General features: G+C 60.5%; 50 protein-coding genes and 1 tRNA gene (2 of these 51 only partly in view). 18 read left to right on the top strand and 33 right to left on the bottom strand.

Going from position 1 to position 57069, the window contains the following annotated elements; genetic code table 11:
• From ACGHP5_RS08795 to rbsK, 4 genes are all read right to left on the bottom strand, one after another.
• Positions 1-2723 carry the 5' portion of a SusC/RagA family TonB-linked outer membrane protein gene (locus ACGHP5_RS08795; protein WP_390566268.1) on the bottom strand. Its footprint begins 487 nt before the window's first position, so 2723 of the gene's 3210 nt are visible here — the first part of the coding sequence; it begins with the start codon at positions 2721-2723; the stop codon falls past the left edge of the window.
• Between the two features lie 97 nt (positions 2724-2820).
• Positions 2821-3849 (bottom strand): nucleoside hydrolase, encoded by a 1029-nt coding sequence (locus ACGHP5_RS08800; protein WP_390566270.1) that lies wholly within the window; start codon positions 3847-3849, stop codon positions 2821-2823.
• Positions 3850-3864: 15 nt separating this feature from the next.
• Positions 3865-4875 carry a GRP family sugar transporter gene (locus ACGHP5_RS08805; RefSeq protein ID WP_390566272.1) on the bottom strand — a complete coding sequence of 337 codons (1011 nt, stop codon included), beginning with the start codon at positions 4873-4875 and terminating at the stop codon, positions 3865-3867.
• 30 nt (positions 4876-4905) lie between these two features.
• On the bottom strand, positions 4906-5814 hold the full coding sequence (rbsK, locus tag ACGHP5_RS08810; protein WP_390566274.1) for a ribokinase: 909 nt from the start codon (positions 5812-5814) through the stop codon (positions 4906-4908).
• Between the two features lie 346 nt (positions 5815-6160).
• Here rbsK and ACGHP5_RS08815 point away from each other — a divergent pair, with 346 nt between their 5' ends.
• Positions 6161-7180, top strand: a complete 1020-nt coding sequence (locus tag ACGHP5_RS08815) for a LacI family DNA-binding transcriptional regulator (RefSeq protein WP_290532712.1) — start codon at positions 6161-6163, stop codon at positions 7178-7180.
• A gap of 53 nt (positions 7181-7233) precedes the next feature.
• Here ACGHP5_RS08815 and ACGHP5_RS08820 read toward each other — a convergent pair whose 3' ends face one another.
• From ACGHP5_RS08820 to ACGHP5_RS08840, 5 genes are all read right to left on the bottom strand, one after another.
• Positions 7234-7683 (bottom strand): hypothetical protein, encoded by a 450-nt coding sequence (locus ACGHP5_RS08820; RefSeq protein WP_390566276.1) that lies wholly within the window; start codon positions 7681-7683, stop codon positions 7234-7236.
• A complete protein-coding gene (locus tag ACGHP5_RS08825; protein WP_390566278.1) occupies positions 7670-8137 on the bottom strand; it encodes a hypothetical protein in 468 nt (155 codons plus the stop codon). The genes ACGHP5_RS08820 and ACGHP5_RS08825 overlap by 14 nt, the downstream gene beginning before the upstream one ends.
• A gap of 133 nt (positions 8138-8270) precedes the next feature.
• Entirely contained in the window at positions 8271-8981 is a 711-nt protein-coding gene (locus tag ACGHP5_RS08830) for a hypothetical protein (protein ID WP_390566280.1), read from the bottom strand.
• Positions 8982-9008: 27 nt separating this feature from the next.
• The gene (locus ACGHP5_RS08835) at positions 9009-10316 is read right to left on the bottom strand and encodes a hypothetical protein (RefSeq protein ID WP_390566282.1); all 1308 of its coding nucleotides are present in this window, start codon (positions 10314-10316) and stop codon (positions 9009-9011) included.
• A gap of 582 nt (positions 10317-10898) precedes the next feature.
• A tRNA-Thr gene (locus tag ACGHP5_RS08840) sits at positions 10899-10970 on the bottom strand.
• A 114-nt stretch (positions 10971-11084) separates the two neighbouring features.
• Here ACGHP5_RS08840 and ACGHP5_RS08845 point away from each other — a divergent pair.
• From ACGHP5_RS08845 to ACGHP5_RS08860, 4 genes are all read left to right on the top strand, one after another.
• Positions 11085-12035, top strand: coding sequence for an NAD-dependent epimerase/dehydratase family protein (locus tag ACGHP5_RS08845; RefSeq protein WP_295903842.1), 951 nt, complete (start codon positions 11085-11087; stop codon positions 12033-12035).
• Entirely contained in the window at positions 12032-12334 is a 303-nt protein-coding gene (locus ACGHP5_RS08850) for a cupin domain-containing protein (protein WP_390566285.1), read from the top strand. Before ACGHP5_RS08845 ends, ACGHP5_RS08850 begins: the two co-directional genes overlap by 4 nt.
• Positions 12335-12399: 65 nt before the next feature.
• The gene (locus ACGHP5_RS08855; RefSeq protein WP_290532718.1) at positions 12400-13359 is read left to right on the top strand and encodes an alpha/beta hydrolase; all 960 of its coding nucleotides are present in this window, start codon (positions 12400-12402) and stop codon (positions 13357-13359) included.
• 17 nt (positions 13360-13376) lie between these two features.
• Entirely contained in the window at positions 13377-13823 is a 447-nt protein-coding gene (locus tag ACGHP5_RS08860) for a hypothetical protein (RefSeq protein WP_337756968.1), read from the top strand.
• A 90-nt stretch (positions 13824-13913) separates the two neighbouring features.
• On the opposite strand, the gene ACGHP5_RS08865 is transcribed toward ACGHP5_RS08860, so the two are convergent.
• The gene (locus ACGHP5_RS08865) at positions 13914-14915 is read right to left on the bottom strand and encodes a class II fructose-bisphosphate aldolase (protein ID WP_290532720.1); all 1002 of its coding nucleotides are present in this window, start codon (positions 14913-14915) and stop codon (positions 13914-13916) included.
• A gap of 184 nt (positions 14916-15099) precedes the next feature.
• Here ACGHP5_RS08865 and ACGHP5_RS08870 point away from each other — a divergent pair, with 184 nt between their 5' ends.
• From ACGHP5_RS08870 to ACGHP5_RS08890, 5 genes are all read left to right on the top strand, one after another.
• Entirely contained in the window at positions 15100-16713 is a 1614-nt protein-coding gene (locus ACGHP5_RS08870; RefSeq protein ID WP_390566288.1) for a fumarate hydratase, read from the top strand.
• 246 nt (positions 16714-16959) lie between these two features.
• Entirely contained in the window at positions 16960-18819 is a 1860-nt protein-coding gene (locus ACGHP5_RS08875; protein WP_295903831.1) for a BatD family protein, read from the top strand.
• 4 nt (positions 18820-18823) lie between these two features.
• Positions 18824-19642 carry a tetratricopeptide repeat protein gene (locus ACGHP5_RS08880; protein ID WP_295903828.1) on the top strand — a complete coding sequence of 273 codons (819 nt, stop codon included), beginning with the start codon at positions 18824-18826 and terminating at the stop codon, positions 19640-19642.
• Positions 19643-20239: a recombination mediator RecR gene (recR, locus tag ACGHP5_RS08885; protein WP_290532724.1), complete on the top strand. Its 597-nt coding sequence runs from the start codon at positions 19643-19645 to the stop codon at positions 20237-20239.
• 79 nt (positions 20240-20318) lie between these two features.
• On the top strand, positions 20319-21317 hold the full coding sequence (locus tag ACGHP5_RS08890; protein ID WP_290532725.1) for a malate dehydrogenase: 999 nt from the start codon (positions 20319-20321) through the stop codon (positions 21315-21317).
• Positions 21318-21475: 158 nt separating this feature from the next.
• Here the strand turns inward: ACGHP5_RS08890 and ACGHP5_RS08895 are convergent, their stop codons facing one another.
• Positions 21476-21904, bottom strand: a complete 429-nt coding sequence (locus tag ACGHP5_RS08895; protein ID WP_290532726.1) for an META domain-containing protein — start codon at positions 21902-21904, stop codon at positions 21476-21478.
• 229 nt (positions 21905-22133) lie between these two features.
• Between ACGHP5_RS08895 and ACGHP5_RS08900 the strand changes: the two genes are divergently transcribed.
• The 3 genes from ACGHP5_RS08900 (at position 22134) to ACGHP5_RS08910 (ending at position 26626) form a co-directional block, all read left to right on the top strand.
• The gene (locus tag ACGHP5_RS08900) at positions 22134-22508 is read left to right on the top strand and encodes a RidA family protein (RefSeq protein WP_290532727.1); all 375 of its coding nucleotides are present in this window, start codon (positions 22134-22136) and stop codon (positions 22506-22508) included.
• 194 nt (positions 22509-22702) lie between these two features.
• Complete coding sequence (locus ACGHP5_RS08905; RefSeq protein WP_290532728.1) at positions 22703-25255, top strand: adenosylcobalamin-dependent ribonucleoside-diphosphate reductase; 2553 nt, start codon at positions 22703-22705, stop codon at positions 25253-25255.
• Positions 25256-25426: 171 nt separating this feature from the next.
• Positions 25427-26626: an OmpA family protein gene (locus ACGHP5_RS08910; RefSeq protein WP_290532729.1), complete on the top strand. Its 1200-nt coding sequence runs from the start codon at positions 25427-25429 to the stop codon at positions 26624-26626.
• Positions 26627-26752: 126 nt separating this feature from the next.
• Here the strand turns inward: ACGHP5_RS08910 and ACGHP5_RS08915 are convergent, their stop codons facing one another.
• A complete protein-coding gene (locus ACGHP5_RS08915) occupies positions 26753-27025 on the bottom strand; it encodes a DUF721 domain-containing protein (RefSeq protein WP_337656704.1) in 273 nt (90 codons plus the stop codon).
• 14 nt (positions 27026-27039) lie between these two features.
• Complete coding sequence (recF, locus tag ACGHP5_RS08920) at positions 27040-28242, bottom strand: DNA replication/repair protein RecF (RefSeq protein WP_390566292.1); 1203 nt, start codon at positions 28240-28242, stop codon at positions 27040-27042.
• Between the two features lie 105 nt (positions 28243-28347).
• Here recF and ACGHP5_RS08925 point away from each other — a divergent pair, with 105 nt between their 5' ends.
• Both ACGHP5_RS08925 and ribH read left to right on the top strand, forming a co-directional pair.
• Positions 28348-29031, top strand: a complete 684-nt coding sequence (locus ACGHP5_RS08925; protein WP_295903809.1) for a tol-pal system YbgF family protein — start codon at positions 28348-28350, stop codon at positions 29029-29031.
• A gap of 9 nt (positions 29032-29040) precedes the next feature.
• Positions 29041-29571 (top strand): 6,7-dimethyl-8-ribityllumazine synthase, encoded by a 531-nt coding sequence (gene ribH / locus ACGHP5_RS08930; RefSeq protein ID WP_290532733.1) that lies wholly within the window; start codon positions 29041-29043, stop codon positions 29569-29571.
• A gap of 136 nt (positions 29572-29707) precedes the next feature.
• On the opposite strand, the gene ACGHP5_RS08935 is transcribed toward ribH, so the two are convergent.
• The 5 genes from ACGHP5_RS08935 to dnaX all read right to left on the bottom strand — a co-directional run bounded on the left by ACGHP5_RS08935 (position 29708) and on the right by dnaX (position 36313).
• Positions 29708-31156 carry a calcineurin-like phosphoesterase C-terminal domain-containing protein gene (locus ACGHP5_RS08935; RefSeq protein WP_390566294.1) on the bottom strand — a complete coding sequence of 483 codons (1449 nt, stop codon included), beginning with the start codon at positions 31154-31156 and terminating at the stop codon, positions 29708-29710.
• A gap of 42 nt (positions 31157-31198) precedes the next feature.
• Positions 31199-32548: a sodium-dependent transporter gene (locus ACGHP5_RS08940; RefSeq protein WP_337656695.1), complete on the bottom strand. Its 1350-nt coding sequence runs from the start codon at positions 32546-32548 to the stop codon at positions 31199-31201.
• Between the two features lie 54 nt (positions 32549-32602).
• On the bottom strand, positions 32603-32956 hold the full coding sequence (folB, locus tag ACGHP5_RS08945; protein ID WP_290532736.1) for a dihydroneopterin aldolase: 354 nt from the start codon (positions 32954-32956) through the stop codon (positions 32603-32605).
• A 1-nt stretch (position 32957) separates the two neighbouring features.
• Positions 32958-34256 carry a tyrosine--tRNA ligase gene (gene tyrS, locus ACGHP5_RS08950; protein ID WP_290532737.1) on the bottom strand — a complete coding sequence of 433 codons (1299 nt, stop codon included), beginning with the start codon at positions 34254-34256 and terminating at the stop codon, positions 32958-32960.
• 173 nt (positions 34257-34429) lie between these two features.
• On the bottom strand, positions 34430-36313 hold the full coding sequence (gene dnaX / locus ACGHP5_RS08955) for a DNA polymerase III subunit gamma/tau (RefSeq protein WP_337773414.1): 1884 nt from the start codon (positions 36311-36313) through the stop codon (positions 34430-34432).
• 189 nt (positions 36314-36502) lie between these two features.
• Here dnaX and clpB point away from each other — a divergent pair, with 189 nt between their 5' ends.
• The gene (gene clpB, locus ACGHP5_RS08960) at positions 36503-39100 is read left to right on the top strand and encodes an ATP-dependent chaperone ClpB (protein WP_390566297.1); all 2598 of its coding nucleotides are present in this window, start codon (positions 36503-36505) and stop codon (positions 39098-39100) included.
• Positions 39101-39152: 52 nt separating this feature from the next.
• On the opposite strand, the gene ACGHP5_RS08965 is transcribed toward clpB, so the two are convergent.
• Both ACGHP5_RS08965 and ACGHP5_RS08970 read right to left on the bottom strand, forming a co-directional pair.
• The gene (locus ACGHP5_RS08965) at positions 39153-40010 is read right to left on the bottom strand and encodes a PHB depolymerase family esterase (RefSeq protein ID WP_290532740.1); all 858 of its coding nucleotides are present in this window, start codon (positions 40008-40010) and stop codon (positions 39153-39155) included.
• A 12-nt stretch (positions 40011-40022) separates the two neighbouring features.
• Entirely contained in the window at positions 40023-40952 is a 930-nt protein-coding gene (locus ACGHP5_RS08970; protein WP_337756605.1) for a glycosyltransferase family A protein, read from the bottom strand.
• A 66-nt stretch (positions 40953-41018) separates the two neighbouring features.
• On the opposite strand from ACGHP5_RS08970, the gene ACGHP5_RS08975 reads away from it, so the two are divergent.
• Complete coding sequence (locus ACGHP5_RS08975; RefSeq protein ID WP_290532742.1) at positions 41019-41906, top strand: hypothetical protein; 888 nt, start codon at positions 41019-41021, stop codon at positions 41904-41906.
• A 114-nt stretch (positions 41907-42020) separates the two neighbouring features.
• Here the strand turns inward: ACGHP5_RS08975 and ACGHP5_RS08980 are convergent, their stop codons facing one another.
• From ACGHP5_RS08980 to pdxA, 5 genes are all read right to left on the bottom strand, one after another.
• Positions 42021-42674 carry a cytidylyltransferase domain-containing protein gene (locus ACGHP5_RS08980; protein ID WP_295903783.1) on the bottom strand — a complete coding sequence of 218 codons (654 nt, stop codon included), beginning with the start codon at positions 42672-42674 and terminating at the stop codon, positions 42021-42023.
• 14 nt (positions 42675-42688) lie between these two features.
• On the bottom strand, positions 42689-43654 hold the full coding sequence (locus ACGHP5_RS08985) for an acyltransferase (RefSeq protein ID WP_390566300.1): 966 nt from the start codon (positions 43652-43654) through the stop codon (positions 42689-42691).
• A gap of 518 nt (positions 43655-44172) precedes the next feature.
• Entirely contained in the window at positions 44173-44793 is a 621-nt protein-coding gene (gene infC / locus ACGHP5_RS08990; protein WP_118406821.1) for a translation initiation factor IF-3, read from the bottom strand.
• A gap of 158 nt (positions 44794-44951) precedes the next feature.
• Positions 44952-46904, bottom strand: a complete 1953-nt coding sequence (thrS, locus tag ACGHP5_RS08995) for a threonine--tRNA ligase (protein WP_022061636.1) — start codon at positions 46902-46904, stop codon at positions 44952-44954.
• Positions 46905-47002: 98 nt separating this feature from the next.
• A complete protein-coding gene (gene pdxA, locus ACGHP5_RS09000; protein ID WP_390566303.1) occupies positions 47003-48097 on the bottom strand; it encodes a 4-hydroxythreonine-4-phosphate dehydrogenase PdxA in 1095 nt (364 codons plus the stop codon).
• Between the two features lie 397 nt (positions 48098-48494).
• Here pdxA and ACGHP5_RS09005 point away from each other — a divergent pair, with 397 nt between their 5' ends.
• Positions 48495-48839: a hypothetical protein gene (locus tag ACGHP5_RS09005; RefSeq protein ID WP_290532747.1), complete on the top strand. Its 345-nt coding sequence runs from the start codon at positions 48495-48497 to the stop codon at positions 48837-48839.
• A 290-nt stretch (positions 48840-49129) separates the two neighbouring features.
• Here ACGHP5_RS09005 and ACGHP5_RS09010 read toward each other — a convergent pair whose 3' ends face one another.
• The 8 genes from ACGHP5_RS09010 to ACGHP5_RS09045 all read right to left on the bottom strand — a co-directional run.
• A complete protein-coding gene (locus ACGHP5_RS09010; protein ID WP_295903769.1) occupies positions 49130-49885 on the bottom strand; it encodes an RNA methyltransferase in 756 nt (251 codons plus the stop codon).
• Positions 49882-50805, bottom strand: coding sequence for a ribonuclease Z (locus ACGHP5_RS09015; RefSeq protein ID WP_337756600.1), 924 nt, complete (start codon positions 50803-50805; stop codon positions 49882-49884). The genes ACGHP5_RS09010 and ACGHP5_RS09015 overlap by 4 nt, the downstream gene beginning before the upstream one ends.
• Positions 50802-51221 carry a hypothetical protein gene (locus tag ACGHP5_RS09020; RefSeq protein ID WP_321590095.1) on the bottom strand — a complete coding sequence of 140 codons (420 nt, stop codon included), beginning with the start codon at positions 51219-51221 and terminating at the stop codon, positions 50802-50804. Before ACGHP5_RS09020 ends, ACGHP5_RS09015 begins: the two co-directional genes overlap by 4 nt.
• An 18-nt stretch (positions 51222-51239) precedes the next feature.
• On the bottom strand, positions 51240-52163 hold the full coding sequence (gene trxB, locus ACGHP5_RS09025) for a thioredoxin-disulfide reductase (protein ID WP_290532751.1): 924 nt from the start codon (positions 52161-52163) through the stop codon (positions 51240-51242).
• Between the two features lie 24 nt (positions 52164-52187).
• Positions 52188-53153, bottom strand: coding sequence for a WG repeat-containing protein (locus ACGHP5_RS09030; RefSeq protein WP_390566306.1), 966 nt, complete (start codon positions 53151-53153; stop codon positions 52188-52190).
• Positions 53154-53155: 2 nt separating this feature from the next.
• Positions 53156-54013, bottom strand: a complete 858-nt coding sequence (locus ACGHP5_RS09035; RefSeq protein WP_390566308.1) for a VWA domain-containing protein — start codon at positions 54011-54013, stop codon at positions 53156-53158.
• 18 nt (positions 54014-54031) lie between these two features.
• Positions 54032-55762, bottom strand: coding sequence for a DUF4954 family protein (locus ACGHP5_RS09040; RefSeq protein WP_290532754.1), 1731 nt, complete (start codon positions 55760-55762; stop codon positions 54032-54034).
• A 190-nt stretch (positions 55763-55952) separates the two neighbouring features.
• Positions 55953-57069, bottom strand: the 3' portion of a protein-coding gene (locus ACGHP5_RS09045; RefSeq protein ID WP_290532755.1) for a WG repeat-containing protein. The gene runs 44 nt beyond the window's last position; only the last 1117 of its 1161 coding nucleotides appear in the window; the start codon falls outside the window, past its right edge — the gene reads right to left on this strand; it ends in the stop codon at positions 55953-55955.

Raw genomic sequence — 57069 nt, forward strand, 5'->3', positions numbered from 1 at the left:
AAGACCGCGAAGTCGATGCCGTTCCAGTTTGCGCTGAAGTTGATGCCGTAGTGGTAGCGCGGCGAGGAGTTGCCGATCTTGCGCAGGTCGCCGTGGTCGTCGAGGCGGTTGCTGCCGTTGTCGACCACGCCGCTCTCGTCCAGGTCGGCGAACCGCAGGTCGCCGGCGTTCCACGACTTGTTGTCGCCGCTCCAGAAGGTTTTCTCCTGCGCCTTGAGACCCCACTCCTGCGCCTCCTCGTCGGTAGCGAAAAGCCCTACGACGTGGTAACCCCAGATCTCACCCAGTTCCATGCCTTCGTAGTAGGCGTTGGCGTAGAGCGTGGGCAGGGTGTTCGACTTGCTGGTGTATTTGGTGATGATCGACTTGCTGTCCCAGAGCGAGAGACGCACGCTGTAGTTGAAGGGTTTGTTCGCTACGCGGAAACTGTCGGTCCAGCCCAGCGAAACCTCGAAACCGCGGGTGCGCATGTCGGCGTTGTTGCCGTAGGGCGCCGAATAGCCCGTCACGGCCGGCAGCTCGGCTCCGGTGACGAACATGTCGGTCGTCTCCTTCTGGTAGATGTCCCCCACGAAGCTCAGGCGGTTGTTCAGCAGGTTGACGTCCAGTCCGAGGTTGGTCGTCGAGGAGGTCTCCCACGTGAGGTTGGCCGGCAGCACGGACGAGGGCGCCGAGGTGTAGGTGCGCTGGCTGCCGTCGACGATCACACCGGCCTTGTTGAAGCTCAAAAGTTCCATGTACTTGTAGGGCGATACGTTGCCGTTGCCGGCCTTGCCGATCGAGAAGCGCCATTTGATGTTGTTGATCCAGGAGATGTCCTTCATGAACTTCTCCTCCGACATCCGCCAGCCCACGGAGGCCGACGGGAAGAAGCCCCAGCGTTCGTTGCTCGGGAACTTCGAGCTGCCGTCGTAGCGGCCGCTCAATTCCGCGAGGTATTTGCCCTTGTAGGCGTAGCTGGCGCGGTAGAAGATGCCGACGAAGCCCCAGTCGTAGCTGTTGGCGTCCTGCAGGACGTAGTCGATGCCGTTCATCAGCGAATAGTTGGGCTTGCCGTCCACGATGAATCCGTCGCGGCCCATGCGGGTGTTGCGCCCCCGTTTGTGTTCGATGTTCCATCCGGCCATGACGTTGAGCGAGTGGTCCTCGGGCAGCCGCGGGGTGAACGAGAGGTTGGCGTTGCCGCTGTGGTACTCGGTCTGGGTCTCGGTGGTGCGCATCGAACTGCTCGCCGGATAGGAGACCTGGATTTCCGGACCGTTGGAGTAGGTGACCTGCGAGATCACGTCGTTCTGGCGCGAGTGGTTGAACAGGTAGGAGTAGTCGGCTTTGGCCACCAGCACGTCCTTGATCAGGTCGATGGTCACGACGGTCGTGTTCTTCATGTCGAACTTGAGGTTGTCGCGATAGGTGTTTCCTTCGGCCATGTGGGCGTAGCTCGTGTAGACGGCCGCCGCGGTCCATGTGCCGTCGGGGTTGGTGACCTGGGTGATCGGGAAGCCCTGGTGTTCGAGGTTGCGGCGCACGGTAAGCGTGCGGATGGAGGTCTGGGGCTGGTGGTAGTTGCGGCGCACGAAGTCGGTGTTGTTCTCCACGGTCAGCCATTTGGTGACGTTGACCGTGCCTTTGGCGCGTGCGTTCAGCTGGCGGAACTTCTCGTCGCCGACGCGGTAGATGCCGTCCTGTTCGTAATAGCGCGCCGAGGCGATGAAGCTGGAGGTCTTGCCGCCGCCGGAGATCCGGATGTTGTGCTGGTGGGCCGTGGTCGATTTCTTGTAGAAGAGGTCGTACCAGTCGGTGTTGCGTCCGTAATACTGGTATTTGCCGCTGGCGTCGAGTCCCCATTCCAGATAGCTCTGGTCGGGGTCGTTCATGCGTTTTTTGTACTCGTCCTCCCAGCTCTGCGTCCAGGGGAAGAAGTTGTTGATGCCCGTCGGCAGGTGGTGTGAGTAACCCACGTAGGCGGTCATGTAGTTGTCGTACCAGGTCTGGCTGTCGGTCTCGTATTTCGGACGGACGGTTTCGCTGATGATCGAGACGCTGCCGCTGTAATCGACCGAAATCTTGTCCTTGCGGGCGCTTTTCGTCGTCACCAGCACCACGCCGAATGCGCCCCGGGCGCCGTATACGGCCGTCGAGGAGGCGTCCTTGAGCACCGAGATGCTCTCCACGTCCTCGGGGTTCATCGCCGTCAGGTCGCCCTCGACGCCGTCGATCAGACAGAGTGCCGATCCGCCCGCACCGATCGACTGCGTGTTCGCGCGGATGTTGATTGACGCCGAACGGCTCGGCTTGCCGTCGGCCATCGTGATGTTCACGCCCGGAATCTGGCCCTGGATCGACCGGAGCAGGTAGGCGTTGGGGCGGTTTTCGAGCACCTCGCCCGAAATGTTCTCCACGGCTCCGACGATGTTGCGCCGCCGCTGGGTTCCGTAGCCCACGACGACGACCTCGTCCATCAGGTTCTGGTCTTCGGCCAGGACGACCTCCAGGCGGGTGCGGGTTCCGACTTTGACGCGCTGGCTCTTGTAGCCCAGGTAGGAGACGGCCAGCATGTCGTCGGGCTTGGCCTGAAGCGTAAAGGCTCCCTGCGCATCGGTCGAAGTGCCCTGCGTAGTGCCCTCGATGAGAATGGTGACGCCTGTCAGCGGCTCACCCTGTTGGGATTTCACGGTTCCGGACACGGCCTTGCTTTGGGCGAAGACCTGTCCCGTCGCCAGCATCAGGAGGATGAGAATTCCCCCCCCCCCGCGATTTTCCGGCGGATTACGGATCGGTAGTTAAAAAGATTCATATACGAGGTTCTTTGAAGTGTTTGGGTCAGTGTTCGTTGTGTTTCGGGGCGCGGGTCGTCGTCCGGACGATGCAGTCGCGCAGCTGGGCCTGCTGTTCGGGCGTGGCGGTCAGCCATCTGTGCCGTCCGTCGGGGTGGGGGCTGAAGTTCGTGAAACCCTTGTCGTCGACGGTGACGGTTCCCGGTTCGCTTTCGGTGAAGTATTCGGGATGGAACAGCCAGATCACCGACAGCAGGTCCCACGAAGCCCGGTCGTAGGGCATTTTGTGGTAATTCTTGTAGCCCTCGACGACGGGGTGGAGTTTCGTCCAGCCGAAATCGCTCTCGATGGCCGCGCCGGGATACATGACCTGTTTTCCCAGCTCGAAGGGGTTCTGCACGATCGGCGTGTCCCATTCGGCGAAGAGTTTCCGCATGGCGGGGATGTCGTTGACGACGTTGAACTCCGCGCGCTGTTTCCCGCCGTAGCTGCCCGCCATGATCGAGAGCACCTTCACCTTGCGGGCCACCAGTTCGCGCCCCGTGAGGGGCGAGATGCCGTCGGCCGGGCTGTCGAGCAGTTTTGCCAGTTCGGTCGCGAAACCTAAAGAAAGTACGGTCACCGAGTGGTCGGGCTGCGCGGCCAGCGTGCGCCGGTAGAGCGTGACGGGGTTCTCGATCTGTTCCGGAGTCTTGCTGCGGGCGAAGGCCGGGGAGCCGTCTTCTCGGGTCATCGCGCACACCGCCGCCGTGTAGTCGGGAGCGTGGTCGTTGAGCACCGGGGTCGGCGACTTCGCCAGCGGAATGCCGGGGTAGCCGTACCATGTGTTGAGGATGTCGATGTAGTCGGTGGCCGTCGGGCTGAGCTTGTGGTTGCCGATGGCCAGCAGGTCCGCACGGCCGTCGTCCATCGCCTTGTATATCAGGTCGAAGGCCAGTGCGTCGTCGATGTCGTTGCCCATGTCGGTTTCGACGATCAGCCGGACCGGTTCCGGCTCCGGTGCTGCGGACCGGGAGCCGCAGCCCGTGCCCGCAAGCAGCAGGGCGGCCGCTGCGGGAAGCAGTGAGGTTTTCATTTCGGATTCGGGTTTTTAGTTGCCGCCGGAGGCGATGATCGAGGCCAGTCCGGCGATGAAGAAGAGGAACATCACGGCCAGCAGCGTATTGGTCCTGCGGTCGGCGCCCTTGAACTCCTTCCAGATGAAGACGCCCCACACGGCGGCGATCATCGGCGCACCCTGTCCGAGCGCGTAGGAGATGGCGGCCCCGGCCTTGCCGGCGGCGATGTAGCTGAAGGCCGTTCCGAGACACCAGACGGCGCCGCCCAGCACGCCCACGAGGTGCGTGGGCAGCGAGCCGCGGAAGTATTCGCGGTAGCTGACGGGCGCTCCGACGAAGGGCCGGCGCATGGCGTAGGTGTTGAAGACGAAGTTGCTCAGCAGCACGCCGACCGAGAAGACGAAGATCGCCGAATAGGGTGTCAGCATGCCGGGCGTCGGGGCTGCGAAGTTGTCGAGGTCCATCGCCGCGGCGACGAACCGGTAGAAGAACGACATCAGCACGCCCGCCACGACGGCCAGCACGATGCCTTTGCGGTTCTGGGCCGCCGAGTCGCCGCTCTTGCGCATGCGCCCCGCGGCAATGCCGTTGCAGATAATTGCGACAACGATGAGCGCAACGCCCAGGAAGAGCACGAAAGGATCGCCTTTCGGCGCCCCGACGTAGTTGACGACGACGCCCAGCACCAGCGCGAGTCCCACGCCCAGCGGGAAGGCCACCGAAAGTCCGGCCAGCGATACCGAGGCCGAGAGCAGGATGTTCGAGGCGTTGAAGATCACGCCGCCCAGCGCGACGCTGCCGATGCCTCCCCATTCGGCCTGCGCGAGGTCTTCGAGGAAGGGACGGCCCTCGGTTCCGATGCTTCCCATCGTGAAGCCCAGGAGGATGGCGAAGAGCACCATGCCGATCACGTAGTCCCAGTAGAAAAGCTCGTAACGCCAGGTCTTGCCGGCGAGTTTCTGGGTGTTACCCCACGAGCCCCAGCAGAGCATCGTGATGAAGCAGAAGATGACTGCCAAAGAGTAGCTGTTTACAACGAACATAGTATTTGAGTTTTAAGGTTTTCGTTCGGTTCAGGCGAGGGTCTCCAGCTCCCCGCGCCACGGTATCGAGGCCTGTGCGCCCATGCGGGTCACCGAGACCGAGGCGCTGTGTGCGGCGAACCGCACGGCGTCGGCCAGACTGCGGCCTTCGGAGAGCGCCACCAGCAGGGCGCCGTTGAAGACGTCGCCGGCGGCGGTCGTGTCCACGGGCGTGACCGTGCGCGCCGGGATCAGCAACTCCTCCGCCGGGGTGCGGATCAGCGCGCCTTCGCTGCCCAGCGTGACGATGACGTTGCCGACGCCTTTCGCCAGCAGCGCCCCGGCCGCTTTCGAGGCGTCCTGTGCGGTGTGCACGGGGATTCCTGTCAGCGTTTCGCTTTCCGTGCGGTTGGGGGTGATCAGGTAGACCTTGCGCAGCAGCTCGTCGGCGAGCGGCATGGCCGGGGCCGGATTGAGCACCACGCGGGTTCCCGCCGCGTATGCCTTTTCGATGGCGCAAGCCACCGTTTCCATCGGGATTTCGAGCTGTACGAGCAGGTATTCGGCTCCGGCGATGCGGTCCGCCACGGCGTCGATCGCCTCACACGTGAGGCTGTGGTTGGCGCCGGGGGCCACGGCGATGCAGTTCTCGCCGTCCTGCGAGACGAAGATCAGCGCCGTGCCGGTCGGTGTGTCCTTGGCCGTGAAGAGGGCTTCGGTGTTGATGCCGTCGGCGGCGAACTGCTGCCGGAGAGCCGCGGCTCCGGCGTCGTCGCCCAGGCACGAGACGAAGGCCACGTCGCCGCCCAGGCGTGCGGCCGCGACGGCCTGGTTGGCGCCTTTGCCGCCGTTGGACTGCATGAAGCGCGCCTCGCCGACGGTCTCGCCCGGGCGGGGCAGGTGTTTGACGCAGGCAATCATGTCGATGTTGGTGCTGCCTATTACCAGAATCTTGTTCATGTTCGGTTATCGTTGGTTAATTTCCGTCGTTTTCCGCCCTGCGGGGTCCGGATGGAATGTCCGCCCGGCGGAAATGCTGTTTTTCAGGTTGTCTGCCGATTGTTTCCGATACCGTTTTAGCCGTTTTGCGCCCGTTGTTTTCGTAGGATGCCCTTGCAGGATGCCTTTCTTATGGGAGCTGTGGCGGATGTTTCGGTTTTCGGATGCTATCTTTTCGGCTCTGTTTGCGCTTATCGTTTGCGCAAATATAATTACTTTTTGGAAACCTCCAAAATTATTTTGCTGTTTTTCTTTCCTTTCTCGATATTTTTCATACATTTGTCATAGGTGAACTGAAAATAAAGCAATGAAAAAAGAAACTCTCGTTAGCATCGCCGAACGTTCCGGGTGTTCGATTTCCACTGTTTCGCGCGTCTTGAGCGGCAATGCGGCCAAATACCGCATCAGTCAGCGCACCGTTGCGCGCGTGACGGAGGAGGTCAAACGCTGTAATTATACGCCCAGCCTGCTGGCAAAGGGTTTGCGCACAAATCGTACCGATACGATCGGGCTGCTGATTCCGAACATCGAAAACTCGTTTTTCGCCAACGTCGCGGGCGTGGTGATCCGCGAATCGCGCAATTATAATTATAAGGTGGTGGTGGTCGACACGCAGGAGGACGAACGCAACGAACAGGACGGACTGTCGGCGCTGCTGGCGCGGCGGGTGGACGGCATCGTCGCCGCGCCGTGCGGCAGCAATGCGGAGTTGTTCGCCAGCGTGCAGGAGGGCGGCATGCCGCTGGTGCTGATCGACCGCTACCTGCCCGACGCCGGGATGCTCTCCTATGTCACGACGGACAACTACCGCGGTGCGGTGATGGCGGCCGAGTACCTGCTCGAAAACGGACACCGCCGCATCGCCTGCATCCAGGGCACGCCCCATTCGATGCCCGTGCGGGACCGCGTGCGGGGGTTCGGCGACACGCTGCGGGCGCACGGCCTCGGGGACCGGATCGTGGTGACGGGGGAGGATTTTTCGGTGCAGAACGGGTATCTGGAGACCAAACTGGCGCTGGCCCGGGAGGAGCGTCCCACGGCGATTTTCGCCTTGAGCAACCTGATCCTGCTCGGGGTGGTGAAGGCGGTGCACGAGTCGGGTCTGCGGATTCCCGACGACATTTCGGTCGTGTCGTTCGACGACAACATGCTTTTCAACTACCTCGACCCGGCGATCACCTGCATCGGCCAGCCTACGGACGAGATCGGCACGCTGGCCGTGAAGCTGCTCATCCGCGCCATCCGCGAACCCGGTGCGGCGCCTTCGCACCTGCACCTGCCGCCCTCGCTGGTCATCCGCCGCTCGGTGCGCAACCTGCTGCTGTGAGCAAACGAAAAGCGCATCGTATTTGTTCTATTTTGTTGTCGGAACAAACATATCTATATTGTAATGTTATGGGATACTTCGACAACGATACCTTTTCTTTGCAGATCCTCAATCAGCATTTTATAGTCGTCGGGGCTAACCAGGTCTATTACATAGCACCCTAATTTTTTTTGTCCATTTATAATTTGCAATCGAGTCTGCGTTAATCCTCCTGAATTTTTCAATTTTATCCGGGTTATTGTTTGATAAGGGTATGCCTTATGCCAGAACCGGCATACCGCATTTTTCAGGATCAATTCATTTTCGGTCAATTCAATATAAAAGAAAGCGCTGGCCGATGCCGCTAACAGTATGATCAGCGGGATAAACGGGATGAGCGATAAGGAGCTTTTTCCCGGAACATAAAGGATTACTAATGGAATTATGCATACAGAAATCAAAACAGGTATAAAACAAGCCCAGATCGTTACAGAACTCCAAATTGAACGCTTATAAGTTTTCATGTCTATTGAGGATATGATGCAATCCGGGAGTTTTCACCGTGAAGCCCTTCTCGCGTAATGTTTGAATTAAATCCGGATAATCTCGTTCATCGACCAAATCGATTACATAACGCCAGGATTTTTTCGACGGCCTCATCACCTGAATAAGGCCGCGATAATCCGCCCTTATAACCGATTTCAATTTTTCAATAGTATTGAACTTAAATTCAGCATGCCAGAAGCGATATACCGGATTCCGGACAATCAATGAATTCTCCGTTAAAACAACATAAAATAATTGAATCGCAGTATTCGCTACAATAAAAGACAGGACACAAAGCTCAATAACAAGAAAAACAAGAAAGCCTTTCAGATTTCCAATCGTCATCAATAAAAACAGGACCAATATAACAACGATCGGTTTCAAAGTGTACATTGAAATAGACTTTTTGAAAGGACGGCGGTAAATTTTCATAACTGTCATTATTTTGGCTGCTTTCGAGCCGGGTATATACAATATGCCCGGCTCGAAAACAGACTATTGACAAAGATACGAGGGATTTAAGTATAAATAAATTTTCCTGCCATTATCTAACTCTATATCTTTTTTATTGAGATTTACGGATCGATAGAATTTGTTCGGAGCTTAATTTCCCGTCAAGAAACAGACGCTGTTCTTTGGTCAGTTCCGCTCCGGGAAACTTCTTGGGTTTCAAAGCTCTCAAAGACTCGTATTTTTCCTGCAATTCCATTTGTGTATAAATGATCATATTGGGATTGCTGCCACTACCGTTGCCGCCAACAACCGAACCTGTTCCGTATCTGTTTGAATAGAACCCATTATCAAGTTTGCCACCGACAAATTCGCCTTCCCGGAAATAATATTGACGCGCTCCATTCCTGCATGAATATGAAATACCTTTTCCATACGGAACCCCGTCTTTGCATTCCCCGACATAAATTGACCGGGGTCTATAATAAATCGTATCTACTCCATTCGCTGTTCCGCCCTTGAAATCTCCCATACGGATTGTACCTGAATTCGAGAAATGCCGTCCGTACCCGGAATACTTGCCATCCTCGAATTCGCCGTAATAGCGGTGTCCGTTCTTTTTGTAATGCGTGCATACTCCGTTGGGGATGCCCCGCTCGAAGCGCCCGATGTAGATGCCCAGCGAATCGGAATAGAGAACTCCTTCGCCGCTGGGGTATTGACCCATATATCGTATGCCTTTTTCAACGATTATAGTATCGGCATCCATGCAAAAAGCAACTTCTGCACAGAATAGAACAATTACTAATGTGACGATCTTGTACATTTTGAATCAGATTAGGTTTAGCTCAAATTATCTCCCTTTCTCAAGAAATCGGTGTTGTTCTGCAGTCAATTTCGCTCCGGGAAACTTCTTGGGTTTCAAGGCTCTCAAAGGTTCATATCTGCTTTGAAGTTCTGTTTGAGAATAGATTTCGACATTCGAAGGAATATTACGTATATTCATACGACGATCGCCGGTAATCTCTCCTCCGATTACAGAATAGGAACCATTTGAATTTGAATAAACCCCATGACTTAATTTTCCGTTAACAAATTGCCCTTCCCGAAAATAATATTTACTAATCGTACCTATGCGTGTATATAAAATACCATTTCCGTGCGGGACTCCGTCTTTGCACTCTCCTACATAGATCGATCGTGGTTCATAATAAATCGTATCCACTCCATTCGCGGCTCCGCCCTTGAAATCTCCCATGCGGATTGTACCTGAATTCGAGAAATGCCGTCCGTACCCGGAATACTCGCCATCCTTGAATTCGCCGTAATAGCGGTGTCCGTTCTTTTTGTAATGCGTGCAAACTCCGTTGGGGATGCCCCGCTCGAAGTGGCCGATATAGATGCCCAGCGAATCGGAATAGAGTACCCCTTCGCCGCTGGGGTATTGACCCTCGTAGCGGGTTTCATTGCCGACAATCACTGTATCAGCAGCACCTTTGCTTTCAAGAAAAAGACGCTGTTCGGCGGTCAGCGTTGCTCCGGGGAATCGTTTGGGCCGTAAGGCTCGTAAAGGTTCATACTTGCTTTGTAACTCTTTTTGTGAGTAGTATATGAAATCTGAACAAGGCATACTCTTGCCATTGACGATATAATTTGTTCTGTTGAAGTGCGACCGATATCCATTGTTTAATTTACCATCAGCAAACTGCCCTTCTTGATAAAAATAGCGACGAGATGCGGGAGTATATTTGTAGTAAACTCCCTGACCATGCAACTGTCCGTTTTTACAGGCTCCGATATAAATTGATTGGCGTCTGAAAAATAGGGTGTCGATACCATTCGGCAATCCATTTTCAAAATCCCCTATACATACGGTTCCCGATCCCGAGAAATACTTTCCATATCCGGAATACTTGCCATCCTCGAATTCGCCGTAATAGCGGTGTCCGTTTTTTTTGTAGTGGGTGCAGACTCCATTCGGGACTCCGTTTTCGAAATGGCCGATAAAAATGCCCAATGAATCGGAATAGAGCACCCCTTCGCCGCAAGGGTATTGACCCTCGTAGCGGGTTCCGTTTCCAACGATGACCGTGTCACACACGGCGCCGAAGGAAAAATTCGCATACAGCGAAACGAGACTAAAAATAAATAATTTATACATACTCGTATATTTTTAGGATTCGTATTATTGAGATGCTATTATTATTCCTACTTCTGCCCCCCCCCCTTCCCCGTGTTCTCCGATGCAAGTCCTACCACAAAATGGACAGGCAGAATTATAACATTGGCAAGGGGCGCTATGACACGCAGACTGTAAGATAATGATAAATGTTGCTATCTGCAATATATGGTCAAAAAATGTAAATTGAAAAATGATCTAATTTGTTTAGAATCAGTGTTAAACCGGTATTCGTCAGTCTCGTTTGGTAAATTTGGCAATACGATATTGCAATGCTCGTTTGCTGATGAAAGAGCGGAGGCGGACCCTGAAAAGTAGTATCCCGGAGATATGGGATAACTCTCTGCTGCCTTTGCGATTGATTGTTTCGCTCCTATTTTATAGCATGACGGATATCAGATGGCGGTGCAAACAACGTAAATGCTGATAGACTTGGATTTGCATTGTTTGCGGCGCGCGTCCCGATCTGTTAAGATTCGGGTGAAAAATCGTCCCGAATCGGGCCTTTTGCCATATGTGCATGAAAAAAGCGGTGCCCTGTTTCGGTAACCGCTTGATTCTTCGAGCTGACACCGGGACTTGAACCCGGGACCTCTTCCTTACCAAGGAAGTGCTCTACCACTGAGCTATGTCAGCAACATTTCTCTTTCGAGTGGTGCAAAAGTACACAAGAAAAATGAAAAGACCAAAAATTTGTACACTTTTCATAATTATTTTCTACCTTTACTACCAAATCATAATAAAAATCAGATGAAACGCATCTTAATAGTAGGCGCAGGCGGTCAGATCGGTTCCGAACTGACCGTTTACCTGCGCGGTATCTACGGCGGCGCGAACGTCGTCGCGACCGACATGCGCGAGTGCCGGACGCTGGCCGAGGACGGTCCGTTCGAGGTGCTCAACGCCCTCGACGCGACGGCCATGGCCTCGGTCGTGGCCCGTCACCGCATCGACACGATCTTCAACCTCGTGGCCCTGCTGTCGGCCGTCGGCGAACGCAATCCCCAGATGGCCTGGAACGTCAACATGGGGGCGCTCAACAACTCGCTCGAAGTGGCCCGGCAGCACCATTGCGCGCTGTTCACCCCCTCGTCGATCGGCGCCTTCGGGCCGTCGTCGCCCAAGGACGGAACCCCGCAGGACACGATCATGCAGCCCACGACGATCTACGGCATCTGCAAGGTCACGGGCGAACTGCTGGGCAACTACTACCACCACAAATACGGGGTCGACACCCGTTCGGTGCGTTTCCCGGGCATCATATCGAGCGTCACGCTGCCCGGCGGCGGCACGACCGACTACGCCGTGGAGATTTACTACGAGGCCATCCGGAGCGGCAAGTTCACCTGCCCCGTTCCGTCGGACGTCTATATGGACATGATCTACATGCCCGACGCCCTGCGCGCCTGTGTCGAACTGATGGAGGCCGACCCCGCGAAATTGATCCACCGCAACAGTTTCAACCTCGCGTCGATGAGTTTCACGCCCGAGATCATCTGCGCCGAGATCAAAAAGCGCCTGCCCGCCTTCACGATGGACTACAACGTCGATCCCGTGAAGAAGGAGATCGCCGAGAGCTGGCCCAATTCGCTGGACGACACCTGTGCCCGCGAGGAGTGGGGCTGGCGGCCCGAGTGGGACCTCTCGCGCATGACCGACGACATGCTGGCGCACATCCGCACGAAACTCGGAACCGAGTGACGGATCCCGAGGTAACCCGGCTTGCCGACACCTCCGAAAGCTGGGACGGGGCGCAGTTCCCGGCCTATCCTGCGGGAACGCTGCGGGTGACGGTCCTGCGGGGCGTGATTCCGCCCGGCGCGAAGATGGCGATGCACCGCCGTGCGGTGCTCAACGCCGGGGTGATGCTGCGCGGCGAACCGACCGTGATTTCCGAGACGGGCGCCGAACGGACGTTCCGGGCCGGGGAGGCGCTCGTCGAGTTGGTCGGAATTCCCCATTGCGGGGAAAACCGCGGCGTCGGGGCAGCCGAATGGTGATGTTTTACGCCGGGGCAGGGAATTTGCCGTTGTCCCAATCGGTCGAATAACCGAAAATTACGCTTATGAAACGAATTGTCCGGAGTCTCGTCGTCCTGTTGCTGCTGCTGGCGGCGGCCCTTGTCGGCGGCAGTCTCTACATGCTCTCCTATTCGCTCCGGCCCGACGCGACGATGCGGGCCAAGAACGCTTCATCGTATGAATATATGTACGGCGAATATCCTTTCCTGCGGCCGTGGGTCGACAGCCTGGAGCGCGCCGGAGCCTTGCGCGACACGGTGATCACGGGGGACGAGGGCGAACGGCTGCATGCGCTCTATGCGGCGGCTCCCCGCCCGACGGACCGGACGGCGGTGATCGTCCACGGCTATACGGACAACGCCGTGCGGATGCTGATGATCGGCTATCTGTACAACCACGACCTGGGTTACAACATCCTCCTGCCCGATCTCTATTACCACGGCCGGAGCGAGGGCCGGGCCATCCGGATGGGCTGGAAGGACCGTCTCGACGTGCTGCGGTGGATGGATGTTGCCAACGACATTTTCGGCGGCGATACCCGGATGGTGGTCCACGGAATTTCGATGGGCGCGGCGACGACCATGATGGTCTCGGGCGAGGAGCAGCGGCCCTATGTGAAATGCTTCGTCGAGGACTGCGGCTATACGAGCGTCCGCGACCAGTTCGCCAAAGAACTGAAGGAGCAGTTCGGCCTTCCGGCCTTCCCGCTGCTCGACGTGGCGAGCTGGCTGTGCGGCCTGAAATACGGCTGGACTTTCGGCGAGGCTTCGTCGCTGGAGCAGGTGAAGAAGAGCCGGCTTCCGATGCTGTTCATTCACGGCGACGCCGACGATTACGTGCCGACGCGGATGGTCTATCCGCTTTACGAGGCCAAACCCGGCGACAAGGAACTGTGGGTGGTTCCGGGAGCGTCGCATGCCAATTCGTATCGCGACAACCGGGAGGAGTACACGCGCCGCGTCGGGGAGTTCGTCGGAAGGTATGTGGGGAACGACCCGGAATGAATTGAACCGACATCAATATGGAAGACTATAATTTGCAGCAGGCGCAGGCCTTCTACCGGATTCTGGAAGAGACTATCGGAAAACTCCCTGCCGACGTGCGCGAGAAACTTTACCGGCCGGGCGCCGTCAATTGTGTGAAAGGGGCCGTCCTGACGGAACTGCGCCGGCAGTTCGAGGAGTGCGGCTGCGACCTCGACCGGCAGTATGCGAAATACGACCGTTCGGAGTACTTCTTTGCGGACATCGTCGAGCCGGGCCGGGTTTACGAGATCGGCTATCCCCGGTGTCTCTGCCCGCAGGTCGATGCCGGATTCGTCAACGCCCCGACCCACTGCGAGTGCTCCCGCCAAAGTATCCTCTTCGTCTACCGGGAGCTGATTCCCGGCAAGACCGTCCGGGTCGAGACGCTCGGAACCGTCCTGTCGGGAGCCGCCGAATGCCGCTTCCGGATCACCGTCGAATAGGGAACGGTCGGGCGGCAATAAAAAAACCGGAGGTCTGAACCTCCGGTTTTTTCGTTTGTCGGAAGGAGCGCTCCTCCCGGCGGGAATGTCTTATTCGGCCTTGCCGTCCGAACCGAGAACCTCCTTGATCTTGTGGATGTAGAGCTTCTTCATGTTGTCGCGGGCGGGACCCAGGTACTTGCGGGGGTCGAACTCGGCGGGCTTCGTGGCGAAGACCTCACGGATGGCGGCGGTCATGGCCAGGCGCGAGTCGGAGTCGATGTTGATCTTGCAGACAGCGCTCTTGGCGGCCTGGCGAAGCTCCTCCTCGGGGATACCTACGGCAGCCTTCAGCGCACCGCCGTACTTGTTGATCGTCTCGACTTCCTCCTGGGGAACCGACGACGAACCGTGCAGCACGATGGGGAAGCCCGGAAGCTCCTTCTCGATGGCGGCCAGTACGTCGAAAGCCAGGGGAGGCGGAACCAAACGGCCCGTCTTGGGATCTACGGTGCACTGCTCGGGGGTGAACTTGTAGGCTCCGTGCGAGGTTCCGATCGAAATGGCCAGCGAATCCACGCCCGTCTTGGTCACGAAATCCACGACCTCTTCGGGTTTGGTGTAGTGGCTGACCTCGGAAGCTACCTCGTCCTCGACGCCGGCCAGCACGCCCAGTTCGCCTTCGACCGTCACGTCGTATTTGTGTGCATACTCCACGACCTGCTTCGTCAGGGCGACGTTTTCGTCGTAGGGAAGTGCCGAACCGTCGATCATCACCGACGAGAAGCCCATGTCCACGCAGCTCTTGCACAGTTCGAACGAATCTCCGTGGTCGAGGTGCAGCACGATCTGGGGTTTGGCCCAGCCCAGTTCCTTGGCGTACTCTACGGCTCCTTCGGCCATGTAGCGCAGCAGGGTCTGGTTGGCGTAGTTGCGCGCACCCTTCGATACCTGGAGGATGACGGGCGACTTGGTCTCGGCGGCAGCCATGACGATAGCCTGGAGCTGCTCCATGTTGTTGAAGTTGAATGCCGGAACGGCGTAACCTCCTTTGATGGCCTTGGCGAACATCTCGCGCGTGTTCACAAGACCCAGATCTTTGTACGATACCATAGTATTTGAAATATTAGTGAATTTGTTGCACTCGAAAAACCGCACAAATTTACTAAAAATTCTAAATAACAGCCCTTTTTTGTGAAAAAAATAACAGCCGGCGGGAAATAGTTGCGCAATCCGGATTGTTTTTTGTACTTTTGCATGATTATCCACCGCAAGCAAACAACAAACAAATACGATCATGGCAGAATTTATCTATCAGGAGCCGTTTCCGATTCAGGACGACAAAACCAAGTACCGTCTTTTGACGAAGGAGTATGTGAAGGTCGTGGAGTGCGACGGACGCAAGATCCTCAAGGTCGACCCCAAGGGCCTCGAACTGCTTTCGAAGGAGGCTTACGCCGACGTGTCGTTCTACCTGCGCGCCGCGCATCTCCAGAAACTGCGCAACATTCTCGAAGACCCCGAAGCCACCGACAACGACAAGTTCGTGGCCTACACGATGCTGCTGAACCAGACCGTCTCGGCCGAAGGCGAACTGCCCACCTGCCAGGATACCGGCACGGCCATCTGCATCGGCCACAAGGGCGAGGATGTATGGACGGGGGCCGACGACGCCGAGTGCATCGCCCGGGGCGTTTACGAAACCTATAAGGACCGCAACCTGCGCTACTCGCAGGTCGTGCCCTTCACGATGACCGACGAAAAGAATTCGGGCACGAACCTTCCGGCACAGATCGACATCTACGGCGGCAAACCCGGCATGGAGTACGAATTCCTCTTCATCACCAAGGGCGGCGGCTCGGCCAACAAGACCTTCCTCTACCAGCAGACCAAGGCGCTGCTGAACGAGGAGTCGCTCACGAAATTCATCCAGCAGCATATCTTCGACCTCGGTACGTCGGCCTGCCCGCCCTACCACCTGGCGATCTGCATCGGCGGCACGTCGGCCGAGATGTGCCTCTCGACGGTGAAGAAGGCTTCGGCCGGCTACCTCGACGAGCTGCCCACCTCGGGCAACGAGGGCGGCCGCTGCTTCCGTGACCTGGAATGGGAGGAGAAGGTGCTGAAAATCTGCCGCGAGAGCGGTGTCGGCGCCCAGTTCGGCGGCAAGTACCTCGTGCACGACGTGCGCGTGATCCGCGCCCCGCGCCATGCGGCTTCGTGCCCCGTGGCCATCGGCGTGAGCTGCTCGGCCGACCGCAACATCAAGGCCAAGATCACCCCGTCGGGCATCTTCCTCGAAGAGTTGGAGAAGAATCCCGCACGCTTCCTGCCGGCCGAGGCTCCCTCGATGTCGCCTGCCGTGGACATCGACCTCGACGAGGGCATGGACAAGGTGCGTGCGATCCTCACGAAATACCCGATCAAAACGCGCCTGAACCTCCGCGGCACGCTGATCGTGGCCCGCGACATCGCGCATGCCAGGATCAAGCAGATGCTCGACCAGGGCAAGCCGATGCCCGAGTACTTCAAGAAACATCCGGTTTACTACGCCGGTCCGGCCAAGACGCCGCAGGGCATGGCTTCGGGTTCGTTCGGCCCCACGACGGCCGGACGCATGGACCCCTATGTGGACCTGTTCCAGTCGCAGGGCGGCTCGCTGGTGATGGTGGCCAAGGGCAACCGCACGCAGCAGGTGACCGACGCCTGCAAGAAATACGGCGGTTTCTACCTCGGTTCGATCGGCGGTCCGGCAGCGATCCTGGCGAAGAACTCCATCAAGTCGGTCGAGGTCGTGGACTTCCCCGAACTGGGCATGGAGGCCGTGCGCAAGATCTATGTCGAGAACTTCCCGGCGTTCATCATCGTCGATGACAAGGGGAACGACTTTTTCGCCGATTTCAAGCACTAAAATCTGCGGGCGGATATACTAAAGGGTACGACTTTACGTTGTAAAGACGTACATGGGATTTTGCCCGGTTGCCGTGAGTCCCGAAACCCGGCGAACAGCCGGGATGAAATCCGGCTGCGTCGCGACAAGTCCCTCCCTGGGGGGGAGGTTTGGGGTGGAGTCGGGTTTGTAAACGACGCCATCGGCGGCGATAGCGGCCGGCTGGTACGGGGCTGCGGTGCAAATTGATAGACATATCGCTTTGTGATGAGAGATTTTGTTGCAAAAATATCCCTGACGGCACTCTTCGTGCTGGCGATCTTCTCGGCCTCCGCTGCCGAGAAGGTCACTTTTGAAGCCAACTCGCCGTTGATGGTCGCCGTCGGCGAGGCCTTCCGCGTGGAATTCACGCTGAATGCCGAACCCGACGCCGATTCCTTCAAGGCGCCATCGTTCGAAGGTTTCGACGTAATCGCCGGGCCGAGCGTGTCGACCGGTTCGTCGATACAATATATAAACGGTTCGATTTCCAAAAGTTTCAGTTACGGCATCACCTATGTCCTGCTGCCGCAGGCGGCGGGCAACGTGACGATCGGCGCCGCGGAGGCCAAGGTGGACGGTACGGCCTACCGGACCAAGCCGCTGCCGATCGAAATCGTGAACGAGGGCGACGCCTCCCGGGCGCGGCAGCAGCCCCAGGGGCGTACGGGCGGTTCGGGCGATGCGCAGGCCAGCGCGCAGGGGCAGGTCGCCAAGGACGACATCCTGCTTCGGGCCGTGGTTTCACGGTCGTCCGTGTATAAGAACGAGCCGCTGCATGTGGCTTTCAAACTCTATACGCGGGTTCCCTACGTCAATATCGTTCCCGAGTCGGCTCCGTCGTTCAACGGCTTCTGGTCGCAGGACCTCACCGATCCCAATTCGGCCCGCGTGGGGCGCGAGACCTACAACGGAAAGGTGTACGAGACGCGTGTGCTGTACGACTACCTGCTCTATCCGCAGCAGGTCGGCTCGCTCACGATCGACCCCGTGGACATGACCGTCGTGGCGCAGGTCGTGGTGCAGAGCCGCAATGCCGATCCCTTCTTCGGGGGCGGCCGCGAGGTGTTCAACGTGCCGCGCAAGGTGCAGAGCCAGCGGGCCACGGTGACGGTCAAGCCGCTGCCGTCGGGTGCTCCTTCGAGTTTCAGCGGGGCCGTGGGCCGTTTCACGATGGACACCCAGCTGCCTTCGGAGCGCATCGCGGCCAACTCGGGCGCGACCTTTACGGTGAAAATTTCCGGCACGGGCAACCTGACTTTCGTGCAGGCCCCGAAACTGCCGCTTCCGACCTCGTTCGAGCAGTATAACGTCAAGACCACCGAGTCGATCAACACGTCGGCCACGGGCATCTCCGGCTACCGCCAGTTCGAATACCCTTTCATCGCACGTGCCGAGGGCACTTATGACATCGAACCCATCGAGTTCACCTACTTCGACCCCCAGCGGGTGCAGTACGTGACGCTCCGTTCGAAGCCGCTGACGCTCGAAATCACGCCCGATGCCCGCGGCGGAGGCGATGCGGTGGTGATGCAGGGGCGCGGCATGTCGAAGGAAGAGGTGAAGATGCTGGGCCAGGACATCCGCTTCATCAAGCTGGGCGGGGCGCAGCTGCGCTCCGAGCGCGTGCCGTTCATCTTCAGCGCCGCCTACTGGATTCTGCTCCTGGGCGTACTGGTGCTTTTCACGATGATCTACGTGGCGCTGCGCAAGCAGATCCGCGAATCGCAGAACGTCGCCCTGGTGCGCGGCAAGCGGGCCAACAAGGTCGCCGTGCAGCGTTTCCGCGCCGCGAAGAGGTATATGGAGGAGCAGAACCGGCATGCCTTCTACGAGGAGATGCTCCGCGCGCTGTGGGGCTACATGAGCGACAAGTTCAACATTCCGGTGGCCAACCTCACGAAGGAGAACGTCCGCGAGGAGCTGCACAAACGGGGCGTTTCGTCGGAGGATTCTCAGCGGTTCACGGACATCATCACCCAGTGCGACGAGGCGCAGTACTCGCCCGTGGAGACGGCCCGCATGAACGACGTCTATTCCGAAGGCGTGAACCTGATCTCGCGCATCGAATCGGTGATAAAACGATAGTGTTATGAAACGATTGACCCTATTCCTGATCCTGCTGTCCGGCGTTCTCTGCGCACATGCGCAGGAGGGAGCCGACACGCTGGCGCAGCCTGCCGTGACGGCGGCTCCGGAACCTGCGGCCGAGGCGTCGCCCGAGCAGTTGTGGGACCGAGCCAACACGGCCTATATCAACGGCGACTTTCACGCCGCCGCGGAGTTCTACGAGCAGATTCTCGCCCGCGGATTGAGTTCCATGAAACTCTACTACAACCTGGCCAATGCCTATTTCAAGGAGGAGCGGCTGGGCAAGTCGATACTTTTCTACCACCGGGCCTTGCGGCTGGCTCCCGGCAACGACGACATCCGCTATAATTTGAGTGTCGCCGAGGCCCGCACGAAGGACAACATCGAGCAGATACCCGAATTTTTCTTCACCGAATGGATGCGCGGCGTGCGCCGTCTGATGAGCTGTACGGCATGGAGCGTCTTCTCGCTCGCGGCGCTGGTCTGCGCCCTGGCGCTGTTCCTCGCCTACCTGTTGGCACAGCGTTTGTCGTTGCGCAAGACGGGGTTCTACGGAACCCTCGTCGCGGTGGCGGTGTTCATGCTCACGAGCTGGTTCGCCATGGGCGAGCGGCACGAGATGCTTGACGATACGCAAGCCGTCGTGATGTCGCTCTCGACGGCCGTGAAGAGTTCGCCCGACAAGTCGGCGACCGACCTCTTCGTGCTGCACGAGGGGACGCTCGTCGAGATCACCGACCGCCTCGACAACTGGTGCGAGATCACCATTGCCGACGGAAAGAAGGGGTGGCTCGAATGCAAAACCATCGAAACGATCTAAATGTCGAAACTTTTACAGGACGTCGTCGGCGAGCTTTCGAAACTCCCGGGCGTGGGACGCCGCACGGCGTTGCGCCTGGCCATCCACATCCTGCGCATGGAGCGGGATTCGGTGGCCGGGATGACGGAGAGCATCGACCGGTTCCGCAACGAGATCCGCTACTGTTCGCAGTGCAACAACCTCTCCGACGAGGAGGTCTGCCCGATCTGCGCCGACCGGGAACGGGACCATGCGACGATCTGTGTCGTGGAGCAGGTGGCCGACGTGCTGTCGGTCGAGAACACGCGCCAGTACCGGGGCATGTACCACGTGCTGGGCGGCGTCATCTCGCCCATGCAGGGCATCTCGCCCTCGGACCTGAAGATCGACCTGCTGTGCGAGCGGATCGCCCGCGGCGGGGTGAAGGAGGTGATCCTCGCCATCTCGACTTCGGTCGAAGGGGAGACGACGCTTTTCTACCTGATGAACCGCCTGCGGCAGTTTCCGGGGCTGAAAGTTACGTCGATCGCGCGCGGCATCGGTTTCGGCGACGAACTGGAATATGTCGACGAACTGACGATCACCCACGCGCTGATGAACCGCCGGGAGATCGAGTAGCCCGCCCGGCTTAAGAAGCGGGTTTCGGAGGGCGATGAAGCCGGCAAACAGAGACAAGAGGACTTAAACATTATAAGTTATGGATTTTGTAACGAACGAGAAACTCACCATCGTGGGTGCGGCCGGCATGATCGGCTCGAACATGGCCCAGACGGCGCTGATGATGCGCCTGACGCCGAACATTTGCCTTTACGATCCGTATGGACCGGCGCTGGAGGGCGTGGCCGAGGAACTTTACCACTGCGCTTTCGAGGGGGTGAACATCACGTGGACGACCGACATCCGCGAGGCGCTGACCGATGCGGCTTACGTCGTGTCGTCGGGCGGTGCGGCCCGCAAGGCCGGCATGACGCGCGAGGACCTGCTGAAAGGCAACGCCCAGATCGCCGAACAGTTCGGCAAGGACATCAAGTCCTACTGCCCGGACGTGAAGCACGTCGTGGTGGTCTTCAACCCGGCCGATATCACGGGGCTGATCACGCTGATCTATGCGGGGCTGAAACCCTCGCAGGTCTCGACCCTCGCGGCGCTGGACTCCACGCGCCTGCGTTCGGAGCTGGCCAAATACTTCAAAATCTCGCCCGACGAAATCCGCAACTGCCGCACCTACGGCGGCCACGGCGAGCAGATGGCGGTCTTCGCCTCGACGACGCTCGTCGCCGGACGGCCCCTTTCGGAGCTGATCGGCAAGGAGATGCCCGAAGGCGACTGGGCCGATCTGCAGCAGCGGGTGATTCAGGGCGGCAAGCACATCATCGACCTGCGCGGCCGTTCGTCGTTCCAAAGTCCGGCTTATATCTCGATCTCGATGATCGCGGCTGCGATGGGCGGCAAGCCGTTCACCTATCCCGCCGGCGTATTCGTCCACAACGACGAATTCAAACACATCCTGATGGCGATGGAGACCGTCATCACGAAGGAGGGCGTGTCGTATAAGAACGTGCAGGGCACGGCCGCGGAGCACAAGAAGCTCACGGAGAGCTACGAGCATCTCTGCAAACTGCGCGACGAGGTGATTTCGATGGGCATTCTGCCTCCCGTCGACGAGTGGGGCCGTCTGAATCCGCACCTGCGTTAAGCGGCGGGGAACCGCCGAAGCAAAAAGGACCGGCTCGACAGCCGGTCCTTTTCAATTTTGTCTGCGGAAGTCCACGGGGAGCCTGATTTCCACGGGAACCTTTCGTCCGTCCGACTCTCCCGGTTCCCAGCGCGGGGAACTTTTCAGCACCCGGACCGTCACGGTTTTGCCTGGAACACGGCGCGCAGTTCGCCGTCGCTCAACAGCAGCAGCATCGGGCCGTCCATGTCGTAATGGGTCACCGACTCGAGCATTTTGGTGAAGGCGTCCTCCTGCTCCATGCCCGGGCAGGCCATCATCGTCGAGGCGAGGGGGCCTATTTTCAGCGTGCGTTTCCCGTCGGTCTTGTACGTGCCCATCAGGCGGTTGCAGGCCCCGACGCCCGTCAGGCGGTTGCCCTCGGTCAGCAGCGTGACGGTGAATTTGCCCTCTTCGGGTTTGACCGCCTTGCCGCCGAGCTGGATCAGCTGCCACTCGGTCCCCGCCAGCGGGCGGCGGGTCTTTTTCTGGTAGGAGCGGCAGTTGCAGCATCCGGCCATAAAGGCCGCAGCGACAGCGACTATCGCAATTTTGAGTAAAATCTTCATTGTTTTTCCATTTATATCATACGGCAAATATAGGGAATAAATCGTACCTTTGGTGTCGTAACGACGCTTTTAGCTGTCGGGAGCCCAGATTGGATCCGATCCCCGGCAATCGGGTTTCGCTCTTGGAGCCTGGCTTATAGCCGGGTGACGCCGCAGGCGGCAATGACAACGTTCTAAAGCGACTGTTACATCGAAGTGTGAATTTGCAAATGATTAAAAAACGTTCCTTATGAAAACCATTATCGCTTCACCCCATGCGCCCAAGGCCGTGGGTCCCTATTCGCAGGCCGTCGGGGCCGGCGGTGCGCTCTATGTTTCGGGACAGCTTCCGATCGACGCCGCATCCGGAAAAATGGCCGAAGGCATCGAGGCCCAGACGCGCCGGTCGCTCACGAACCTCGGTCATATCCTCCGTGAAGCCGGGTACGATTATTCCGACGTGGTGAAAACCACGGTCCTGTTGCAGTCGATCGGCGATTTTGCCGCCATGAATGCTGTCTATGCGGAGTTCTTCACCTCGGAGATGCCGGCGCGCATGTGCTATGAGGTCGCGGCGCTGCCGATGGGCGCGCTGGTCGAAATCGACGCCGTGGCGGTGAAATAACTACCGCCTTCGGTCCGAAGACGCGCCCCGGGTCTCTGGGGCGTGCCTTTTGTCCTTTTGTAGATATTTTGTGGATAAGTTTGGTTCTTCATGCTGGCTTTTTATCCGGAAAAGCCGCAATTTTGTAGAACCGGGTTTTGCCCGCCGTGACGCCTGAAATCTGAAAATATAGAAATAATAGCCTGAAAATAGTTATGTCAAAAGCCACCAAAGCCGACACGCCGCAGAAAGTCAATTACAACGATGCGGTTGCCGAGTCGAAGAAGTATTTCGACGGGGACGACCTCGCCGCCACGGTGTGGGTCAGCAAGTACGCCCTCAAGGATTCTTTCGGAAACATCTACGAACGATCGCCGCGCGAGATGCACGAGCGCATCGCTTCCGAAATCGAACGCATCGAGCAAAAATACCCGAACCCGCTTCCGAAGGAGGAGGTTTTCGCGTTGCTCGACCATTTCCGTTACGTCATTCCGCAGGGCGGCCCGATGACCGGCATCGGCAATAATTTCCAGGTGGCGTCGCTGTCGAACTGCTTCGTCATCGGCCATAAGAATCCCGCCGATTCCTACGGCGGCATCTTCCGCATGGACGAGGAGCAGGTTCAGCTGATGAAACGCCGCGGCGGCGTGGGTCACGACCTTTCGCACATCCGGCCCACGGGCAGCCCGGTGCTGAACTCGGCTCTCACGTCGACGGGTATCGTGCCCTTCATGGAGCGTTACTCGAACTCGACGCGCGAGGTGGCGCAGGACGGGCGGCGCGGCGCGCTGATGCTGTCGCTGTCGATCAGGCACCCCGACGCCGAGCGGTTCATCGACGCCAAGGTCGACACGGGCAAGGTGACGGGTGCCAACGTCTCGATCAAGATCGACGACGATTTCATGCGTGCGGCCCTCGCCGGGAAGAAATACCACCAGCAGTTCCCGATCAAGTCGGACAATCCCAAATACGAGCAGGACATCGACGCCCGGAAACTTTGGGAGAAAATCATCCACAACGCCTGGAAGTCTGCCGAACCGGGCGTGCTGTTCTGGGATACGATCATCCGCGAGAGCATTCCCGACTGCTATGCCGACGAGGGTTTCGTGACGGTTTCGACCAATCCCTGCGGCGAGATTCCGCTCTGCCCCTACGATTCGTGCCGCCTGCTGGCGATGAATCTGTTGAGCTATGTGGACAACCCGTTCAAGGCCGATGCGAAGTTCAATTTCGACAAGTTCAGGGACCATGTCTACAAGGCGATGCACATGATGGACGACATCATCGACCTCGAACTGGAGAAGGTCGAGCTGATCATCGAGAAGATCGCCGCCGACCCCGAAGACATGGACGTGCGCCGCGTGGAGCTGGAACTGTGGAAGAAGATCCGCGAAATGGCGCGTAAGGGCCGCCGTACGGGCCTGGGCATCACGGCCGAGGGCGACATGCTCGCCGCACTGGGCCTGCGTTACGGTACGCAGGAGGCGATCGACTTCGCCGTCGAGGTGCAGAAGTGCCTCGCCCTGGCGGCTTACGGCGCTTCGGTGAAGATGGCCGCTGAGCGCGGTGCCTTCCCGGTTTACGACGCTGCGAAGGAGGCGAACAACCCGATGATCGCCCGCATCCGTGAGGCCGATCCGGCGCTCTACGAGGAGATGACGAAGGTGGGCCGCCGCAACATCGCCATGCTGACCATCGCGCCCACGGGCACCACGTCGCTCATGTCGCAGACCACCTCGGGCATCGAGCCGGTGTTCCGCACCGTCTACAAGCGCCGCCGCAAGATCAATCCTTCGGACGTGGACACCCACGTCGATTACGAGGACGAAACGGGCGAAAAGTTCCAGGAGTATAACGTCTACCACCACAATTTCGTCAAGTGGTTGGAGGCCAACGGATACGACACTTCGAAGCTGGCGACGATCTCCGATGCCGAATTGGACGAGTGGGTCGCCGCGTCGCCCTATCACGGCGCCACGGCCAATGACATCGATTGGGTGGCCAAGGTCAAGATGCAGGGAGCCATCCAGAAGTGGGTCGATCACTCGATCTCGGTGACGGTGAACCTGCCGAACAACGTCTCGGAGGCGCTGGTGGCCGATGTTTACCGCACGGCCTGGGAGTGCGGCTGCAAGGGTGTCACGGTCTACCGCGACGGCTGTCGCGACGGCGTGCTGCTGGAGAAGAACGCCAGGAGCAGGAAGAAGTGCGAGGAGCATCCCGGCGAGGCGCCGAAGCGTCCCAAGTCGATTCCGGCGGACATCGTGCGGTTCAAGAACGGCACGGAGGACTGGATCGCTTTCGTGGGTCTGCAGGACGGGCGTCCCTACGAGGTCTTCACGGGTAAGATCGAGGAGGATGCCATGTTCATTCCCCCGAAGATCAAGAAGGGCTTCATCATCAAGGTCCGCGAGGCGGACGGCACGAAACGCTACGATTTCCAGTACACCGACCGTTACGGCTACACGAACACCATCGGCGGCATTTCGCGCCTGTTCAACGAGGAGTTCTGGAACTACGCCAAACTCATTTCGGGCGTGCTGCGCCACGGCATGCCGATCGAGAAGACCGTGTCGCTGATCGAGTCCCTGCACCTGGACAGCGAGTCGATCAACACGTGGAAGACCGGCGTGTGCCGTGCGCTGAAACAGTATATCGTCGACGGCACGAAATCCAAGGGCAAATGTCCGAGCTGCGGACAGGAGAATATGGCCTATCAGAACGGCTGCCTGACCTGCATGTCGTGCGGCTATTCCAAATGCGGATGATGTCCGTTTTTACCTGATTTGTGTTCTAAAAAGCCCCGATGTTCAGACATTTGGGGCTTTTTTGGCTCCAAAGGTTTCTTTTTTCTGTTTTTTCGACCGGATTTGAATGGTTTTTGTGAAAAAATGCTTACTTTTACGACAAGTATGTGAGACGTATTAAAGATGAACATTATGAGAAAAATTTTCTTGACTTTTGTGCTCGTGGCTTTCGCCTCCGCCGCATTTGCCGATGGAACGCCGAAGAAACCGAGCGTTGCCGGATTCGTGTCGAACGGATTCTGGGATAATTGGGAGATTTCGGCCGGTTTCGGAACCGGCACAGCCTTCTCTAACGGCGGTAATATCGGCTCTTGGGGTGACCGCTTCGGCTTCGAGGGCAACCTGTCGGTAACGAAATGGATGCATCCGATCGTTGGTATCCGTGCCCAGTTGCAGGGCGGATGGTTCAATAACTTCGACTCCGAACTGGGTAAGATGACGTGGCCGTACATGTTCGGGCATGTGGATTTCATGCTTAACGCATCGAACTGGATCGGCGGTTACCGCGCCGACCGTGCGTGGTATGCCGTGCCGTTCGCCGGTTTCGGTTACATGGCTTCGAACTTCACGGACCGCAGCCAGCGTGAGAACGCATCCGGTTCGCGCCAGGAGTTCGCCTTCACGGCGGGTCTGCTCAGCAAGTTCCGCCTGTCGCCGGCCTTCGATTTCAATATCGAACTCAAGGGGTTGCTCACCAAGTCGAGCATTTGTCCCGCGAAGATGAACGGCTCTTACCTGGCCGGGCTCACCGCTACGGCGGGTATCACCTACCGCTTCAACCAGCGTGGCTGGGAGCGCGGCGTTCCGGGCTATACGGCCGACGACATCCGCGCTTTCCAGAATGCAGTGGCTGCGGGCAATTCCGCCCTCGAAGCCGCCCGGTCGGAGAATGCGGACCTGGCCAACAAGCTGAAGGCTGCGCAGGCCGAGGCCGAAGCCGCTAAAGCTGCCGCCGCCGCTGCCGCTGCCAAGGCTGCCGCAGAAGCCGCTGCCGCACAGAAGGTGAACACCCTCAGCCCGACTTCGATCATCTTCTACGATTACAGCATGTCGAAGCTGACGCCGAAGGAGAAGACCCGCCTCGAACTGATGGCCGACCTGATCAAGAGCGGTCCGAAAGACCGGGTCTACAAGATCGAGGGCCATGCCGACCAGCAGACGGGTACGGCCGCAGGCAACAAGCGCGTTGCCGAGAACCGTGCCAAGAGCGTTTACGACTTCCTCGTAAAATGCGGTGTGAACCCCAAACAGCTGACCTACGAAGGCAAGGGCAACGCAGCCAACGTTTACGAGAACAACCAGAAGGCCAACCGCGCCGTGATCATCAAATAAGGCCGGGCCGTATTGGGGAGGGGCCGTGAATGAGGCCTTTCCGTCACAACGAAAAAAGATGCTCCGTTACGGGCATCTTTTTTCATGTATATATTTATAAGGTATGCTTTTTGGCCGAACCCGGACTTACCGGATGATGACGGCGTTGACGAGGCGTACGCCCGAACGGCGGTTTATCTCCTCCTTGAGCGCCTCGCGCTGGTAGAAAAGTTCCGAGCGCAGGACGCTCGACTGAATGCGTACGTAAAGGATGTGCTTTTCGAGCCGCAATTCGGTGGTGACCTCCGCGGCGCGGTCGCCGACGATCTCGCGCCATGTATCCGGCAGCTTGCCTTCGGCGACTTTCGCGGCGATATAGGGGCGTTTGAAAAACTCCTCCAGCAAGTCGCCCATCAGCATGGTTTTGGTCCGTCTCATGGCTGTTCGTCGGTTGATTCCGGGCGTAGGGATTGTTCTTTTTCTGCATTTGCCGCTGCGTCTTTCGCTGCGTTTTCCGTTGCCTTCTCCGAGCCTTCCGCCGCGTTCCGCTCCTGCGTTACGGCACCTTCGGCGACTGAAAAGAGCGTGTAGTCGCCGCCCGCCTTGTCGAGAATCCGTTTCAGACGTGTCGGGTTGCAGTCGGTGATCAGAATTTGCCCGAAGGTGTCGTCCGAAACCAGACGGATCAGCTGTTCGACCCGCCCGGCGTCGAGTTTGTCGAACAGGTCGTCCAGCAGCAGGATCGGGCGTTCGCCCTTCGCTTGGGCGACGACGGCGTACTGCGCCAGTTTGAGGGCGATCAGGAAGGATTTCTGCTGCCCCTGCGACCCGTATTTGCGCAGAGGATATCCCCCGATTTTCAGCACCAGGTCGTCGCGGTGAATGCCTGCCGTCGTGAATTCGTTGACGATGTCCTTCTGCCGCGCGTCGAGCAGAATTTCCTCGAACGGACGGTCGTTCAGCTCCGATTTGTAGTGCAGCTCGACCTGCTCCCTATCGCCCGAAAGGATGCGGTAATAGGCCGCGGTCACCGGTTGCAGCCGCTCGGCGAACTCCTGCCGCCGGGCGTGGATGGCCTTGCCGTGTTCGCACAGCTGCATGTCGTAGATTTGGAGCATGGTTTCGTCGGGCCGTGTTTTCAGCAGGCGGTTGCGCTCGGCCAGCACGGCGTTGTAGCGCATCACCGAGCCGAGGTAGGCGCGGTCCAGCTGCGAAATGAAGGCGTTGAGATAGCGTCGGCGCTCGTCGGCGGCGTCCGAGATCAGCGCGCTGTCGGCCGGCGACACGATCACCGCGGGAATCAGCCCCACGTGGTCCGAAAGCCGTTCGTACTCCTTGCCGTTGCGCTTGAGCACCTTGCCGCCCTTGCGCGAGAAACTGCACACGATGGTTTCCCGCCTGCCCGCATCGCTCGCGTAAGTCCCTTCGACGAGGAAGAAGTCGGCGCCGTGGCGGATGCTCTGCCCGTCGGTCATCTGCAGCGACGACTTGCACATCGACAGGTAGTAAACGGCGTCCACGACGTTGGTTTTGCCCGCGCCGTTGTCGCCCACCAGGCAGTTGATGCCGGGGCACAGCACGAGTTCCTCCTGGGGGATGTTTTTGAAATTCAGCAGTGCTATTTTCTTCAGATGCATAGGACAAAAATACAAAAAATCCGGACACGACATTGCACATTGTGAATAGTTTTGTATCTTTGCAGACTATCGTACGAATTATAAACTAATAACACAACAAGCAATATGGCAAAGCAGAACGTCGCCGAGCAGGAAACCCTCGGCGAAGCAATGAACAAAACGGAGTTGTTTTTCGAGAGGAACGGCCGGATGATGTCCTACGTTTTCCTCGGCCTGCTCGTCCTCGCAGCCCTCGTTTTCGGTTACCGCTCGCTGATCCTCCAGCCCCGCGCCACGAAGGCCGCCGAGATGATCGCCGAGGCGCAGAACCGTTTCGAAGGCGAGAATCCCGATTTCGAGACGGCGCTGCTGGGCGACGACAACGGGGCCGGTTTCCTCGACGTGATCGAGAAGTACGGCTCGACGCCTTCGGGCAACCTCGCCAAGCACTATGCTGGCATCTGCTACCTGCGTACGGGCGATCTGGAGAACGCCGCCAAATACCTGGCGAAGTTCTCGCAGCTGAAAGGCATCCCCGGAGAGCTGATCAACGCCCAGAACTACGGTCTGCAGGGTGACATCGCCGTCGAGCAGCAGGACTACGCCAAGGCGGTGAAGTTCTACGAGAAGGCCGTGAAGGCCGCCGACAACAACCTGACGGCTCCGATGTACCTGCGCAAGGCAGGTCTTGCGGAGCAGGCCCAGGGCAATGAGCAGAAAGCCGCGGCTTTCTATGAAGAGATCATGACCTCGTATCCCGCCTCGATGGAGGCCCGCGATGCGGAGAAGCTGCTCGGCAGCGTAAAATAACGGAGGACGATGGCGACCAAGAATCACAACCTTTCCAAATTCGACTCACCCCTGCCTTCGGCCGCGGATATGCGGTTCGGTATCGTCGTGGCCGAGTGGAACCGCGAGGTCACCGAGGCCCTGCTGGAGGGAGCCGTGCGTACGTTGCGTGCCGCCGGGTGCCCCGATATGAATATCCAGGTCAAGTATGTCCCGGGCACGTTCGAACTTTCGCTCGGCGCGCAGTTCTTCGCGGAGTATACCGACGTGGACGCCGTCATCGCTCTCGGATGCGTTATCCAGGGCGACACGCGCCACTTCGATTTCATCTGCCAGGGCGTGACGCAGGGCATCACGCAGCTGCAAATCCAGTGGAACATGCCTATCGCCTTCGGCGTGCTGACGGTCAACGACATGCAGCAGGCCCTCGACCGCTGCGGCGGCCGCCACGGCAACAAGGGCGACGAGGCTGCGGCCACGGCCATCAACATGGTGAAGTTGCAGATCGACATGGAGGCGGCTTCGCCCGACCACGAACCCGACCGGCGCAATATCAACTGATTGCCTAAAGCGGCGATCTTCCGCACATCCTTATAAACGGGGCGGATGGAATGTACTTCGGTACTGTCCATCCGCCCCGTTCTTTTGCGATGCCCGGCGTCCGTTCGCCAGACCTGTTTCCGCCGTTCGGCCGGACTTATTCAGCGGCCGCCGCTCCGACGGGCCATTTGGCTTTTCCGAGCGTGATGCGCTCCGAATAACGGCGTCCGAAGCGGTCCGTGGCGACTACTTCGATCGTCTGTGCCGACGCCGAAGGACACGCTTTGAAATAGAAATCCGAGACGCGGGAATGCTGCGATTTGGCGAGTTTCCGCCCGGCTGTTTTCAGCGAATCGAGATGTGCCGCATAGTCGGGATCGGCGATCTGGATGCGCTGCATCGCGCCGCGGTAACGGCCGTCCTCGTACCAGACGACGGTCCAGTAGGGATCCCAGTTCCAGACTTTGGCCACGACGCTCCGTGGAAACGCTTCCACCCGTCCGGGCTGCCATATCCGCAGCTGCCGTACGGACGGGGAGCCGAGGCTTCGGTACTCCCACGAGAATTCTCCGCCGCATTCGCGGAAGAGCTGGTAGCCTTTGGGCGTGCCGTCCTTGTTGACCGGGTCGTACCACAGGTTCCCGCAGATCTGGGCTACGTTGTGCTCCATGACCCCTTCGCGGATGTCGTAGTTCGAGTTGACGTGCGTGTGCCCCGAGATGAAATGCAGTTCGTGGCCGGCGAAGGCGTCCATCAGCCTGGCGGCCGACTCCATGACCTGATTCCCCTTCCAGGCCTTCATGGCCGGGGCGTGCATGGCCACGCAGACGCGCGACCCGGCGGGCAGCCGCCGGGCGTATTCCGCGGCCCAGGCCAGTTGCAGCGAGTCGATCTGCTCGTCGTATTTTTTTGCACCGTGGTAGACGATGTCGTCGAGCACGATATAGTGGGTGCGGCCCATGTCGAAGGCGTAGTAGGTGGGGCCGAAGTGGTTCCGGTAGTTCTCCGTGGCCTCCCGGTCGGTGTATTTTTTCAGGTCGTGGTCGTGGTTGCCGATCACGCCGTAGACCGGGATTCCGAGCGATGCGAACTGCGTTTTCACGCGGGTGAACAGTTCCGGGGAGTCCCAGACGATGTCACCGAGCAGGATGGCGGCCTGTTGCACGCCCTGCGCTTTTCCCGCGGCGGCCGCACGTTGCAGTTCGGGGATGATCTCGGTTCGGAGCCGTTCGAAATGCGTTTCGGTTTTGGGTTGCGGGTCGGCTATCGCCAGCAGTTCGTACACTTCGCCGGTTGCGGGCCACGGCTGCAGACAGAAGTCGTAACGCTTCGTGGCGGGGACGTAGGGACGGTAGAATTGCGGTACGCCTCCTTCCGTGGGTGCGATGTATCCGGATGGGGTCACCACGCTGATGAACAGCGCGTCGTCGTTGGTGTCGAGGGTGAATTCCCCCGCTGCGTCGCTTCGGGCGAAGGAATAACCGTCCGTGACGGTGATGCCTTCCAGCGGTTTTCCGCCGCATTTTACAGTGCCCCGGATCGGGCGTGCCGCGGCTGAAGCGCAGAGGCCCCAGCAGAGGAACAGCAAAAGAACAAATCGTTTCATGGTTCGGTAGGTTTTGGGTTTCGTTCCGATCGGTGCCGGCCGCTAAAAGAGGCCCAGGTTATCCAGGAAGATCAGCAGCAGCACCGCCGGGCAGACGTAGCGCACGAGGAAGATGAACACCCCGTAGATACGGAATTTCAGCGTGCCGTTGTTGCTGATCTCGGCCTTGAGTATTTTCGGGTCGAGGCGCCAGCCGACGAAAATGCAGGTGAAAAATCCGCCGGCGGGGAGCAGGATGTTGGCCGTGAGGTAGTCGAGCGAGTCGAAGATCGTGAGTCCGAAGATGTTCCATCCCTTCAGGAGGCCCAGCGACAGCGACGCCACGGCGGCCAGCGCCATACAGGCTCCGGTCGTCGACCATGCGGCGGCCCGGCGGCTCATGTGCCACTCCTCGTGCATATAGGCCGTGATGACTTCGTGTAAGGAGATGGTCGAGGTGAGCGCCGCAACGACCAGCAACAGAAAGAATACCGACGACCAGACCATGCTCAGCGGCATCGAGTTGAAGATGCCCGGCAGGGTGATGAACACGAGCGACGGTCCCGACGAGGGTTCGATGCCCACGCTGAACACCGCCGGGAAGATCACCACGCCGGCCAGCACGGCTACCAGCGTGTCGAGGATCGTGACGTTGAGCGCCGTGTGGCGCAGGTTGGTGTCGGGGTTGAAATAGGAGGCGTAGGTGACCATCGTGCCGATGCCGATGGAGAGCGAGAAGAAGGCCTGTCCCAGCGCCACGAGGACCGTCGAGGGCGTCACCTTCGAGAAATCGGGTCTGAACAGGAACCGAAGCCCTTCTTCGCCGCCGGGCATCAGCAGCGAGTGGATCGACAGCGCGATCAGGATGACGAACAGCAGGGGCATCAGCACCTTTGCCGAGCGTTCGATGCCTTTCTGCACGCCCATCGCGATGACGAAGTGCGTGGCCAGCACGAACAGCGCGGTGTAGAGCACGGGCCGCCACGGGTTCTGGATGAAATTCTCGAAAACACTCTTGTATTCGTCGGGGGCGGAGAGTTCGGCGAGGCTTCCCGTCACGGAGTGGACCATGTATTCGGCGGTCCATCCCGACACCACGAAGTAGAAGCCCAGGATCAGGAAGGCCGCCACGACGCCGTTGTAGCCCAGGAAACTCCACCTGGGGTCGAGCGCCCGGTAGGCTCCCACGGCGTTGCGGTGCGAGGCGCGTCCGACCGAGAATTCGGCCACCATGATCGGCAGTCCCAGTAACAGGACGCAGAGGATGTAGATTACCAGGAAGGCGCCGCCGCCGTTGTCTCCGGCGACATAGGGGAACCGCCAGATATTTCCCAGTCCCACGGAACTTCCCGCCGCGACGAGCACGGCGCTCAATTTGCCGCCCAGCGTTGCGCGGCCGTGTGAATGATGCATATATCGGTCCTATTTGAAAAACCTGCGCGCACGCAGCTGCGTGCGCGCAGGTTTCTATTTCTCCAGTACGACGCTCACCTTCTCCAGTTTGCCGCCGAGCGGGGGTGCCAGTTTCGAGACGGTGCATTTTACGTGCCGGACCTGCCGGAAGGAGGCGTAGACCGCCTCGATGATGTTCATCGCCACGCGTTCTATCGTGCGCTGGGTTATGCGCATCTGAAGCGAGACGACCTCGTAGACCGTGAGGTAGTTGACCGCCTGTTCGACGCTGTCCTCGGCGGCCGCGTCGCCCAGGCAGGCCGTGATCTCCAGGTCGACCGTGAAGCGGTTGCCGACCTTCCGTTCGAGTTCGTAGCAGCCGTGCAGCGCCCGGAACTCCATGCGCTGGAGAACGATCCGGTATTCCATCCTATTCGGCGATCACGAGGTAGTAGTTCTTCTTGCCGCGCTGCACGAGCAGGTATTTGCCCGCGATCAGGTCCGCGTCGGTCACCGGGCGCATCGCGTCGGCCACCTTCTCCTTGTTGAGCGACACGCCGCCGCCCTGCACCAGCTTGCGGCACTCGCCTTTCGAGGCGAAGATGCCGCTTTTCTCGGCGCAGAGGTCCACGAACGGGACGCCGGCCGCGAGTTCCGCGCGGGCCACGCGGTACTGGGGTACACCTTCGAACACCTGCAGCAGGGTCTGCTCGTCGAGGCGGTGCAAAGCCTCCGACGTGGCGCCGCCGAAGAGGATGGCCGAGGCCTCGACGGCCTTTTCGTACTCTTCGCGCGAGTGGATCATGCAGGTGATCTCCTCGGCCAGCCGCTTCTGCAATACGCGCAGGTGGGGAGCCGCGTCGTGCTCGGCGATGAGCGCGTCGATGGTCTGGCGGTCGAGCAGCGTGAAGATCTTGATATAACGTTTGGCGTCGTCGTCGCTGACGTTGAGCCAGAACTGGTAGAACTTGTAGGGCGAGGTGTAACGCGGGTCGAGCCATACGTTGCCGCTCTCGGTCTTGCCGAATTTCGTGCCGTCGGCCTTGGTGATCAGCGGGCAGGTGATGCCGAAGGCCTCGGCCTCCGCGCCCAGCTTGCGGCGGATCAGCTCCGTGCCGGTGGTGATGTTGCCCCACTGGTCGGCGCCTCCGAGCTGGATTTTGCAGTTCATCGTCTCGTAGAGGTGCAGGAAGTCGTAGCCCTGAACCAGCTGGTAGGTGAACTCGGTGAACGACATGCCGTCGCCCTCGCCGCTGAAACGTTTCTTCACGGAATCTTTGGCCATCATGTAGTTGACGGTGATGCACTTGCCGATGTCGCGGATGAAATCGAGGAACGTGAACTCCTTCATCCAGTCGTAGTTGTTGACCAGCGTGGCGGCGTTCGGGGCGTCGGAGTCGAAGTCGAGCAGTTTGGCCAGCTGGCGTTTGATCGCCTCCTGGTTGTGGCGCAGGGTCTTTTCGTCGAGCAGGTTGCGTTCCTGCGATTTGCCCGAGGGATCGCCGATCATGCCCGTCGCACCGCCCACGAGGGCCAGCGGACGGTGGCCGCACATCTGGAAGTGCTTGAGGATCATCACGCCCACCAGGTGGCCGATATGCAGCGAGTCGGCCGTGGGGTCGATACCCAGGTAAGCCGTCGTCAGTTCTTTTTCGAGTTGTTCCTTCGCGCCGGGCATGATCGTGTGGATCATGCCGCGCCATTCGAGTTCTTCGATGAAATTTGTCATATTACTGTTTAGTATTTGTTCTAATTGTTTACCGGTTTGCAAATCCGGCGGTCGTTGTCGCGGCGTTTCGCCGCGTTTGCAAGTTTGACCCCACCCCAAACACCTCCCTTGGGAGGGGCTTGCCGCATCGCGCAACAGATGTCGCCCGATTTGCGGAGTTTTTACAATGCGCTCTATTCCACTTCCAGATCCAATGCCTGGCGAAGTTCCGCGATCAGCGGATTTTTCTCCGTCATGTGTTTCACCCGGTCTTCGAGTTTGATCGGCCGTGCGGCCCGGATCTCCTCGTTGACGACCACTTCCAGTTCGATCGCTCCCGTGATGCCCGCCAGTTCGGCGATGCGCATCAGCATCCCCGTCTTGCTGCGGAGTATCTCTTCGCGCAGTTCGCTCGTCGGCACGCTCAACGAGATCGTGTTGCCCTGCACCCTCATCAGCTCGAAGGCCGGGACGAACCGCGGACGCCGTTCCCGGATGAGGTTCAGGATCTTTTCCCGGGCGCATTCCAGTTTCCGTTCGCACTCGGGGTCGATCGCCGCGACTTCCGGTTGGGCTGTTTCCTCCTCGGAAGGCTCCTCGTCCGGATCGCTGCCCGCCGAGGCGAGCAGTTCCGAGAGGGAGGTTCCCGAGATCAGCGGTCTCCGCACGGGCTGGGGCGCGGGTTTCGGCGCTTCGGGCCGTGTGGCCGGAGCGGGAGCGGGTCCCGGGGCGGTTGCGGGCTGCACCGGCGTTTCCGGCCGGGGTGCGGCCGGCTGTGGAGCCGGGGCGGGAACCGGTTGTGCGGCCGGTCCGGGCTGAACCGCTACGGGTTGCTGCGGAGCCGCCGGAACGGGACTCGGAACGGGTCGGGTCGCCGGGTCGGACTGCGGTTGTGCCGCAGGCGGCGCCGTGACGGCCGCGGCCGCCGTACGGGGCGTCAGTTCGGGAAGCGGATACTCCCCGGAAGCTGTCAGGGTGTCATTTTTTTTTTGACCGAGTCCGGCGATTTTCATCAGACCCAACTCGACGAGCAACCGCTGGTTCGACGATTGCCGGATCTTCCCGTCAAGTTCCGTCAGGCAGGAGATGGCTCCGAACAGGAACTCGACACTGCAGGCGCCCGCCTGCGTCCGGTATCGTTCGAGCAGCGTTCCGGTCATTTCGATCAGCCGCAGCGTGTCGGGCTGCTTGGCCATCAGCAAGTCCCTCATGTGCCGGTTCATGCCGGCCATGAAGGTCTGGCCCGAGAAGCCTTTCGACAGCACCGTGTCGAAGGTCACCAGCACGTCGACGTAGTTGCCCGCGAGGAGCATCTCCGTAACGCCGAAATAGGTGTCGTAGTCCAGCACGTTGAGCGTCTGGGCCACGTTGCGGTAGTCGAGCGCCGTGCCGCAGAACGACACGGCCTTGTCGAACATCGACAGTGCGTCGCGCATGCCGCCGTCGGCCTTCTGCGCGATGAGGTTCAGCGACTCTTCGTCGGCCGTGACGCCCTCCTCGGAGGCGATGTATTTGAGGTATTCGACCGAGTCTTCGACGCGGATGCGGTTGAAATCGTAGATCTGGCAGCGCGAGAGGATCGTGGGGATGATCTTGTGCTTTTCGGTGGTCGCCAGGATGAAGACGGCGTGTGCGGGCGGCTCCTCGAGGGTCTTGAGGAAGGCGTTGAAGGCCGCGGCCGAAAGCATGTGGACCTCGTCGATGATGAACACCGAGTAGCGGCCCACCTGCGGAATGATGCGCACCTGCTCGATCAGCGTGCGGATGTCCTCCACCGAATTGTTCGACGCGGCGTCCAGCTCGTGGATGTTGAGCGAGCGCCCCTCGTTGAACGAGCGGCACGATTCGCACTCGTTGCACGCCTCGGCGCCGTCGGGTGCGAGGCAGTTGATGGCCTTGGCGAAGATGCGGGCGCAGGTGGTCTTGCCTACGCCGCGGGGACCGCAGAAGAGGTAGGCGTGGGCCAGCTGGCCGCGCTCGATGGCGTTCTGGAGCGTCGAGGTGATATGTTTCTGCCCGACGACCGAATGGAAGGTCGCGGGGCGGTATTTGCGTGCGCTGACGATGAAATCACTCATAGTGTTGCAAAGATAAGAAGAATTAAGTGAAAATTGAAAATAATTCTGCTTCCGGTCATTTTGTCCCGGCATGGCAGTCTTCGGATGACAATTTGTGACAAAAAGTGACAACGTGTCGTATATTCCGGGTTGGCAGGGGTTTTGCGGATAAGAGGATCGAAACGGATTGAAAAACAAAACTGAAACACTATGAATATCAACACTCTTACCATCAAAGCGCAGGAGGCGCTGCAAGCGGCGCTCTCGCTGGCGCGGGAGCGGGGACAGCAGGCTGTCGAACCGCTCCACCTGCTCGCGGTGCTGATCCGCGAGGATGATTCGCTCTCGACGTTCCTGCTGGGGCGCGTGGGCGTGAACGTACGTTCGCTGCGCGACGAGGCCGGGCGGGCCGTGGCGTCGCTGCCGCGCGTCGAAGGCGGCGGCGAGCAGTTCTTTGCACAGGAGACCTCGAAGGCGATCCAGCGGGCCGTGGACTTCACGAAGAATTTCGGCGACAAATACGCTTCCGTCGAGCACCTGCTGCTGGCCCTCGTGACCGAGCGCGGGCAGGCCGCCGACATCCTCAAGCGCAGCGGCGCGACGGAAAAGGAGTTGATCGAGGCGATCCGCACCTTCCGCAAGGGCGCGACGGTCGATTCGCAGACCTCCGAGCAGCAGTTCGATGCGCTGGGTAAATACGCCATCAACCTGAACGAACAGGCCCGGAGCGGCAAACTCGACCCGGTCATCGGGCGTGACGAGGAGATCCGCCGTGTGCTGCAAATCCTCTCGCGGCGCACGAAGAACAACCCGATTCTCGTGGGTGAGGCCGGCGTCGGCAAAACGGCCATCGCCGAGGGTATCGCCCGGCGTATCATCGACGGCGACGTGCCCGAGAACCTGAAATCGAAGATCATCTACTCGCTGGACATGGGTGCGCTGATCGCGGGCGCCAAGTACCAGGGCGAGTTCGAGGAGCGTCTGAAAGCCGTCGTGCAGGAGGTTACGGCCAGCGAAGGCGAAATCCTGCTTTTCATCGACGAAATCCACACGCTGGTCGGTGCCGGCAAGTCGTCGGGTGCGATGGATGCCGCCAACATCCTCAAACCGGCCCTTGCGCGGGGCGAGCTGCGGACCATCGGCGCCACGACGCTCGACGAGTTCCAGAAATACTTCGAGCAGGACAAGGCCCTCGAACGCCGTTTCCAGAAGGTGATGGTCGACGAGCCTTCGCAGGAGGACGCCATCTCGATCCTCCGCGGCCTGAAGGAGCGTTACGAGAACCACCACCAGGTGCGGATCAAGGACGAGGCCATCGTGGCCGCCGTCGAGCTTTCGACGCGTTACATCACCTCGCGGTTCCTGCCCGACAAGGCCATCGACCTGGTCGACGAGGCCGCCTCGCGGCTGCGTCTGGAGATGAACTCCGTACCCGAGGAGATCGACACGCTCGACCGCCGGGTGCGTCAGCTCGAAATCGAACGCGAGGCCATCCGCCGCGAGAAGGACAAGGAGCGCGTCGAGCACCTTACGAAGGAGATCGAGGAGCTGAAAGCCCGTGACGCCGAGATGCGTGCCAAGTGGCAGGGCCAGCGCGATCTGCTCAAAAAGATTCAGGCGAACAAGGACAGGATCGAGAATCTGAAGATCGAGGCCCAGCAGGCCGAACGGCAGGGCGACTACGGCAAGGTGGCCGAAATCCGCTACGGCAAGATCCAGGAGGCCGAGAAGGAGATCGCCGCTTTCCAGGAGGAGTACCGCCTCGCCTCGGCCAACGGTTCGATGATCAAGGAGGAGGTCGATGCGCAGGACGTCGCCGAGGTGGTGTCGCGCTGGACGGGGATTCCCGTGACGCGGATGCTGGCCTCGGAGCGTGAGAAACTGCTCCACATGGAGGACGAACTGCACAAGCGCGTCATCGGGCAGGAGCAGGCCATCGCGGCCATCTCCGACGCCGTGCGGCGTTCGCGCGCCGGGCTGAACGATCCCCGCAAGCCGATCGGTTCGTTCATCTTCCTCGGCACGACGGGCGTCGGCAAGACCGAGCTGGCCAAGGCGCTGGCGGAGTTCCTGTTCAACGACGACCAGATGATGACGCGTATCGACATGAGCGAATACCAGGAGCGGCACGCCGTGTCGCGTCTCGTCGGGGCGCCTCCGGGATACGTCGGTTACGACGAGGGCGGCCAATTGACCGAGGCCGTGCGGCGCAAGCCCTATTCCGTGGTGCTGCTCGACGAGATCGAGAAGGCGCACCCCGACGTCTTCAACATCCTGTTGCAGGTGCTCGACGACGGCCGGCTGACCGACAACAAGGGCCGTACGGTGGATTTCCGCAACACCATCATCATCATGACTTCGAACATGGGGTCGCAGGTGATCCAGGAAAATTTCGCCGAGGCCTTCGACGGCAAGAAACTGCCCGAAGAGGTTGTCGAAAAGACCCGACTGGCCGTGATCGACCTGCTGAAACAGCAGCTCAAGCCGGAGTTCCTGAACCGTATCGACGAGATCGTGATGTTCGAGCCGCTGACGCACAAGGACATCGAACGCATCGTCGACATCCAGCTGGGTATCGTGCGCAGGATGCTTTCGGAGAACGGTATCCGGCTGGAGTACAGCGACAAGGCGCGCGAATGGATCGCTTCGGCGGGTTACGATCCGCTCTACGGCGCGCGTCCCGTGAAGCGTGTCATCCAGCGCTATGTGGTCAACGACCTTTCGAAGCGGATTCTCGCCGGCGAGGTCGACCGCTCGAAGCCGATCTCGATCGACGCCGGGAAAGACTCGCTGACGTTCTCGAACTGACGCCGCCCGGCAGAGTGAAAAAGGGTTCCGATGATTCGGAACCCTTTTTCGTTTACCGGACGTATTTGCTGAAAAACTTCCACAGCTCCTCGCCCGTGTCTACGCCCGTCTCTTTCCAGGAGTGCTTTCCGCCGACGGTTTCGTAGAGCCAGACTTCGTTTCCGTCTGTGCCGTCCGTGTAGCGGTGGGCGATGACCTGCAGGCCGCCGGGGCGGGAGGGCAGGGTGTCGACCTGCTCTGCGAGGCATTTGTTCTTGGCGGCCCAGTAGCCGACCGCGGTCGGGACGGAGACATAGGCGCCCCAGCCCCCTTCGTTCCCGAGATCACCCTCCCAGCGGGTCGTCCGGTCCTCGGTCCCGTGGATTTCGAACAGCGGAATCGGACGCGGATTGCGGTCCGAGCGTAGGATTTCGACGGACATGAACCCGGCGACCGGCCCGAGGGCCGCATAGACCTCCGGACAGCGCGAGGCCAGCAGGTAGCACATGTCCCCGCCGTTCGACATGCCCGTGCAGAAGACGTTGCGACGGCTCAAACGGTGCTCCTTCGCAAGGTGCCGGATCAGTTCGGTGAGGAACCGCACGTCGTCGACGGCCATGTCGGCCTGAAAGGGGTAGCCCACGTTCCAGCACGTCTTGCCCCGGCCGTCGCGTTCGCCCTGCGGGTAGCAGACGGCGAAACCGTGGCGGTCGGCGACCTCGTTCATGCCGAAACTCTCCGGCCGGGCCTGCCCGCCGTAGCCGTGGAGGACGATGACCAGCGGCGCCCCGGCCGGCAGTCCTTCGGGCAGGTGGAGGCGGTACGTGCGGTCGATGCCGCCCGACCGGAACGTGTGGCCGGTGGTCTGCGCGCGGCAGGTTCCCGCTGCGAAAAGCAGCAGGCAGCAGAGGTTTTGAAGGATGTATTTCATGGTTGCAGGTATTTAGAGTCCTTTGCGGGCGAGGCGCCAGGCCAGCGCGTTGTAAAGCCGGATCACGGGGCCGCGCCAGCCGGCGGGCAGGGCGTTCAGGGCGCGGACCTTGTGCAGCGTGCGGCGGTAGGTCCGTGTCCAGGCGAAGAACCGGGCGGCGCGGGCGGCCTCCTTCGTGCCGCCTTTGGCGCTGATTATGAGCGCTTTTCCCAACGCTGCGCGGGCCACGAACTCCCGGTCCTCCTCGGGGGCCTGGGGGTCGTACAGCTCCTCGAACGAATGGACGGTCTGCTCGGGGGTGTAGTTCGCTGCCGAGCGGTTCGAGGCCACCCGCGAGTAACGGACCAGCCGTTCGGGCGAGAAGCAGACTTCGTAGCGGCGGGCGATCCGGATCCACATGTAGAGGTCTTCGGCGATCTTCATGCCGACGGGAAACAGCCCCACGTTGTCGAACACGCGCCGCGGGATGCAGCTTGCCGACGGGATGGCGATGTAGCGGTGGGCCGATTCGCGGAAAAAATTCGCCACGATGCCCCGTTCGGAGGGTGTCGGGGCCGGATAGGTCCCGTCGTGGCTTATTATTGAAAAGGCCGTGCAATAGAGTCCGCATCCGGGAAACTCGCGGATCATGGCGGCGATTTCGGCCAGAAACCCCGGCTCCCAGGCATCGTCGGCGTCCAGCAGGGCGATGTATTCGCCCGTCGACTCCTCGATGCCGCGGTTGCGCGCGGCGCAGACCCCGGCGTTGGGCTGCCGGACGAGCCGCACCAGCGGCGATCGGATCGCACGCACGGCCTCCGCGCCGCCGTCGGTCGATCCGTCGTCCACGACGATGATCTCCTGCGGGAGGCGGGTCTGCGCCAGTGCAGAGCGCACGGCCGCGCCGATTTCCCGCTGCTTGTTGTAGAGGGGTATGACGACCGAAATGGTGGGTTCTGACATCTGTTCTGCCGGGTTTTGTTGCGAAGATATTGATCTTTTGCTATTTTTGCAAATAAAACCAGTCCGATGACCGCATCCGAGAAAATCATCGCATTCGTCCGCAACGCGTTCGACACGGCGCTCTACTTCGCCGTGATGGCCGTGAAGGAGAATTTCCGCAACTATGTCCGCCGCGCCGGGACTGTCGGGGAGCCGAAGCCTTCGGTCCTGATCCTCGGCAACGGACCTTCGCTCTCCGGGGACCTGCCGCGGCTGATCGAGCAGGGCGAACACCTGTCGAAGGACGTCATGGCGGTCAATTATTTCGCGCTCGACGAGCGTTTCGCGACCGTGCGGCCCGCCTACTACGTGCTTTCCGACCCCATGTTCTTTCGCGACAGTGTCTACCGCGACCGGGTCGCGGAGCTTTACCGCGTGCTCAACGAGCGGGTGACGTGGCCGATGAACCTCTACGTGCAGTATTACAATCCCGAGCGGTTCGACTACCGCGCCGCGCTTCCCAACCCCAATATCCGCATCGTGCGGTTCCATACGCAGGTCTACCGGGGATTCCGGAGCGTGGAGTTCTGGCTGTTCCGCCACGGTCTGGGAAGCGCCAACTTCGGGACCGTGGTGCAGGTGTGCGAGTACGTCGCCCTGCTGCTGGGTTACAGGACGCTGGAGTTGTATGGTGTGGATCATACGCTGCTCGACGGGCTGTGTGTCGACGACGAAAACCGCCTCTGCCGGGCCGTCGGCCACTATTACGACGATGCTCCGGCCGTTCCGGAGCCGATCTTCCAGAAAGTCCCCCGCCGGCCCTATACGATGGCCGTTTATCTGGCCGAGGTCGCCGAACTGTTCCGCGGCCACGAGGTGCTGCGCGACTATGCCCGCTCGCTCGGGGCGCGGATCGTCAACCGCACGCGGGGATCGATGATCGACGCCTACGAAAAAATCCCTCTAAAACGGTGATATCTTCGTTACGCTTGCCCCTCGAATACTTATTTACTCCTTGTAAACTTCGTTTCGCGGGGCTGCGCAAGCCTTGAAATCCCTCGTTTTATAGGAATTTTGAACCATTTGCGGTTATTCCGGCAGGTTCCGGCTGGCCGCGATGATTTCGGCCATGGCGAAGTCCTCGGGGTAGTCGATGTCCAGTCCCTCGATGCGGTCCACGACAGCCATGTAGGGCCGTTCGCCGATGCGGCGTCCGCGTCCGCACCACAATTCGCGCGAAAAGATGAAGAAGGCGCTGGTCTCGATGTAGACCGGCTCGATGGTCTGCGTGCGGGGGATGTTGTCGAGGGCGTAATTGAGCGGTTTGCCCCCGAACCAGGCGAAGGTCTGCAATTTTTCGGCGCTGAATGCCGAGTCGTATTCGCCCGAGCGGACCTTTCCGAGCGCTTCGGCGACGGTCGCGGCGCGGATGAACGGCGAGGTGGCGTGGGCGAGGATGTAGAGGTCGGCCTCGACTTGAGCGGTGAAGCTGTCGTAAATTTCCCGTCCGAGCGTCGTGTCGCTGTCGAGCGACGGGTCGCGGCGCAGCAGCCGGACCCCTTCGGGCAGCAGCGCACGGATGCTTTCATCGCTGCAGAAGACGAAGACTTCATCGATGCCCTCCACGGCGGTCAGGGTTTTCAGGATATGGCACATCAGCGGCGATCCGTCCAGCGGGCGGAGGTTCTTGCCCGCGACGCGCTGGCTGTTGAGCCGGATGGGAACGAATGCGACGGTCTTCATTGGTATGGGTGATTTTATTGTATCAACAGGTTGCAGCCACGAATGTCGGAGTGGTCGATACGGCCTTCGACGACGAACGCCCCGTCCGCGCCGACGCGCCCCACGTCCTGTGTCTGGATAAAGGCGCACGACCACCAGTTCGCCAGGTCCGCGATGTTCAGCCCGCCGCGCGCGCCTGCCGGAAGCAGGTCGAACGGGTCGTTGACGTCGCGTGCCGTGACGCGCATCCATCCCGGGCAGCGGAACACATTGCCTCCCTGCGAATAGGCCTGCGAGGTGAGTTCGGCCATGCCGTACTCCGAATGAATCTTCCCGACCCCGAAGGCGTCGCAGAGGATTCGGTGGAACTCCTCTTTCGGAATCTCCTCGCGGTAACCCTTCATGCCGCCTGTCTCCATCACCACCGTGCCGCGGAGCTTCGGAGCGTACCGCTCCGCGAGGTCCCACAGCGCGTAGCTCACGCCCAGCAGGATTTTCGGCTTCGAGTCCCTCTCCATCGCTGCCAGCAGGGCGTCGTGGTCGTCGAGGTAGAAGCCGCCCGATCCGCAATCGGCCAAAAGCCGGTCGGCCATGTAGACCAGCGACGAGCCTTTGCGCCGCAGGTAATTGGGCAGCAGGGCGTAGAGGCTCAACCCGGCGGGGTCGCCGTAGAAGGTGCGGAATGCCGTGCGGAACGCCTGCTCGTAGAGCGCCAGCGAGCGCATCGGGTGGCGCGAAGGCGTCATTCCGGTCGTGGCCGAGGAGGTGAAAACCACCTCGGGCGGAGTCTTCCCGCAATAGACCGTATGCGTTTTGAACAGTTCGATGGGCAGGTAGGGAATCTCTTCCGGACGCAGCACGCTTTCGGGCCGCACGCCGATCCGGGCGAGGTATTCGCGGTAGGGGGCGCAGTCGCGGGCCTGCCGCCGGAATATCTCCAGCGCCGCGTGTGCGAAGGCCGCTTCGTCCGCAATGCCGAATATGTCGTCGGGGGTGATCATTGACTACAAAGGTACGAAAAAGTCAGACGGTTCCAAAACCGGATTGTGCCCGTTCCGTCAAAACCTTCCGACTAATAAAAGTGTCGTTACGACACCAAAGGTACGAGAAAGTCAGACGGTTCCAAAACCGAATTGTTTGCGGTTCGGCCGGACTTTCCAGCAAATGAAAGTGTCGTTACGACCCCAAAGGTAATGAAAAAATTGAAACGGGGCTCTTCCCGAAGCGCCGGTTTCGTCGCTTGTAAACGCAAAAACAACGCCCCGCGGTCCGAACGGGTTCGTTCCGCAGTCGTTGTTTTCGCATTTGTACTTTCGGCCCGCAATGTTTCGGAGCGTTATTTACGTCGCATGTCTCGCCAAAGCGAGACATGATCGCGCTCCATGAACAGCTTTCGCGGCTCGGCGACGTACCGCTTTGCGGTAAACACAAAAACAACAATACACAATCCGAATACATTCGTTTTGTGTCTGTTGTTTTTATGTCCTGCCTACGGCAGTACGCCGCCCTCGCCTTGTCGCTATTTCTTGACTTTGGGCGCGAGCATCATGTTCATCTTCTTGCCGTCGAGCTTCGGCATCATCTCCACCTTGGCGAACTCTTCGAGGTCCGTGGCAAAGCGCAGCAGCAGGATTTCGCCCTGCTCCTTGAAGACGATCGAACGTCCGCGGAAGAAGACGTAGGCCTTGACCTTGGCCCCCTCCTTGAGGAAGTTCTGCGCGTGCTTGAGCTTGAAGTTGTAGTCGTGGTCGTCGGTCTGCGGGCCGAAGCGGATCTCCTTCACGACGACTTTCGTCTGGTTCGCCTTCAGTTCCTTGGCCTTCTTTTTCTGTTGGTAGAGGAACTTCTGATAATCGGCGATGCGGCATACGGGCGGCTCGGCCTTGGGCGAGATCTCGATCAGGTCGAGTTCCATCTCGTCCGCCAGACGCAGTGCGTCGCGGATCGACATCACCTGCGGCTGGGGAATGTTGTCCCCCACCAGACGCACCTCGGGAACCGTGATCTGTTCGTTGATGCGGTGGGGATTCTCCTTTTCGGGCGGCCTGCGTCCGAAGCGGGGATTGTTGCCTGTTGCCGGTCTTGGTCTGTTATTCCCGGGGGTAAACGGCCTCGGCGGGAATGGTTTCGGTGCTGCGATAATCGTTAAGTATTAAAATGGTTAATTAAATTTTGTTCTTTGCTTTCGGGCTTCCGAGAGTGGTAATCCTCGCGGCTGCGCCGCGTTTGTAAATTTTACCCTCTCCTGAATCCCCTCCTCGGAGGGGACTTTGTCGGAAAGCCCCGGTTATTCCTTGCTTATTTCTTTTCGAGCTTGTTGGCCTCGATCTCCTCTTTGACCAGTCCGGCGATGAAGTCGCGGAACGCCTCCAGGGACATCTGTCCCTTGTCGCCTTCGCCCTGCGCACGGACGGAAACCAGCCCTTCGGCCTCTTCCTTCTCGCCGACGATCAGCAGATAAGGGATGCGTTTAAGTTCGTTGTCGCGGATCTTGCGGCCGATTTTCTCGTTGCGGTCGTCGACCTCTGTGCGCACGTCGCTGCGGTTGAGGAACTCCGACACTTTCTGGGCATAGTCGTTGAACTTCTCCGAAATGGGGAGCACCACGACCTGCTGGGGCGAGAGCCACAGCGGGAACTTGCCGCCCGTATGCTCCAACAATACTGCCACGAAACGCTCCATCGAGCCGAACGGCGCGCGGTGAATCATAATCGGGCGGTGGAGACGGTCGTCAGCGCCCTTGTACGTGAGGTCGAAACGCTCCGGGAGGTTGTAGTCCACCTGGATCGTTCCCAGCTGCCACTTGCGGCCGATGGCGTCCTTGACCATGAAGTCGAGCTTCGGGCCGTAGAAGGCCGCTTCGCCCAGCTCCACGACCGTCGTGAGGCCTTTCTCCTTGGCGGCCTGCATGATGGCCGACTCGGCCTTCTCCCAGTTCTCGTCCGAACCGATGTATTTCTCCTTGTTGTTCGGGTCGCGCAGCGAAATCTGGGCGGTGTAGTTGTCGAACTTCAGCGTCTTGAAGATATAGAGCACGATGTCGATCACGCGTTCGAACTCTTCCAGAAGCTGATCCGGACGAACGAACAGGTGGGCGTCGTCCTGCGTGAATCCGCGCACGCGCGTCAGTCCGTGCAGCTCGCCCGACTGTTCGTAGCGGTAGACCGTTCCGAACTCCGCCAGACGCACGGGCAGCTCCTTGTACGAACGGGGTTTCGAGCGGTAGATCTCGCAGTGGTGCGGGCAGTTCATCGGTTTGAGCAGGTACTCCTCGCCCTCGATCGGGGTGTGGATCGGCTGGAACGAGTCCTTGCCGTATTTGGCGTAGTGGCCCGAGGTGACATAAAGCTCCTTGTTGCCGATGTGCGGCGTGATCACCTGCTGGTAGCCGTACTCCTTCTGCACGCCCCGCAGGAACTGCTCCAGCCGGTCGCGCAGCGCAGCTCCCTTGGGCAGCCACAGCGGCAGGCCCTGGCCCACGCGCTGCGAAAAAGTGAACAGTTCGAGGTCCTTGCCCAACTTGCGGTGGTCGCGTTTCTTGGCCTCCTCCATCATCGCGAGGTACTCGTCGAGCATTGATTTCTTGGGGAACGAGATGCCGTAGATACGCGTCAGCATCTTGTTCTTCTCGTTGCCGCGCCAGTAGGCTCCGGCCACGGACGTAAGTTTCAGGGCCTTGATATATCCCGTGTTGGGAATGTGCGGGCCGCGGCACAGGTCCGTGAACGCACCGTTGGTATAGAAGGAGATGGTGCCGTCTTCGAGGTCCGTGATCAGTTCGACCTTGTACTGGTCGCCTTTCTCGGTGAAGGTCTTCAGCGCTTCGGCCTTGGGGACTTCGCGGCGGAGGAGCGCTTCCTTGTTGCGGGACAGCTCCACCATCTTGTTTTCGATCGTCGGCAGGTCGGCTTCGGTGATGGGCGTCGGGGAATCGACGTCGTAGTAGAAGCCGTTTTCGATGGCCGGGCCGATGCCGAACTTGATGCCCGGGTAGAGCGCTTCGAGAGCCTCGGCCAGCAGGTGCGACGAGGTGTGCCAGAAGGCGTGCTTGCCCTCTTCGTCGTCCCATTTGTAGAATTTGACCGAAGCGTCCTCTTCGATCGGGCGCGTCATGTCCACCGTCGCGCCGTTTACCGCGGCCGCGAGCGAGTCAGCAGCTAAACGAGGGCTGATGCTCTCTGCGATCTGATACGCAGTAGTCCCTTTGGCATATTCACGTACGGAGCCGTCGGGAAAAGTGATTTTGATCATTTTGTTGTATAAATTAAGTTTTCGGGGCCTTCGGCGCTTCCACAATTACGAGACGGAATACGCCTCCGGGTTGCCCGGTGTTTTTGTTCGGGTCTTTGTCAATCCTCCTTTTCGGTCTGCGGCAGATCCTTGACCGAGACGTCGCGGCCGCCGCGGTCGCGTTCGGCGCGTTGCAGCGGATTGCGCGTCCATTCGGCCCATGCGCGGCGGTGCTCCGCGATGTCGATGGCCGCATAGATCGCATTGCGCATCGACTGCGGGTCGGCCTTGTCCTTCCCGGCGATGTCGAAGGCCGTGCCGTGGTCGGGCGAGGTGCGCACGGCCGAAAGCCCCGCCGTGAAGTTCACCCCGTCGGGCGACAGGCTCTTGAACGGCGCCAGCCCCTGGTCGTGGTACATGGCCAGGATGCCGTCGTACTTGGCGTATCCGCCCCCGGCGAAAAGCCCGTCGGCGGCAAAAGGCCCGAAGGCCAGCACGCCTTTCGAAAACGCCTCGACAATGGCCGGGCGGATGATCTCCTGCTCCTCGCGTCCCAGCAGTCCGCCGTCGCCGGCGTGGGGGTTGAGCGCCATGACGGCGATGCGCGGCTCGACGATGCCGAAGTCCTCGATGAGCGCACGGCGCAGCGTGTCGAGGTCGCGCACGATCCGCTCTTTGGTGATGTTGCGGGCGATCTCCGAGACGGGGATGTGCTTGGTGACCAGCCCCACGCGCAGAGAGTCGCTGCACAGGATCATCATGGCCTCGCCTTCGAGTTCGGCGGCCAGGTACTCGGTGTGCCCCGTGTAGCGGAAGTCGTCCGCCTGCACGGTCTCCTTGTCGAAGGGTGCGGTCACGAGCGCGTCGAGGTGTCCCGCCTTCAGGTCGCGCATGGCGGTGCACAGCGCCTCGACGGCGGCGCGTCCCGCCTCGGGAGCCGGCTTGCCCGGCATGATTTCGGCGTTTTCCCCGCATGCCACGAGGTTCGTCTTTCCGCGGCGCGCCTCGGCGGCCGATGCCACGGGGTTGAAGGAGAAGGCTTCGATCTCTGCGATGGTATTTCGGTAATAGGCCGCGGCTTTGGGCGAGCCGTAGACGACGGGCGTGAAAAGCTCCGTCATCCGCGGGTCGGCGAGCGCCTTGAGGATGACCTCCCAGCCGATGCCGTTCGTGTCGCCCTGCGTGATGCCTATTTTGAATTTGTTTTCTGGCATAATCAATTTTATTTCAACTTACAAAGTTATAAAATATTCAGAATACACAATGCCTCGGATTCGATTAAAATGAATTTTTACCCCTCTTTGAGCCGGGAGTGCAATTTTTTATTATCTTTGTTACAGCAGTCTGTGAGGATTGCGGACATTTTTTGGATAAAAAGCGCATCGGCTTTTTTCTTACCGCCGAAAATTGGACACTTTCGTGTAACGTAAGGAATAAAGGTTGATGCTCTCGCTGTTTTTCAGCGTGGGCATTTGCCGCATTCTACGTTACGGGTCGTCCAATACCTCGGCGGTGAAGCAGCAAGTCTGCCCGCGCTTTTTTTCCGGACCAAGCAAGTTTGGAGAAATGAGAAGATGTGAGCGGAAAATGTTGAAATGCAATGCTGAATTTGTGGATATCGTATTCCATCTGATGTTCGAAACGTTTTGGGTGGCTCCTTACGACCTGCGGCGGGATTTTCCGGCGCTGGTCAATTTCGAACGCCATGCGCGCCGGGCGTCGGTGCTGCTGGGTAAAATCGACTTCGCCTCGGCCTCCGGGGCGCAGATATACGAATTGGGAAAGACTGTCGCAGCGCTCGACCGGGCCGTTCGGCAGATCGCCGAAGCGCGGTTGTTTTCGCCCGTGGAGTGCGCCGAGGCGCTGGAACTGGTCGGACGTATCCGGGATGCGCTGCCTGCTGCCTGCGCCGCCGGGGTCGCGGCAGCCCCCTGGCGCGATCCGGATCCGGAGTAGACTCGGAATGCCGGCTCTGCCCGGCTCCGGCGGCCCGTGCGTCGCCGGAATCCTGTCGCACACCCTCGTTTCTGCTCGGAATAACCGCACTCCGTGATTTCCCGGGCGGTCCCTCCTGCCGCCGAAATTACGTCGCATCCCTCGCCTTTGCTCGGGATAACCGTGCTCCGTGATTTCCCGGGCGGCTCGGCAAAGACCGGAAAAAATCGGGACCGATAGAAAATGACTCATGCTCCGCTCGTGAAACGTTGTTTCCCTGCGGAGCATGAGCCATTTTCTGACCTGCGGTCTTATTTTCCGGTCTTTGCGCTCGCCTGGCGGCGAAATTCACCACAGACGATGCCCGTCGCCATGGCGACGTTGAGCGATTCCGAACCCCGGCGGTCGGCCGGCCAGGGCGGGATGAAGAGTTTCTGCGTGACGGTGCGGGCCACGGCGTCGGTGATTCCGCGCCCTTCGTTGCCCATCACGACGATGCCCGCCGGCTCCAGTTCGGTTTCGTAGATGTTTTTCCCTTCGAGGAACGTTCCGCAGACCGGAAGTCCCAGTGCGGCGGCCTTCGAAAGCAGCGCCGCGAGGTCGGTGTAGTGAACCCGTACGCGGAGGATCGCCCCCATCGTGGCCTGCACGACCTTGGGGTTGAAACAGTCGGCCGAGGCTTCGGAGCAGACGATGTCCGTGATTCCGAACCAGTCCGCCAGCCGGATGATCGTGCCCAGATTGCCGGGGTTCTGCACGTCGTCGAGCGCCAGCGTCAGCCGCCCCCGCAGCCGCTCCGGCTTCAGGTCGCAGCGGGGTATTTCGACCAGCGCCAGCGAGTTGTTCGGGGTTTTGAGCAGCGAAAGCCGCTCCATGTCGCGCGGGGCGACGGTCTCGACCCCGGGGCCTTCGAACACCCCCTCCAGCGAGAATATCCTGCGTACGGAGAGGTGCGATCCGCGCAGTTCGCCGATGAGTTTCTCCCCCTCGGCGACGAAAAGTCCGTGCTCCGTGCGGCCGCGTTTGTCGGCCAGCGCGCGGACGAGTTGTATGTCGGCTTTTGTCATCGTTGTTTCTCGACGGTGTAAGTGGTCCCTTCGGTCGCCGGATAGCTCTCCGCAAAGAGCGTCCGCGCCTCCTCGACCAGCGGCGTTTCGTCCTTGTAGCGCGACGAGTAGTGCCCGATCACGAGGCGTTTGGCGCCCGCCCGGAGGGCTGCTTTCGCGGCGTCCGTCGTGGTCGAGTGCCCGCGGTCTTTGGCGCTCCGCTGTTCGGCGGCGGCGTAGGTCGCTTCGTGGTACATCAGGTCGACTCCCCGGCACAGCCCCGCGGCCTTGGCCGAGTAGTTCGTGTCCGAGAGGTAGGCATACGAGCGCGGCGCATAGGGCCGGTAGGTCAGTTCCGCATTGGGAATCACCTCGCCCGTGGCCAGCCGTACGTCCTCGCCCCGCTTGGCGGCGGTGATCTGCGCGATGGAAAGGCCGTATTTCGCGATCTTGAACTTCTCGACGTTCAGCGGCGGCTCCTTCTCGCGGAACAGGAACCCGGCGCACGGCACGCGGTGACGCAGGGGGACGCTCCACACCTCGAGGGTGCGGTTTTCCAGCAGCAGGGCATGCTTGGTCGTGTCGACCTCGGTCCACGAGACGGTGTAGGGCAGCTCGCTGTCGAAATAGCGGAGGTGGCAGGCCAGGATCTCGCCGAAGGGCGCCGGGGCGAAGACCCGGAGCGGGGTCCTGCGGCCGTAGAGCGCCAGCGTCGAGATGAGCGGGAACAGTCCGAAAACGTGGTCTCCGTGGAGGTGCGAGATGAATACGGCGCGGATTTTCAGCGGGTTGACGCCGTAGCGGACCAGCTGTTGCTGCACGCCTTCGCCCGCATCCACGAGGTAATACTGTTCGTGGACGTTTACCGCCTGCGCCGAAGGATGGCGGGCGACGGTCGGCTTCGCGGAGGAAGACCCCAATATGGTGACCGAAAAACTCAATTCGTATGTTTTTTATACTTTATGAACGTTGCCCGAAGGCGGTTCGTGGTGAAAACACTCTGGGACGTGGTTGCGGTCCGGGTTTTGCTGCCGTCGTCGTTTTTCTCGATCTTTTCGGTCGTCGTGTAGGTCGGGGCGGAGGTTTCGCTCACGATGCCTTCGAAGACGATGGCGTCGGCCCCTTTCTCCCGGCCCTTCTGCTCGATGGCGGTCTGCGCCTCCTCCAGCGTCTTGCCGAAGGGCGTCGCCTCGATGCTGCCCATCGTTTCGTAGTCCGCGGGAACGTCCTTCCAGTCGAAATATAGTTCCGGTGCGGTTTGGGTTACCGGATAGGCTTTGCCGATGTAAGTGGTGCGGATTTCGGCGCACGATGCGACCGCGAATGCCGCCGCCAGCGGCAGGAGGAATTTTCTCATGGGTTCGGTTTGTTCGTGTTACATCAGTAAAAACCGCTCGCAGTCCAGGGCGGCGATACATCCCGACGCGGCCGCCGTGATGGCCTGGCGGTAGTGGGGGTCCTTCACGTCGCCGGCGGCGAAGACGCCTTCGATGCTGGTCTTCGACGTTCCCGGCTCGACCTTGATGTAGCCTTCGGCGTCGAGTTTCAGCTGGTCGGCGAAGAGTTCCGTGTTGGGGTGGTGTCCGATCGCCAGGAAGAATCCCGCGATGTCGATCTTCTTCTCCGAGCCGTCGTTCTTGCGCAGCAGCGCGCCCGTTACGCCCGAATCGTCGCCCAGCACTTCGGCGGTGTTGTGCTCGAACAGCACTTCGATGTTCGGCGTGTTGAACACTCGCTGCTGCATCGCCTTCGAGGCGCGCAGGTGGGGCTTGCGCACGATCAGGTAGACCTTGCGGCAGAGCGATGCGAGGTAGGTGGCCTCCTCGCAGGCCGTGTCGCCGCCGCCCACCACGGCCACGTCCTTTCGGCGGTAGAAGAAGCCGTCGCATGTGGCGCAGGCGCTGACGCCCTGCCCGCGGAATTTGGTCTCGGACGGGAGGCCGAGGTACTTGGCCGAGGCTCCCGTGGCGATGATCAGCGTCTCGGCCTTGATCTCCTTCTCGCCGTCGATCACGACATGGAACGGACGCGACGAGAGGTCCACGCGCGTGACGTTGCCCGTGCGGATGTCGGCGCCGAACCGCTCGGCCTGCCTGCGCATCAGCCCCATCAGGTCGGGACCGCTCACGCTGTCGGGATGTCCCGGGAAATTCTCGACGTCGGTCGTCGTCGTCAGCTGTCCGCCCGGCTCGATGCCTTCGTAAAGCACCGGCTTGAGGTTGGCGCGCGAGGTGTAGATGGCGGCGGTGTACCCTGCGGGGCCGCTGCCGATAATCAGGACTCTTACTTGTTCTTCCATGGTATCGGTTGTTGTTTGCATGTTTCAATCATTATTCGTTCCAAATTCCGTCAGGCGTCGTCCCAGGTAGTCGAATTCCGCCCAGCGGCCGTCTTTCCGCACCCGGACGACGCTTTCGGCCGGCACATAGTCGACGATCTCGTATTCGGGCGGGATGACGTAACGCCCTTCGCGGTCGATCAGGCCCATGCCCGAGGGGGTCTCGACCTCGGCGCGTCCTTCGCGGAAATCCCCGGCCCAGGTGTACTGCGGCCGGATTACGGGGTTGTTCTCCGTGTCCACGAACCCGAATCCCTCGTCGTCCTCGACGCAGATCAGCCCTTCGAAGACGTGGCTCGTCCAGCGGTGGCCCGTCAGACGGCGGTGCGGGGTGTAGACGGCCTCCGTGTCGCCGACGCACATCGGGTCGGCCGTCCGGCGGACCTCTCCGCGCAGGGCTTCGAAGGCCGCGCCGTCTCCCGAAGGGCCGAAATGCGCGTCGTGGTAGCGCAGCGGCACGAACCGCCCGCCCGACCAGCGCAGGTTCTCGGCCCGGAGGTTGTTGTGCGAGAAGTTCAGCTCCCGCAGGGCCGTTTCGAGGGTATCGAGCGCCGCGAGCAGCCGCTCCGCAGATTCCGTGTGGAGCGCTTCAGCGAACGGTTTGCCCGCGGGAAGGTGCTGGAGCACCAGGTCGAAACGGCGGCGGCAGCCTGCCGGGTCCGTCCACCGCAGCTCGTCCCGCAGGATGCGGTATTCCGCGAGATGGTCGGTGTTGAGGCGTCCGAGCTGCGATGCCGTGCGTTCCACGGAGGCCAGCGCGGCGGGCGAGAGCGGCATCGAGAGCAGCCATTGCCGGCCGTGCCACGTGATTTCGGCCTCGGCGAAGCGCGTCGTGCGCATCAGCCGCGGCAGTCCGTCCGCCCCGGTCGCCGCACGGGCGTCGGCGAGCGTTCCCAGTGAGAGGTCGGGCGTCAGCAGCGCCCGTGCGAAGAGTTGCAGCGTGGGTGTCATGGCTATTCGGTTTTTACGCTGATGGAACCGATGTTGAGCATGGTGATCAGCTCCTCGGCCGAGGCATTGAAGCTCATGCCGCGGAACGGCGGCAGGGCGCCGGGACCTTTGGCTTCGCGGATCGCCTCGTTGAAGACCTCGGGCATGGGGCTGGAGCAGTCGTAGAGCACCGCCGCATAGCGGTTGGGGTACGAGGCCTCTTCGGCCGAGGGGAAGAACACCGTGCGCGGGGTGTCGCCCGCGGCGATGTGGATGTTCACCAGCAGCACGTTGCCGTCGGCCGTGCGGAGCGATTTGATCTGTCCGGCCACGGCGCGCAGTTCGGCGTCGTCGCAGTCGGTGGCCTCGCCGTCGGTGATGTTGAAGACCATCGGCGGGAAGCTTTCGGCATGGGCCGGGTCGGCGCACCATGCCGCGGCGATGTCGCGCACGCGGCGCAGGGCCTCGCACATCGGGGTCTGCCCGGCGGCTTCGGGTTCCACCCATGCCGGGTAGGGGATTTCGCGCAGGGAGATGCTGCCGTCGGGCAGCCGGTATTCGACGACCTCGGTCTTCATCTGCGGCTCCCCGGCGGCCAGCTCCGCCACGGAGATCAGCTCCCTGCCGCCCGGCAGCAGGGAGTAGACCTCGTCGTCGCCCGAGTAGCCGATTACGGCGATGTCGTAGTAGTCCCTCACGCCGTCGCTGCGGCGGGCGCGTTCGATTAGCTCGAACAGCATGCCGTTCGTGATGGTCGCCACGGCTTCGGCCTTGGTCATCTGCCGGTTGCGGAACCGGATTTTTTCGGCCATCGAACCCGAGCCGTCGATCGCGAGGATGATGGCGGTGCGATGGGTGCGTGTGATGCTCTGTGTATACATGTTGCGTCGTATGTTCTTCTATTTCAGGCCGCGGACCGAGTAGTAGTCTTCGCGGCGCTCCTCCTCGCTCGTGCAGTCGAGACCGTAGCTGACGGCCATGTCGAGCGAGCAGTCGCGGTCGCGGTCGGCGTCGGTCGTGCGGCGCATCGAGGCGTGGGCGTTATGCCCCGCGGAGATGGCCTCGTCGATCTCGTCGACGGTCGGCGTGTGCCCGAGCAGCGCGGCGTAAACCTGCTTGGCCCAGCTGTGGGCGTAGTCGTCGTAGTGGACGGCGAAGACCCGGAAGCGGTTGTCCACGGCGTCGGTCGTGGCCAGCTCGCCGCGGTCCACGGCCGCGAGGATCGCCTCGGTCTCGCGGCGCGTGATGTACTGCCCGCCCACGTCGAGCCACTGCCCGTCGCCGTCGTAGTGCGGATCCGACCCTCCCTTGGCGAGCATTGCGCCCAGCGCCGCCACGATGACCTTGTTGTAGAGTTTGAGCCCCCGCTGCAGGGCCGACGAGCGGATCAGGGTCTTGTTGTAGGTGAACACCGGAGCGTCGGGGTCCTGCTCCTGGAGCGAGTGGAGGATATCCACGGCCTGGAGCATCGAACCGGTGATGTAGGGGTTGTATTCGTCGAAACTGATCACGTCGCGTTTCACCGAGCGGCGGTCGCGGGCGGGCCACTTCTCGATGTCGCGCACGGCGCCGAAGCTGGTGAGGTTGGCTCCCGGCATGAGGTGCGTGCGTCCCTCCTTCTCGACCAGATAGGAGTAGGGGAAGGCCGAGGTGTCGTGGTGGTAGGAGTGGTGTCCCATGACCATCGTGAAGGCCCCTTCGAGCGCGGGCGACATGATGTAGGCGCTGCTGGCGAACTTGCAGCCGCGCAGATGCACCGACTGGTGCACGGCGCCGCTCTTGAAGAGGTGGTTGCTCTGGTTCGAGCCGCTGCCGGCGTTGAAGAACGAGAACATGCCGGCGATCAGCAGCGACGATTTGTGGTGCGAGACGGTGTAGGGGCCTGCGAAGATCGAGGCGGCCTCGCCGTTTTCGCAGTGCGAGTTGGCGAAGAACAGCGATTCTGCGGCCGTGAATCCCTTGTCCAGACGGCAGCTTTCGCCGACGAAGCAGCGTTCGACGATCGATCCGTTGTCGATGACCGACCCTTCGGCGGCGATCAGGTCGTAGGCCTTTACGTCCACGCCGACGCGTGCGCCGTCGCAGAGCGTTGCGTTTTCGAGGATCGAGGCGCCGTCGATTTCGACATCGTTGCCGATGCGGACCTCGCGGACGAAGCGCGCCCCGACGATACGGCAGTTGCTTCCCACCTCGCCGATGGCGGACGAACGTTCCCCGGCGTAGGCGTCGATCATTTTTTCGAGTGCGGCGATGGTCTGCGGGCGGTGGCGGTAAACGGCCATGATGTAGGCGACCTGTGCCGACAGGCGGTCGAATATCTTCACCGTGCGGCCGCCGCATTCGTTCATCGTGGCCACGCCGACGCCGTTGCCGAATGCCGAGCGGCGGCGGCATTCGAGGGCCGTGACGCCTTCTACGAGCGAGCCGCTTCCGATGCGGTAATTCGCCACGCGCGAACGGATGATGCGGGCTTCCGCGGCTATTTCTACATTTCCTTCCAGGTGGCTCTGCAACAGCTGAAAGGGTTTGAAATCCTCCGAAACCAGCACCTTCGACCAATCTTCGGCCGAATTGCCGAGCGCTTCGAGTGCGGCGGTTTCCGCGGAGGTTAATTTTCTGAATGGAGTCATTGATTGTGGAGTTATTTAGATGCAAATATAACAAATTGCATTTAAATTGCACGAACCCGTCCCGGGAACTCGCTTTTTCTTCCCGCAGGGGTTGCCCCGGGGGCGGCCTTGCGCGGGCCGCAGCGGCGTGCCTGCGGGGCGGATTTTGCCCGAAAGCGATTTTTGATCCCTCTCTTTTCGCGGCCCTGCCTTATTGGTATCGGGGCGTTTTCAGCGGATGGACGATCTCCTGCCGTTCGCCGTCGTGCACGACCTGCGCCTTTCCGCCGCGGAAAGGCTTCACCGCTGCGCAGCCCGGGCAGCTCAAAAGCGTGCGGCCCGCCGTGTCGATGTAATGCCACGTGCCGCCGAGCTGGACCGCGGCCAGCCCCTCGGTGAAGTCGAAGCCGCTGTCGTAGAGCGGCGCGACGACGACGCGCTCCGCCGTGCGGTAGCCCCAGCGTCCGTTTTCGACGAAGAGTTCGGGCGTTTCAGTCTCCGTTCCGCTTCGGGCGGCGGGCTTTTCCCGGACCGCCTCGGCGAGCAGCTCCGCCAGTCCGAAGAGCCGCAGGGTGGGTGCCGCGAGCAGTTGCGCGATGCGGTACTGGACGGCCATGCCGCGTCTCTCGAACAGCGCGAGCGTCTCCCGGTAGGCCGGGTCCGCGGCGATCCGCTGGGGAGCGTACAGCAATCCGTCGGTGCTTCCGTAACGGTCCCAGAGCGTCGGGTCCGCGGCCAGCGCGTGCAGCGCCGTCGAGATCAGCGCCGCGGGGTAGTCGTCGATGCGTTCGTCGAAGTCCGCCGCCGTGCGGGCCGGATGCTGGTAGGCCGCCGTGCCCAGTTCGGGGCTGATCTCCCCGGCGAAGGCGGGCAGGTACGAGGCGTCGAAGTCGATCGGGCAGAGTGTGCCGTCGTCGCCGACGATGATGTTTTCGGGTTTCAGGTCGCCGTGGGCGCGGTCGTCCGTGACCAGCGCGAGGGCCAGCCGGTCGAACAGCCGGACGAGGATTTGCAGGCACTCCCGGTCGCGGAGGGCGGCGGCCTGCGCGACGGTTTCGTGCAGGGTGGAGCCTTCGATCCAGTCGCCGACGACCGTATCGACCCAGACGCCGGTTTCGGGCGAGGTGTGGAGGTAGAGTTCTTTTTCGAGAAGCCGCTGGCCGTAGATCTCCTTCAGGTGGCGCATTGGGCGCAGGTAACAGCGCAGCGAACGGATGCGTCCGCCGAGGCGGATGCGGAAGACGGCGGCGGAATTGCCTGCGCTGAAGCAGGGGCGTCCCTGTGCGTCGCGGCACACGTCGATTTCACCCAGCGTGCGCGTCAGGCCG

The sequence above is a fragment of the Alistipes sp. i18-0019-D1 genome (assembly GCF_042852885.1).
GTDB lineage: Bacteria > Bacteroidota > Bacteroidia > Bacteroidales > Rikenellaceae > Alistipes.

Bases quoted from the DNA above. Each gene is read 5' to 3' on its own strand.
- ACGHP5_RS08970 (WP_337756605.1), bottom strand. From the start codon at position 40,952: ATGTCAGAACCCACCATTTCGGTCGTCATACCCCTCTACAACAAGCAG.
- ACGHP5_RS08825 (WP_390566278.1), bottom strand. From the start codon at position 8,137: ATGAAAATTTACCGCCGTCCTTTCAAAAAGTCTATTTCAATGTACACT.
- ACGHP5_RS08815 (WP_290532712.1), top strand. From the start codon at position 6,161: ATGAAAAAAGAAACTCTCGTTAGCATCGCCGAACGTTCCGGGTGTTCG.
- thrS (WP_022061636.1), bottom strand. From the start codon at position 46,904: ATGATCAAAATCACTTTTCCCGACGGCTCCGTACGTGAATATGCCAAA.
- ACGHP5_RS08900 (WP_290532727.1), top strand. From the start codon at position 22,134: ATGAAAACCATTATCGCTTCACCCCATGCGCCCAAGGCCGTGGGTCCC.
- ACGHP5_RS08975 (WP_290532742.1), top strand. From the start codon at position 41,019: ATGACCGCATCCGAGAAAATCATCGCATTCGTCCGCAACGCGTTCGAC.
- tyrS (WP_290532737.1), bottom strand. From the start codon at position 34,256: ATGACAAATTTCATCGAAGAACTCGAATGGCGCGGCATGATCCACACG.
- ACGHP5_RS09020 (WP_321590095.1), bottom strand. From the start codon at position 51,221: ATGAGAAAATTCCTCCTGCCGCTGGCGGCGGCATTCGCGGTCGCATCG.
- ACGHP5_RS08895 (WP_290532726.1), bottom strand. From the start codon at position 21,904: ATGAAGATTTTACTCAAAATTGCGATAGTCGCTGTCGCTGCGGCCTTT.
- dnaX (WP_337773414.1), bottom strand. From the start codon at position 36,313: ATGAGTGATTTCATCGTCAGCGCACGCAAATACCGCCCCGCGACCTTC.
- ACGHP5_RS08835 (WP_390566282.1), bottom strand. From the start codon at position 10,316: ATGTATAAATTATTTATTTTTAGTCTCGTTTCGCTGTATGCGAATTTT.
- ACGHP5_RS08855 (WP_290532718.1), top strand. From the start codon at position 12,400: ATGAAACGAATTGTCCGGAGTCTCGTCGTCCTGTTGCTGCTGCTGGCG.
- ACGHP5_RS08965 (WP_290532740.1), bottom strand. From the start codon at position 40,010: ATGAAATACATCCTTCAAAACCTCTGCTGCCTGCTGCTTTTCGCAGCG.
- folB (WP_290532736.1), bottom strand. From the start codon at position 32,956: ATGGAATACCGGATCGTTCTCCAGCGCATGGAGTTCCGGGCGCTGCAC.
- ACGHP5_RS09030 (WP_390566306.1), bottom strand. From the start codon at position 53,153: ATGACACCCACGCTGCAACTCTTCGCACGGGCGCTGCTGACGCCCGAC.
- clpB (WP_390566297.1), top strand. From the start codon at position 36,503: ATGAATATCAACACTCTTACCATCAAAGCGCAGGAGGCGCTGCAAGCG.
- ACGHP5_RS08910 (WP_290532729.1), top strand. From the start codon at position 25,427: ATGAGAAAAATTTTCTTGACTTTTGTGCTCGTGGCTTTCGCCTCCGCC.
- ACGHP5_RS08800 (WP_390566270.1), bottom strand. From the start codon at position 3,849: ATGAAAACCTCACTGCTTCCCGCAGCGGCCGCCCTGCTGCTTGCGGGC.
- rbsK (WP_390566274.1), bottom strand. From the start codon at position 5,814: ATGAACAAGATTCTGGTAATAGGCAGCACCAACATCGACATGATTGCC.
- ribH (WP_290532733.1), top strand. From the start codon at position 29,041: ATGGCGACCAAGAATCACAACCTTTCCAAATTCGACTCACCCCTGCCT.
- recF (WP_390566292.1), bottom strand. From the start codon at position 28,242: ATGCATCTGAAGAAAATAGCACTGCTGAATTTCAAAAACATCCCCCAG.
- ACGHP5_RS08915 (WP_337656704.1), bottom strand. From the start codon at position 27,025: ATGCTGATGGGCGACTTGCTGGAGGAGTTTTTCAAACGCCCCTATATC.
- ACGHP5_RS08865 (WP_290532720.1), bottom strand. From the start codon at position 14,915: ATGGTATCGTACAAAGATCTGGGTCTTGTGAACACGCGCGAGATGTTC.
- ACGHP5_RS08880 (WP_295903828.1), top strand. From the start codon at position 18,824: ATGAAACGATTGACCCTATTCCTGATCCTGCTGTCCGGCGTTCTCTGC.
- ACGHP5_RS08940 (WP_337656695.1), bottom strand. From the start codon at position 32,548: ATGCATCATTCACACGGCCGCGCAACGCTGGGCGGCAAATTGAGCGCC.
- ACGHP5_RS08830 (WP_390566280.1), bottom strand. From the start codon at position 8,981: ATGTACAAGATCGTCACATTAGTAATTGTTCTATTCTGTGCAGAAGTT.
- ACGHP5_RS08925 (WP_295903809.1), top strand. From the start codon at position 28,348: ATGGCAAAGCAGAACGTCGCCGAGCAGGAAACCCTCGGCGAAGCAATG.
- pdxA (WP_390566303.1), bottom strand. From the start codon at position 48,097: ATGCCAGAAAACAAATTCAAAATAGGCATCACGCAGGGCGACACGAAC.
- recR (WP_290532724.1), top strand. From the start codon at position 19,643: ATGTCGAAACTTTTACAGGACGTCGTCGGCGAGCTTTCGAAACTCCCG.
- ACGHP5_RS08985 (WP_390566300.1), bottom strand. From the start codon at position 43,654: ATGATCACCCCCGACGACATATTCGGCATTGCGGACGAAGCGGCCTTC.
- ACGHP5_RS09010 (WP_295903769.1), bottom strand. From the start codon at position 49,885: ATGACAAAAGCCGACATACAACTCGTCCGCGCGCTGGCCGACAAACGC.
- ACGHP5_RS08805 (WP_390566272.1), bottom strand. From the start codon at position 4,875: ATGTTCGTTGTAAACAGCTACTCTTTGGCAGTCATCTTCTGCTTCATC.
- ACGHP5_RS08860 (WP_337756968.1), top strand. From the start codon at position 13,377: ATGGAAGACTATAATTTGCAGCAGGCGCAGGCCTTCTACCGGATTCTG.
- ACGHP5_RS08870 (WP_390566288.1), top strand. From the start codon at position 15,100: ATGGCAGAATTTATCTATCAGGAGCCGTTTCCGATTCAGGACGACAAA.
- trxB (WP_290532751.1), bottom strand. From the start codon at position 52,163: ATGGAAGAACAAGTAAGAGTCCTGATTATCGGCAGCGGCCCCGCAGGG.
- ACGHP5_RS08890 (WP_290532725.1), top strand. From the start codon at position 20,319: ATGGATTTTGTAACGAACGAGAAACTCACCATCGTGGGTGCGGCCGGC.
- ACGHP5_RS09035 (WP_390566308.1), bottom strand. From the start codon at position 54,013: ATGTATACACAGAGCATCACACGCACCCATCGCACCGCCATCATCCTC.
- ACGHP5_RS09040 (WP_290532754.1), bottom strand. From the start codon at position 55,762: ATGACTCCATTCAGAAAATTAACCTCCGCGGAAACCGCCGCACTCGAA.
- ACGHP5_RS08980 (WP_295903783.1), bottom strand. From the start codon at position 42,674: ATGAAGACCGTCGCATTCGTTCCCATCCGGCTCAACAGCCAGCGCGTC.
- ACGHP5_RS08935 (WP_390566294.1), bottom strand. From the start codon at position 31,156: ATGAAACGATTTGTTCTTTTGCTGTTCCTCTGCTGGGGCCTCTGCGCT.
- ACGHP5_RS08845 (WP_295903842.1), top strand. From the start codon at position 11,085: ATGAAACGCATCTTAATAGTAGGCGCAGGCGGTCAGATCGGTTCCGAA.
- ACGHP5_RS08875 (WP_295903831.1), top strand. From the start codon at position 16,960: ATGAGAGATTTTGTTGCAAAAATATCCCTGACGGCACTCTTCGTGCTG.
- ACGHP5_RS08905 (WP_290532728.1), top strand. From the start codon at position 22,703: ATGTCAAAAGCCACCAAAGCCGACACGCCGCAGAAAGTCAATTACAAC.
- ACGHP5_RS08820 (WP_390566276.1), bottom strand. From the start codon at position 7,683: ATGAAAACTTATAAGCGTTCAATTTGGAGTTCTGTAACGATCTGGGCT.